This is a genomic window from Bacillus sp. BACIII (genome assembly GCF_057836745.1).
Window position 1 is genome coordinate 2,392,501 of record NZ_CM174437.1, and the last position, 56,002, is coordinate 2,448,502.

Annotated in this window: 56 protein-coding genes, 2 tRNA genes, 1 rRNA gene, 3 pseudogenes and 1 riboswitch (2 of these 63 running past the window's edge); of the genes and pseudogenes, 29 read left to right on the top strand and 33 right to left on the bottom strand. The window is 46.0% G+C overall.

What is annotated here, in order from left to right; all coding sequences use genetic code 11:
• The 5 genes from ACXN9U_RS11520 to ACXN9U_RS11540 all read right to left on the bottom strand — a co-directional run.
• Positions 1-1,032, bottom strand: a 16S ribosomal RNA gene (locus ACXN9U_RS11520) (it extends 518 nt beyond the left edge of the window).
• A 162-nt stretch (positions 1,033-1,194) separates the two neighbouring features.
• A tRNA-Gly gene (locus ACXN9U_RS11525) sits at positions 1,195-1,268 on the bottom strand.
• Positions 1,269-1,277: 9 nt separating this feature from the next.
• Positions 1,278-1,354: transfer RNA gene (locus ACXN9U_RS11530), tRNA-Arg, on the bottom strand.
• A gap of 302 nt (positions 1,355-1,656) precedes the next feature.
• Entirely contained in the window at positions 1,657-3,075 is a 1,419-nt protein-coding gene (locus ACXN9U_RS11535) for a sugar porter family MFS transporter (RefSeq protein ID WP_060963441.1), read from the bottom strand.
• Between the two features lie 427 nt (positions 3,076-3,502).
• Positions 3,503-4,504: an NADPH:quinone oxidoreductase family protein gene (locus ACXN9U_RS11540; RefSeq protein WP_489201677.1), complete on the bottom strand. Its 1,002-nt coding sequence runs from the start codon at positions 4,502-4,504 to the stop codon at positions 3,503-3,505.
• Positions 4,505-4,630: 126 nt separating this feature from the next.
• On the opposite strand from ACXN9U_RS11540, the gene ACXN9U_RS11545 reads away from it, so the two are divergent.
• The 6 genes from ACXN9U_RS11545 (at position 4,631) to ACXN9U_RS11570 (ending at position 9,290) form a co-directional block, all read left to right on the top strand.
• Positions 4,631-5,098, top strand: a complete 468-nt coding sequence (locus ACXN9U_RS11545) for an SRPBCC family protein (RefSeq protein ID WP_060963443.1) — start codon at positions 4,631-4,633, stop codon at positions 5,096-5,098.
• Positions 5,099-5,209: 111 nt separating this feature from the next.
• Complete coding sequence (locus tag ACXN9U_RS11550) at positions 5,210-6,064, top strand: manganese catalase family protein (protein ID WP_060963444.1); 855 nt, start codon at positions 5,210-5,212, stop codon at positions 6,062-6,064.
• Between the two features lie 249 nt (positions 6,065-6,313).
• Entirely contained in the window at positions 6,314-7,876 is a 1,563-nt protein-coding gene (locus tag ACXN9U_RS11555) for an APC family permease (protein ID WP_060963445.1), read from the top strand.
• A gap of 116 nt (positions 7,877-7,992) precedes the next feature.
• Complete coding sequence (locus tag ACXN9U_RS11560) at positions 7,993-8,574, top strand: TetR/AcrR family transcriptional regulator (protein ID WP_060963446.1); 582 nt, start codon at positions 7,993-7,995, stop codon at positions 8,572-8,574.
• A 72-nt stretch (positions 8,575-8,646) separates the two neighbouring features.
• Positions 8,647-8,976 carry a DMT family transporter gene (locus ACXN9U_RS11565; protein WP_060963447.1) on the top strand — a complete coding sequence of 110 codons (330 nt, stop codon included), beginning with the start codon at positions 8,647-8,649 and terminating at the stop codon, positions 8,974-8,976.
• Positions 8,976-9,290 (top strand): DMT family transporter, encoded by a 315-nt coding sequence (locus ACXN9U_RS11570; protein ID WP_060963448.1) that lies wholly within the window; start codon positions 8,976-8,978, stop codon positions 9,288-9,290. The genes ACXN9U_RS11565 and ACXN9U_RS11570 overlap by 1 nt, the downstream gene beginning before the upstream one ends.
• Before the next feature lie 59 nt (positions 9,291-9,349).
• Here the strand turns inward: ACXN9U_RS11570 and ACXN9U_RS11575 are convergent, their stop codons facing one another.
• The 4 genes and pseudogenes from ACXN9U_RS11575 to ACXN9U_RS11590 form a co-directional block, all read right to left on the bottom strand.
• Entirely contained in the window at positions 9,350-10,564 is a 1,215-nt protein-coding gene (locus ACXN9U_RS11575; protein WP_060963449.1) for a CynX/NimT family MFS transporter, read from the bottom strand.
• On the bottom strand, positions 10,554-11,240 hold the full coding sequence (locus ACXN9U_RS11580; protein WP_060963450.1) for a FadR/GntR family transcriptional regulator: 687 nt from the start codon (positions 11,238-11,240) through the stop codon (positions 10,554-10,556). Before ACXN9U_RS11580 ends, ACXN9U_RS11575 begins: the two co-directional genes overlap by 11 nt.
• 120 nt (positions 11,241-11,360) lie before the next feature.
• Positions 11,361-11,475, bottom strand: a pseudogene (locus tag ACXN9U_RS11585) (GntR family transcriptional regulator); the annotation flags it as partial.
• Positions 11,469-11,594 (bottom strand): annotated as a pseudogene (locus ACXN9U_RS11590) (GntR family transcriptional regulator); the annotation flags it as partial. The pseudogenes ACXN9U_RS11585 and ACXN9U_RS11590, both read right to left, overlap by 7 nt.
• Positions 11,595-11,770: 176 nt before the next feature.
• Positions 11,771-11,870: riboswitch (purine riboswitch) on the top strand.
• 55 nt (positions 11,871-11,925) lie between these two features.
• Between ACXN9U_RS11590 and ACXN9U_RS11595 the strand changes: the two are divergent.
• Positions 11,926-13,086, top strand: coding sequence for an MFS transporter (locus ACXN9U_RS11595; protein ID WP_016937083.1), 1,161 nt, complete (start codon positions 11,926-11,928; stop codon positions 13,084-13,086).
• A 53-nt stretch (positions 13,087-13,139) separates the two neighbouring features.
• Here the strand turns inward: ACXN9U_RS11595 and ACXN9U_RS11600 are convergent, their stop codons facing one another.
• Positions 13,140-13,706 (bottom strand): YdhK family protein, encoded by a 567-nt coding sequence (locus tag ACXN9U_RS11600; RefSeq protein WP_045926971.1) that lies wholly within the window; start codon positions 13,704-13,706, stop codon positions 13,140-13,142.
• Between the two features lie 203 nt (positions 13,707-13,909).
• Here ACXN9U_RS11600 and ACXN9U_RS11605 point away from each other — a divergent pair, with 203 nt between their 5' ends.
• The gene (locus ACXN9U_RS11605) at positions 13,910-14,083 is read left to right on the top strand and encodes a hypothetical protein (RefSeq protein ID WP_016937085.1); all 174 of its coding nucleotides are present in this window, start codon (positions 13,910-13,912) and stop codon (positions 14,081-14,083) included.
• Positions 14,084-14,133: 50 nt separating this feature from the next.
• Here the strand turns inward: ACXN9U_RS11605 and ACXN9U_RS11610 are convergent, their stop codons facing one another.
• Positions 14,134-15,492 carry a serine hydrolase domain-containing protein gene (locus ACXN9U_RS11610; protein ID WP_060963452.1) on the bottom strand — a complete coding sequence of 453 codons (1,359 nt, stop codon included), beginning with the start codon at positions 15,490-15,492 and terminating at the stop codon, positions 14,134-14,136.
• Positions 15,493-15,631: 139 nt separating this feature from the next.
• A complete protein-coding gene (locus ACXN9U_RS11615) occupies positions 15,632-15,901 on the bottom strand; it encodes a hypothetical protein (protein ID WP_047478256.1) in 270 nt (89 codons plus the stop codon).
• Positions 15,902-16,133: 232 nt separating this feature from the next.
• Between ACXN9U_RS11615 and ACXN9U_RS11620 the strand changes: the two genes are divergently transcribed.
• Complete coding sequence (locus ACXN9U_RS11620; RefSeq protein ID WP_060963453.1) at positions 16,134-16,388, top strand: hypothetical protein; 255 nt, start codon at positions 16,134-16,136, stop codon at positions 16,386-16,388.
• A gap of 58 nt (positions 16,389-16,446) precedes the next feature.
• Here ACXN9U_RS11620 and ACXN9U_RS11625 read toward each other — a convergent pair whose 3' ends face one another.
• Both ACXN9U_RS11625 and ACXN9U_RS11630 read right to left on the bottom strand, forming a co-directional pair.
• Positions 16,447-17,634: a macrolide family glycosyltransferase gene (locus ACXN9U_RS11625; RefSeq protein WP_060963454.1), complete on the bottom strand. Its 1,188-nt coding sequence runs from the start codon at positions 17,632-17,634 to the stop codon at positions 16,447-16,449.
• A 141-nt stretch (positions 17,635-17,775) separates the two neighbouring features.
• Complete coding sequence (locus ACXN9U_RS11630) at positions 17,776-18,462, bottom strand: GntR family transcriptional regulator (protein WP_029575258.1); 687 nt, start codon at positions 18,460-18,462, stop codon at positions 17,776-17,778.
• 180 nt (positions 18,463-18,642) lie between these two features.
• Here ACXN9U_RS11630 and ACXN9U_RS11635 point away from each other — a divergent pair, with 180 nt between their 5' ends.
• Together ACXN9U_RS11635 and ACXN9U_RS11640 are read left to right on the top strand one after the other, a co-directional pair.
• Positions 18,643-19,698 (top strand): tartrate dehydrogenase, encoded by a 1,056-nt coding sequence (locus ACXN9U_RS11635; RefSeq protein ID WP_060963455.1) that lies wholly within the window; start codon positions 18,643-18,645, stop codon positions 19,696-19,698.
• Positions 19,699-19,719: 21 nt separating this feature from the next.
• Positions 19,720-20,625 (top strand): alpha/beta fold hydrolase, encoded by a 906-nt coding sequence (locus tag ACXN9U_RS11640; protein WP_060963456.1) that lies wholly within the window; start codon positions 19,720-19,722, stop codon positions 20,623-20,625.
• Positions 20,626-20,755: 130 nt separating this feature from the next.
• Here the strand turns inward: ACXN9U_RS11640 and ACXN9U_RS11645 are convergent, their stop codons facing one another.
• Entirely contained in the window at positions 20,756-21,373 is a 618-nt protein-coding gene (locus ACXN9U_RS11645; RefSeq protein WP_060963457.1) for an NUDIX hydrolase, read from the bottom strand.
• Between the two features lie 271 nt (positions 21,374-21,644).
• On the opposite strand from ACXN9U_RS11645, the gene bltD reads away from it, so the two are divergent.
• Positions 21,645-22,115 (top strand): spermine/spermidine acetyltransferase, encoded by a 471-nt coding sequence (bltD, locus tag ACXN9U_RS11650; RefSeq protein ID WP_060963458.1) that lies wholly within the window; start codon positions 21,645-21,647, stop codon positions 22,113-22,115.
• Between the two features lie 145 nt (positions 22,116-22,260).
• Positions 22,261-23,004 carry a sulfite exporter TauE/SafE family protein gene (locus ACXN9U_RS11655; RefSeq protein WP_060963459.1) on the top strand — a complete coding sequence of 248 codons (744 nt, stop codon included), beginning with the start codon at positions 22,261-22,263 and terminating at the stop codon, positions 23,002-23,004.
• A 40-nt stretch (positions 23,005-23,044) separates the two neighbouring features.
• Here ACXN9U_RS11655 and ACXN9U_RS11660 read toward each other — a convergent pair whose 3' ends face one another.
• Positions 23,045-23,884, bottom strand: coding sequence for a helix-turn-helix transcriptional regulator (locus tag ACXN9U_RS11660; protein ID WP_060963460.1), 840 nt, complete (start codon positions 23,882-23,884; stop codon positions 23,045-23,047).
• Between the two features lie 108 nt (positions 23,885-23,992).
• Here ACXN9U_RS11660 and fabF point away from each other — a divergent pair, with 108 nt between their 5' ends.
• On the top strand, positions 23,993-25,228 hold the full coding sequence (gene fabF / locus ACXN9U_RS11665) for a beta-ketoacyl-ACP synthase II (RefSeq protein WP_060963461.1): 1,236 nt from the start codon (positions 23,993-23,995) through the stop codon (positions 25,226-25,228).
• Between the two features lie 27 nt (positions 25,229-25,255).
• Here fabF and ACXN9U_RS11670 read toward each other — a convergent pair whose 3' ends face one another.
• On the bottom strand, positions 25,256-26,467 hold the full coding sequence (locus tag ACXN9U_RS11670) for a Bcr/CflA family efflux MFS transporter (RefSeq protein WP_060963462.1): 1,212 nt from the start codon (positions 26,465-26,467) through the stop codon (positions 25,256-25,258).
• Between the two features lie 155 nt (positions 26,468-26,622).
• Entirely contained in the window at positions 26,623-27,735 is a 1,113-nt protein-coding gene (locus ACXN9U_RS11675) for a glycerol dehydrogenase (protein WP_060963463.1), read from the bottom strand.
• A 300-nt stretch (positions 27,736-28,035) separates the two neighbouring features.
• Between ACXN9U_RS11675 and ACXN9U_RS11680 the strand changes: the two genes are divergently transcribed.
• The 4 genes from ACXN9U_RS11680 to ACXN9U_RS11695 all read left to right on the top strand — a co-directional run bounded on the left by ACXN9U_RS11680 (position 28,036) and on the right by ACXN9U_RS11695 (position 32,299).
• Entirely contained in the window at positions 28,036-28,893 is an 858-nt protein-coding gene (locus tag ACXN9U_RS11680) for a YitT family protein (protein WP_489201678.1), read from the top strand.
• Positions 28,894-29,005: 112 nt separating this feature from the next.
• Entirely contained in the window at positions 29,006-29,533 is a 528-nt protein-coding gene (locus ACXN9U_RS11685; protein ID WP_060963465.1) for a GNAT family N-acetyltransferase, read from the top strand.
• Positions 29,534-29,809: 276 nt separating this feature from the next.
• Positions 29,810-31,438 carry a ribosomal protection-like ABC-F family protein gene (abc-f, locus tag ACXN9U_RS11690; protein WP_060963466.1) on the top strand — a complete coding sequence of 543 codons (1,629 nt, stop codon included), beginning with the start codon at positions 29,810-29,812 and terminating at the stop codon, positions 31,436-31,438.
• Positions 31,439-31,576: 138 nt separating this feature from the next.
• Positions 31,577-32,299 carry a gamma-glutamyl-gamma-aminobutyrate hydrolase family protein gene (locus tag ACXN9U_RS11695; protein ID WP_489201679.1) on the top strand — a complete coding sequence of 241 codons (723 nt, stop codon included), beginning with the start codon at positions 31,577-31,579 and terminating at the stop codon, positions 32,297-32,299.
• Between the two features lie 33 nt (positions 32,300-32,332).
• Here ACXN9U_RS11695 and ACXN9U_RS11700 read toward each other — a convergent pair whose 3' ends face one another.
• From ACXN9U_RS11700 to ACXN9U_RS11715, 4 genes are all read right to left on the bottom strand, one after another.
• A complete protein-coding gene (locus ACXN9U_RS11700) occupies positions 32,333-34,486 on the bottom strand; it encodes an MMPL family transporter (protein ID WP_489201680.1) in 2,154 nt (717 codons plus the stop codon).
• A gap of 98 nt (positions 34,487-34,584) precedes the next feature.
• Positions 34,585-35,220 carry a two-component system response regulator YdfI gene (gene ydfI / locus ACXN9U_RS11705; protein ID WP_047478290.1) on the bottom strand — a complete coding sequence of 212 codons (636 nt, stop codon included), beginning with the start codon at positions 35,218-35,220 and terminating at the stop codon, positions 34,585-34,587.
• Complete coding sequence (locus ACXN9U_RS11710; protein ID WP_489201681.1) at positions 35,213-36,430, bottom strand: sensor histidine kinase; 1,218 nt, start codon at positions 36,428-36,430, stop codon at positions 35,213-35,215. The genes ydfI and ACXN9U_RS11710 overlap by 8 nt, the downstream gene beginning before the upstream one ends.
• Positions 36,431-36,582: 152 nt before the next feature.
• Complete coding sequence (locus ACXN9U_RS11715) at positions 36,583-37,119, bottom strand: sugar O-acetyltransferase (protein WP_060963470.1); 537 nt, start codon at positions 37,117-37,119, stop codon at positions 36,583-36,585.
• A 167-nt stretch (positions 37,120-37,286) separates the two neighbouring features.
• On the opposite strand from ACXN9U_RS11715, the gene ACXN9U_RS11720 reads away from it, so the two are divergent.
• The 7 genes from ACXN9U_RS11720 to ACXN9U_RS11750 all read left to right on the top strand — a co-directional run bounded on the left by ACXN9U_RS11720 (position 37,287) and on the right by ACXN9U_RS11750 (position 41,999).
• Positions 37,287-38,324: an ROK family protein gene (locus ACXN9U_RS11720; protein ID WP_489201682.1), complete on the top strand. Its 1,038-nt coding sequence runs from the start codon at positions 37,287-37,289 to the stop codon at positions 38,322-38,324.
• Entirely contained in the window at positions 38,321-39,535 is a 1,215-nt protein-coding gene (locus ACXN9U_RS11725) for an MFS transporter (protein ID WP_489201683.1), read from the top strand. Before ACXN9U_RS11720 ends, ACXN9U_RS11725 begins: the two co-directional genes overlap by 4 nt.
• Before the next feature lie 147 nt (positions 39,536-39,682).
• A complete protein-coding gene (locus ACXN9U_RS11730) occupies positions 39,683-39,928 on the top strand; it encodes a hypothetical protein (RefSeq protein WP_060963473.1) in 246 nt (81 codons plus the stop codon).
• Between the two features lie 17 nt (positions 39,929-39,945).
• Positions 39,946-40,314 carry a spore coat protein gene (locus tag ACXN9U_RS11735; protein ID WP_070081429.1) on the top strand — a complete coding sequence of 123 codons (369 nt, stop codon included), beginning with the start codon at positions 39,946-39,948 and terminating at the stop codon, positions 40,312-40,314.
• Positions 40,315-40,332: 18 nt separating this feature from the next.
• Positions 40,333-41,469, top strand: coding sequence for a zinc-dependent alcohol dehydrogenase (locus tag ACXN9U_RS11740; RefSeq protein ID WP_016937106.1), 1,137 nt, complete (start codon positions 40,333-40,335; stop codon positions 41,467-41,469).
• An 18-nt stretch (positions 41,470-41,487) separates the two neighbouring features.
• Positions 41,488-41,685, top strand: coding sequence for a hypothetical protein (locus tag ACXN9U_RS11745; RefSeq protein WP_003156073.1), 198 nt, complete (start codon positions 41,488-41,490; stop codon positions 41,683-41,685).
• 14 nt (positions 41,686-41,699) lie between these two features.
• On the top strand, positions 41,700-41,999 hold the full coding sequence (locus ACXN9U_RS11750; RefSeq protein ID WP_016937108.1) for a spore coat protein: 300 nt from the start codon (positions 41,700-41,702) through the stop codon (positions 41,997-41,999).
• A gap of 122 nt (positions 42,000-42,121) precedes the next feature.
• Here ACXN9U_RS11750 and ACXN9U_RS11755 read toward each other — a convergent pair.
• Together ACXN9U_RS11755 and ACXN9U_RS11760 are read right to left on the bottom strand one after the other, a co-directional pair.
• Positions 42,122-42,232, bottom strand: a pseudogene (locus ACXN9U_RS11755) (hypothetical protein); the annotation flags it as partial.
• A 147-nt stretch (positions 42,233-42,379) separates the two neighbouring features.
• On the bottom strand, positions 42,380-42,958 hold the full coding sequence (locus ACXN9U_RS11760) for a TetR/AcrR family transcriptional regulator (protein WP_029575260.1): 579 nt from the start codon (positions 42,956-42,958) through the stop codon (positions 42,380-42,382).
• Positions 42,959-43,207: 249 nt separating this feature from the next.
• Between ACXN9U_RS11760 and ACXN9U_RS11765 the strand changes: the two genes are divergently transcribed.
• Positions 43,208-44,398, top strand: a complete 1,191-nt coding sequence (locus ACXN9U_RS11765) for an MFS transporter (RefSeq protein ID WP_489201684.1) — start codon at positions 43,208-43,210, stop codon at positions 44,396-44,398.
• Positions 44,399-44,490: 92 nt separating this feature from the next.
• On the opposite strand, the gene ACXN9U_RS11770 is transcribed toward ACXN9U_RS11765, so the two are convergent.
• The 4 genes from ACXN9U_RS11770 to ACXN9U_RS11785 form a co-directional block, all read right to left on the bottom strand.
• On the bottom strand, positions 44,491-45,120 hold the full coding sequence (locus tag ACXN9U_RS11770; protein ID WP_489201685.1) for a TVP38/TMEM64 family protein: 630 nt from the start codon (positions 45,118-45,120) through the stop codon (positions 44,491-44,493).
• Between the two features lie 126 nt (positions 45,121-45,246).
• On the bottom strand, positions 45,247-46,320 hold the full coding sequence (locus tag ACXN9U_RS11775) for a sensor histidine kinase (protein WP_025284318.1): 1,074 nt from the start codon (positions 46,318-46,320) through the stop codon (positions 45,247-45,249).
• Complete coding sequence (locus ACXN9U_RS11780; protein ID WP_438421284.1) at positions 46,317-47,003, bottom strand: response regulator transcription factor; 687 nt, start codon at positions 47,001-47,003, stop codon at positions 46,317-46,319. Before ACXN9U_RS11780 ends, ACXN9U_RS11775 begins: the two co-directional genes overlap by 4 nt.
• A complete protein-coding gene (locus ACXN9U_RS11785; protein ID WP_489201686.1) occupies positions 46,975-47,583 on the bottom strand; it encodes a class I SAM-dependent methyltransferase in 609 nt (202 codons plus the stop codon). Before ACXN9U_RS11785 ends, ACXN9U_RS11780 begins: the two co-directional genes overlap by 29 nt.
• A 244-nt stretch (positions 47,584-47,827) precedes the next feature.
• Here ACXN9U_RS11785 and ACXN9U_RS11790 point away from each other — a divergent pair, with 244 nt between their 5' ends.
• Positions 47,828-48,187, top strand: coding sequence for a hypothetical protein (locus tag ACXN9U_RS11790; RefSeq protein ID WP_060963477.1), 360 nt, complete (start codon positions 47,828-47,830; stop codon positions 48,185-48,187).
• Between the two features lie 47 nt (positions 48,188-48,234).
• Here ACXN9U_RS11790 and ACXN9U_RS11795 read toward each other — a convergent pair whose 3' ends face one another.
• Positions 48,235-48,855, bottom strand: coding sequence for an FMN-binding negative transcriptional regulator (locus tag ACXN9U_RS11795; protein WP_060963478.1), 621 nt, complete (start codon positions 48,853-48,855; stop codon positions 48,235-48,237).
• Between the two features lie 117 nt (positions 48,856-48,972).
• On the opposite strand from ACXN9U_RS11795, the gene pdxR reads away from it, so the two are divergent.
• Positions 48,973-50,355 carry a MocR-like pyridoxine biosynthesis transcription factor PdxR gene (gene pdxR, locus ACXN9U_RS11800; protein WP_489201687.1) on the top strand — a complete coding sequence of 461 codons (1,383 nt, stop codon included), beginning with the start codon at positions 48,973-48,975 and terminating at the stop codon, positions 50,353-50,355.
• A 133-nt stretch (positions 50,356-50,488) separates the two neighbouring features.
• Here the strand turns inward: pdxR and ACXN9U_RS11805 are convergent, their stop codons facing one another.
• From ACXN9U_RS11805 to ACXN9U_RS11815, 3 genes are all read right to left on the bottom strand, one after another.
• Positions 50,489-51,841 carry an IS1182 family transposase gene (locus tag ACXN9U_RS11805; RefSeq protein WP_060963187.1) on the bottom strand — a complete coding sequence of 451 codons (1,353 nt, stop codon included), beginning with the start codon at positions 51,839-51,841 and terminating at the stop codon, positions 50,489-50,491.
• A gap of 125 nt (positions 51,842-51,966) precedes the next feature.
• Positions 51,967-53,256: a Na+/H+ antiporter NhaC family protein gene (locus tag ACXN9U_RS11810; RefSeq protein ID WP_060963480.1), complete on the bottom strand. Its 1,290-nt coding sequence runs from the start codon at positions 53,254-53,256 to the stop codon at positions 51,967-51,969.
• A 223-nt stretch (positions 53,257-53,479) separates the two neighbouring features.
• Positions 53,480-53,884, bottom strand: coding sequence for a MerR family transcriptional regulator (locus ACXN9U_RS11815; protein WP_045926964.1), 405 nt, complete (start codon positions 53,882-53,884; stop codon positions 53,480-53,482).
• A gap of 159 nt (positions 53,885-54,043) precedes the next feature.
• Between ACXN9U_RS11815 and ACXN9U_RS11820 the strand changes: the two genes are divergently transcribed.
• Positions 54,044-55,093 (top strand): NAD(P)-dependent alcohol dehydrogenase, encoded by a 1,050-nt coding sequence (locus tag ACXN9U_RS11820; RefSeq protein ID WP_060963481.1) that lies wholly within the window; start codon positions 54,044-54,046, stop codon positions 55,091-55,093.
• Positions 55,094-55,147: 54 nt separating this feature from the next.
• On the opposite strand, the gene ACXN9U_RS11825 is transcribed toward ACXN9U_RS11820, so the two are convergent.
• Positions 55,148-56,002, bottom strand: partial view of an arsenic resistance protein gene (locus ACXN9U_RS11825; protein ID WP_489201688.1) — the 3' portion only. Its footprint extends 108 nt past the window's final position; 855 of the gene's 963 nt are visible here — the last part of the coding sequence; its start codon lies off the right edge, out of view; the stop codon is at positions 55,148-55,150.

Consider the following 56,002-nt stretch of genomic DNA (forward strand, 5'->3'; position numbering starts at 1 on the left):
ACGTCCTATCTCTAGGATTGTCAGAGGATGTCAAGACCTGGTAAGGTTCTTCGCGTTGCTTCGAATTAAACCACATGCTCCACCGCTTGTGCGGGCCCCCGTCAATTCCTTTGAGTTTCAGTCTTGCGACCGTACTCCCCAGGCGGAGTGCTTAATGCGTTAGCTGCAGCACTAAGGGGCGGAAACCCCCTAACACTTAGCACTCATCGTTTACGGCGTGGACTACCAGGGTATCTAATCCTGTTCGCTCCCCACGCTTTCGCTCCTCAGCGTCAGTTACAGACCAGAGAGTCGCCTTCGCCACTGGTGTTCCTCCACATCTCTACGCATTTCACCGCTACACGTGGAATTCCACTCTCCTCTTCTGCACTCAAGTTCCCCAGTTTCCAATGACCCTCCCCGGTTGAGCCGGGGGCTTTCACATCAGACTTAAGAAACCGCCTGCGAGCCCTTTACGCCCAATAATTCCGGACAACGCTTGCCACCTACGTATTACCGCGGCTGCTGGCACGTAGTTAGCCGTGGCTTTCTGGTTAGGTACCGTCAAGGTGCCGCCCTATTTGAACGGCACTTGTTCTTCCCTAACAACAGAGCTTTACGATCCGAAAACCTTCATCACTCACGCGGCGTTGCTCCGTCAGACTTTCGTCCATTGCGGAAGATTCCCTACTGCTGCCTCCCGTAGGAGTCTGGGCCGTGTCTCAGTCCCAGTGTGGCCGATCACCCTCTCAGGTCGGCTACGCATCGTCGCCTTGGTGAGCCGTTACCTCACCAACTAGCTAATGCGCCGCGGGTCCATCTGTAAGTGGTAGCCGAAGCCACCTTTTATGTCTGAACCATGCGGTTCAAACAACCATCCGGTATTAGCCCCGGTTTCCCGGAGTTATCCCAGTCTTACAGGCAGGTTACCCACGTGTTACTCACCCGTCCGCCGCTAACATCAGGGAGCAAGCTCCCATCTGTCCGCTCGACTTGCATGTATTAGGCACGCCGCCAGCGTTCGTCCTGAGCCAGGATCAAACTCTCCGATAAATGGATCACAGACTAAGTTCACTGCATCCTGCAGTAACGTCTGTGTGATCTGCATCGTGCAGACCTTAGTTTGACTGACTACGCACATCGCTGTGCGATTTATTTAAAACTTTGAATTAACAGGTACGTTTTGTCTTGTTTAGTTTTCAAAGATCATTATAATGGAGCGGGTGATGAGAATCGAACTCACGACATCAGCTTGGAAGGCTGAGGTTTTACCACTAAACTACACCCGCATTTTAAATTGGCGCGCCCGAGAGGAGTCGAACCCCTAACCTTTTGATCCGTAGTCAAACGCTCTATCCAATTGAGCTACGGGCGCTTATCAGGCGACTTAACTATCATACTATCAATCAGTGATGATGTCAAGTGTTTTTTATTTCTTTTTGAAGTTGTTTTCTCAACCTCATTTATTATACACGTTTCTGAGAATTTGTAAAGTCTTTTTTCAAAAGCTCATTTTCTCTTTTAACGTGATCGCTTTGTTCATCAGCGACGTTTACTAATATACCATGCCCCTTAAATCGCGTCAACACTTTTACAAAAGTTTTTTCTCGCTTATTACTTCCTTCTATATATAGAAAATAAAAAACAGGATTCCTAAGAACCCTGCATCTCTCTTGATTACCCGCTCACCTTGACCTCTGCACTTTTTCGCTCTGGTTTTTCATAAGTACGGAAGTTTTGTTCAAGCTGTTCAAGCGACAGACCTTTTGTTTCCGGCAGGAACCTTTTCACGAATATGACGGACGCTATTCCTAACAGAACAAAAATAAAGAAGGTTGCAGAGAGTCCGATGTTTGCGAGCAGAACCGGGAAAGTTAAACCGACAAGGAAGTTCGCGATCCAAAGACAGAAGACAGTGACTCCCATACCAAGCCCCCGCAATCGAAGCGGGAATATCTCCGACAGCATCAGCCAGGTCACAGGAGAAACCGCTCCCTGCTGAAACGCAAGGAAAGTGACGGTTAACCCAAGAACTGCATAAGGAAGTGAAGGGGATCCTTTCAGCACGACAGATAAAATGCCGATCAGCAGCAGCACGGCAGTCGTTCCGATCAGCCCCGTCATCAGCATCGGACGCCGGCCGACTCTGCCGAGAAGCCATATGCCCACAAAAGTCGCAAGCACGGAAATCACACCGTTAGCGATATTGCCGATCAATGCAGCTTTTGTTTCGAAGCCGGCATCTTTTAGTATTTGAGTTCCATAGTACATAATTGAGTTTACGCCGGTGAGCTGCTGCACTACCGCAATTCCGATTCCGATAAACACAATGCGGCGCACCCATGGAACGGCAAGGTCCTTAAATGTCGCCCGCTCCATCTCCGCTTCCTTGTGAAAAGCAGATTCAATCTCGGCGAGTTCTGACTTTGCTTTCTCGTCATTCCGTATTCTCCGGAGAACACGCAGAGCATCTTCTTTTCTTCCTTTAGAAACCAACCAGCGCGGACTTTCAGGAACTTTCAGCATACCGAAAAACAAGAATACCGCCGGAAGAGCCGCGATAACGAGCATGTAACGCCAAGCGTGAGACGTATCACCGAGCACATTGCCGATGATGGCATTACACGTGAAGGCAAGCAGCTGGCCCGTTACAATCATCAGTTCATTTTGGGTAACCATTCTCCCCCGGCTTTCCGCCGGCGACATTTCAGCCAAGTATGCCGGAACTGTTACGGAAGCTCCCCCGACAGCAAGCCCCAGCAGAAAACGAGAGATAATCATAACCGACACGTTAGGCGCCAGTGTACATCCCAGCGTCGCCACAAAGAACAAAACGGCAAGGAAAAGGATATTTTTACGTCTGCCGTTATAGTCCGACAGCCGCCCTCCGAAAACTGCGCCGATCGCAGCCCCCAAGAGAAGGGAACTTGCCACCATGCCTTCAGTCAGCGCCGTAAGATTAAGCTGGTCAGCTTTCGCCATAAAAGGAAGCGCTCCATTAATTACACCTGTATCGTAACCGAAAAGAAGCCCCCCGAACGTCGATACTAAAATGATGGTTCTCAAAAATGAATACTGGCTGCTATTTTTATTCATCTTCAAATCCTCCCAGTTTTTATACAGAGATATAAACCAATTATTCAGTTATCTACATTTACGCCTATAATGTCTTACCCACGTTTCGACAATTCAAAACAGTTTCTATATAAAAAATCACTCGAAAGCGTCATCATTTATCATTTATATTCGCTCTCTCCTTTCGTCGAATTGTTACTTTATAGTTATTTTTTAGTTAAGTTGTAATGATATTATTAGCACTTATGTTATTATCTTAATTTTAAAAGCGCTTTCAGTCAATAAATATTTCAGATAATTTCAAAGATTTTCTTAATATGATCTACACATAACCAATATTTGTTTAAATTCAGCTCACTTTCAGAATATACTCAATAATCATCTCAGTTTTAATCAACAAATGATTATATAATGAAAAAACCCCCAACTGCTGATCGGGGGTTTTTGTTTATTCTTCGTTCAGTTTAACGATCGTTCTCCCTCTCGCTTTTCCTTTTAAGAGAGCAGGAAGTGTATCCGGCAGTTCCTCAAGTGTAATTTCCTTTTGAATAAAGGCCTCGAGATCCGCTGGCTTGAAATCTTCAGCCAGACGCTGCCATGTTTTCTTTCTTGTCTCCATGGGACAGAATACGGAATCAATTCCCAGGAGGCTGACGCCGCGCAAAATAAACGGGAAGACCGTAGCCGGGAGTTTCGTTCCCGCTGTCAGTCCGCTCACTGCAACTGTTCCGCCGTACTGAATCTGGCTGAGAACTGAAGCAAGCGGCTCACCTCCGACCGGATCGACGGCCGCAGCCCATTTTTGTTTTTGCATCGGTTTTAACGTGCCGTTGTAAACTTCGTCACGGTGAATAACCGATTTCGCACCGAGACTCTTCAGATAGCCGCTTTCTTCTTCTTTTCCCGTACTGGCCTCTACGTCATAGCCTAATGAAGAAAGAATGGAAACTGCAAAGCTTCCGACGCCTCCTGTTGCTCCCGTCACCAGCACTTTCCCTTTTTCAGGGGCGGCATGGTTTTCCTCAAGCCGCTGAACGGACAATGCGGCCGTAAAGCCGGCGGTTCCGATCGTCATGGCTTCTTTAAGAGTCAGACCTTCAGGCAGCGGCACGATCCAATCTGCCGGAATGCGGGCCATCCCGCTATAGCCGCCAAAGCGGGAAACACCTATGCCATAGCTTGTCGCAATGACTTTGTCCCCTTCTTTAAAACGGGCGTCATCTGAGGAAACGACGATTCCCGCTAAATCAATTCCCGGCACGAAAGGATACGAGGTTACGATCTTGCCGTCAGGAATGGCAGCCAAGCTGTCTTTGTAATTCACGCCTGAATAGCAAACCTTAATCAGCACTTCACCCTCGGGAAGGTCCTGAACTGCGAGCTCCTGTACGCTGACTGAAAACCGGTCTTCACGTTGATCGACTACTAACGCTTTAAATTGATCTGTCATCACTACGTCTCCTTAAAATGTATTGAATGGCTTTGAAAAAGCATAAAATAAGTTTGATTTGTTTTCAAATGTCCTGCCCCGTGTAGTATGATCAAAAGAAAAAACAGCGAAAGAGTGGTTAGCAGCATGTCTGATAAACAAAACAATGATAACAAAAATAACAACAGCAGTAATCAAATATTACCGGACATTATTCATACCGCCGTTTTCAAGGCGCCGCTGCAAGTGGTCTGGGATACGGTCTCCACTGCGGACGGACTGTCTCTCTGGTTTATGCCGAATGATTTCACTCCTCAAGAAGACAGTGAGTTTCAGCTGGAATCTCCATTCGGTCCGTCTCCGTGCAAGGTGCTGGATATCGAAGCGCCGTACCGTCTTTCTTTTTCATGGGATACGGAGGGCTGGATCGTTTCTTTTGTCTTGAAAGAAACGGAAAGCGGAGATACGGAATTCACTCTCATTCACGGCGGATGGAAAGAGCCGGATGCTGTCATCAATAAAGTCAATCGGAAAAGCTCGGAGATTCACAGTACGATGGACCAAGGATGGAACGGGCTTGTCAACACGAAGCTCCGCGGGGCGGTCGAGGCTTAACGCAAAAGGACGGGATACACTTTCCGTCCTTTTTTGCTGCCAATACATAAAAACCGACTTTGCTAAGACACTAACAGAAGAACCGAAAACTGATTTCAGGGGGCGCTGTTCATGTATTATTACAAAGAAGAACTGATCAATATCATTAAGCCGGACAAGCCGGATCCAGCCGCCGCCAAGGTGCTTCAGGAAATTTTAGGCGGGCACTACGGAGAAATGCGGACGATGATGCAATACTTTTTCCAAAGCTCTAATTTCAGGGGAAAAGAAAAGCAGTTCCGCGACCTGCTTCGCGGCGTATTCTTAGAAGAAATCGCACACGTTGAACTCGTCCAGCATACGATTAATGCGCTGCTCGATGAAAGCGGAGCTGAGGGCCCCGGAAATCAGGCTTCAGATCAGGCGCCGATTGACGAAGCGGTGAAGCATGCCAATCCGCACCATTATATTATCGGGGCGCAAAGTTCTCTGCCTGCAGATGCAAGCGGCAATCCATGGAATGGCTCTTGGGTCTACAATCACGGTAATCTGATTGCCGACTTATTGGACAATGTCGTGCTGGAATCAACCGGCGTGCTGCAGAAAACGCGCATTTATGAAATGAGTTCTAATCAGACGTTCAGAGAAACACTCGGTTTCCTGATTGTCCGTGACAATGCTCATCAAAATGCTTTTACAAAAGCGCTGGAAACACTGGGTGTTGAATGGGGCAAATTATTCCCCGTGCCGAATTATGACATTGAGAAATATCCGGAGTGCCGTAAATTCGTTGAGATGGGATATCATAATACCCAATTTAATTTCAGACTGGATCCGACACGGATCGGAGAAATTCTGCAAGGACAGACGCCGAGCCGAAACGGCGGCGAATTAAGTGTGTCTGAGCCGCCTAAAGGGTTCCCTGTGCCGGAACTTCCTGAGCTTCCGAATGAGCACAGCCCCGGACTGAAAGATATGAACTTGTAATAAAAAAACGCCTGCTTCGGGCGTTTTTTTATTTTTATAGATGTAAGGTTTGAACGTGAGCAAAACGGGGAATATAAGCGGGGAGATCTTGACATGCGGCCGTATCAAGTCACTCCATTATGATTTGAGCATACTGCTGTACATACTTCAGCATCGAAAGCTGTCCTAATTTTCCAGCCGGCCGGCTGGGTATGTTCGAATGATAATGGGAATTATGTAAATAGAACATGTCTTATAAGGAGGCAGCGAATGTCTAAGCAGGGAAACTTCCAGAAATCTATGTCACTTTTTGATCTTATTTTAATCGGCATGGGAGCCATATTCGGTTCAGCATGGCTGTTTGCCGTCAGTAACGTCGCCTCTAAAGCGGGCCCATCAGGCGTTTTTTCCTGGCTGATCGGCGGGGGAATCATCTTATTGATCGGCTTAGTTTATGCGGAACTGGGCGCCGCGCTGCCGCGGACCGGGGGAATTATCCGGTATCCCGTATATTCACACGGACACCTGGTCGGATATTTAATTTCCTTTGTCACCATTGTGGCCTACACGAGCCTTATTTCTATAGAAGTCACGGCAGTCCGCCAATACGTGGCATACTGGTTTCCCGGGCTGACCGTGAAAGGTTCTGACTCGCCGACAATTGCCGGATGGATATTGCAATTTGCGCTGCTCTGCCTGTTCTTCCTCCTCAATTATTGGAGTGTCAAAACCTTTGCGAAAGCAAACTTCATTATTTCGATTTTTAAATATGTCGTTCCGATTACGGTTATTATAGTACTGATTTTCCATTTTCACCCGGGCAATATGACCGTTCACGGATTCGCGCCTTTTGGTTTCACCGGAATTCAGGCTGCGATTTCCACCGGCGGCGTCATGTTCGCCTATCTTGGGCTGCACCCGATTGTGGCTGTCGCAAGTGAAGTGCAGAATCCGAAGCGGAACATTCCGATCGCATTGATTGTCTGTATTATCGTTTCTACTATTATTTACACCGTGCTGCAGCTCACTTTTATCGGGGCGATTCCGGCGGATACCCTGAAGCACGGATGGCCGGCTATCGGGACTGAATTCTCTCTTCCGTTCAAAGATATCGCCGTTTTGCTCGGATTAGGGTGGCTGGCGACATTGGTTATTTTAGATGCGATCTTATCACCGGGCGGTAACGGTAATATCTTTATGAATACGACTTCACGTCTCGTCTACGCCTGGGCCAGAAACGGAACTTTATTCAGCATCTTTTCTAAAGTCAATAAAGAAACCGGGACACCGCGTGCCTCCCTTTGGCTTTCGTTCGGTCTGGCTGTTTTTTGGACGCTGCCGTTCCCTTCTTGGAACGCTCTTGTGAACGTGTGCTCCGTCGCATTGATTCTGTCTTATGCCATTGCGCCGATTTCTTCAGCGGCGCTGAGGGTGAACGCGAAGGATATTAACAGACCGTTTTATTTAAAAGGGATGAGCATCATCGGGCCGCTGTCGTTTATTTTCACTTCTTATATTGTATATTGGTCCGGATGGCGCACCGTATCCTGGCTTCTCGGTTCTCAAATTGTCATGTTTCTGATCTACCTCTGTTTCAGTAAATATGCTCCTAAAGATGATGTCAGTATACGGCAGCAGCTGAAATCAGCCTGGTGGATCGTCGGCTTCTACGTCATGATGCTGATTTTCTCCTATCTCGGCTCGTTCGGCCACGGATTGGGCATTATCAGCAATCCGCTTGACCTGATTCTGATCGCCATCGGTTCGCTCGGTATTTATTACTGGGCAAAATATACGGGACTGCCGAAGGCTATGATCGACAGTGATAAATGATGAACGCCGGAAAGAAGTATGGTCTTCTTTCCGGTATTTTTATTTTAAGGGATGACAAAAAAGCGAATGTGCGATAAAATGAATGACAGTCATTCATAAAAGGAGGAACCCCTCTATTGGCAAAACAAAGCTCGGGAAAATATGAAAAGATCCTGCAAGCCGCGATTGAAGTCATTTCTGAAAAAGGATTAGACAAAGCATCCATTTCAGAAATCGTCAAAAAAGCCGGAACGGCCCAAGGGACGTTTTACTTATATTTTTCTTCTAAAAACGCGCTGATATCCGCGATTGCAGAAAACCTGCTCGACACTACGCTGGACAGAATAAAAGGGAAAACGGACGGTTCTGAAGATTTTTGGACGTTGCTGGACATTTTGGTAGATGAAACATTTCACATCACCCGGCTTCATAAAGATATTATCGTTCTCTGTTATTCCGGTCTTGCCATCGATCACTCAATGGAAAAATGGGAGGCCATTTATCAGCCTTATTATTCCTGGCTGGAAGGCGTCATCAATACGGCCATTGAGCAGGGTGAAGTCAACAGCGGCATTCATGTCAGATGGACGGCCAGAACGATTATCAATGTTGTCGAGAACGCAGCTGAACGGTTTTATATCGGCTGTGAACAGGATGTCGATCTCGAAGTATATAAAAAAGAAATATTCAGCTTTCTCAAAAGAAGCTTGCAGAAATGATTGGCGGAAGACCGATCATTTTTGACCGCCATAAAAATGACTGACATTCATTCATAATTGAGGTGACTGTAAATGTATTGGCTGCTTGTACTGATAGCCGGACTGTTAGAAGTGGTTTGGGCGTCCGCTCTGAAACATGCGGACTCGCTCGTTGATTGGATCGGTATTTTCCTGCTGATTGCCGTCAGCTTCCTGATGTTGATCCGTTCTTATAAAAAAATACCGATGGCTGCCGCATATACCGTTTTTGTCGGAATAGGCACCGTCGGCACATATGTAACGGGCGTCATTTTAGGAGAACCTTTTTCAATCGGGCAAATCTTCTTTTTGGCTCTGCTGTTGTCCGGCATTTTAGGAATGAAGGTATTTACGAAAGAAAACAAAACAAGGGGTGAACATTAATGGCATGGCTGCTGTTATTTATTGCCGGAGCGGAGGAAGTTGTAGCAGCCGCTGCCATGAAACATATTGACGGTTTTAAAAAAAAGTGGCCGCTGATTGTCATGGTAACAGGCTTTATGCTTTCATTCTTTTGCCTTTCCGGAGCGATGCAGGTTCTTCCCACAGGTGTCGCGTATGCGGCTTGGACCGGCATGGGAAGCATCGGCGTTTCGGCCGTGGGCATACTTTGGTTTAAAGAAAAATTCAATCTGTCACAATTGGTGTCTCTGGGGCTTATCCTCATCGGTGTCATCGGCTTAAAACTGACAACGTGACGGCCTGAGACAGCTTTTTAAATAAAAAACAAAGGACCCTAAGCGGGCCCTTTGTTTTTTTATGCTGTTTTGATCTGTTCCGCTTTTCCGGCTCCGACACCGAAAATGAAAATCAGAACGGAGACCGCGATCAGCATGAATAACGGAACCGTCCAGCCGTGCGTGATATCATGCAGCAGGCCGAATACGAGCGGCCCGAACGCGGCAAGCAAATATCCGAATGACTGGGCCATTCCCGAAAGCGCCGCGGCTTCATGGACATGGCGGGTCCGCAGGCTGAAGAACATCATCGCCAGACTGAACGCACAGCCTCCCGCAATTCCGATCAAAATGACCCATACCGGAGTGAGAGCCGGGCTTCCGAAAAGAACGCCGGCAATCCCGATAAGGAAAAATAAAGCCGTCAGTCCGGCGAGTGCGCGCTGGTTTTTCATTTTAGCGGCAGCGATCGGCACGATAAAAGTAATCGGCAGGACTGAGAATTGCATTAATGAAAGCATCCATCCCGCCTTACTTGAGCTGAGTCCATTCTGCTGAAGAATTTCCGGCAGCCAAGCGATGATGGTGTAAAAAATAAGGGATTGCAGCCCCATGAACAACGTCACCTTCCAAGCCAGCGGAGACCGAAGCAGACTGCTTTTCTTCTCTCCGTTTGTCCCAGTCGTGCGGACGGGCAGTTCGCGTCCTCGCATTTGCGGAATCCACATGACGAACGCAATGAAAGAAAGGATCGCCCAGCAGCCGAGCGCGCCTTTCCAGCCTAACCCCGCTGAAGAGGCGATCGGCACGCTGATGCCGGATGCAATCGCACCGCACAGATTCATAGAAACCGAGTAGACGCCGGTCATGACGCCTAAATTTCCGGGAAACTTATGTTTAATGAGACCCGGCAGCAGGACGTTGCATACGGCGATCGACAATCCCAACAGGATCGTTCCGAAAAAGAGAGTGCCGATTCCGGCGATGGAGCGCAGCAGAGTTCCGGCTGTCAGGACAATTAATGATGACAGTAAAACAATCTCGGTCCCGAAGCGCCGGGACAATAAAGGAACAAACGGCGACAGACATGCAAAGGCCAAAAGGGGCACTGTCGTAATGGTGCCGGCAGCCGCATTGGTCATGCCGAGGCTGTCCCGAATTGAGGAAACGAGCGGCCCGACCGATGTCAGAGGCGCTCTGAGGTTAGCCCCTATCAATATGACTCCGATAACCAGCAATATCAGTTTTTTACGCTGACTTGCTTGCAGCACTTGATGTTCGTCTTCAATTTTCATGTCCATCCTCCATGTGTATTGTATCTTTAAATACTGTGATGTATTGGTTGACGGCCTCCATGGCCTCATCCGGTTTCTGTCCGGCAATCGCAGCGGCAAGCTGGGTGTGTATCCGGATAGCAGGCGTAATTTCCAAGAGATTATGGACTGACGCACAAAGCGCCTCCGTCATATGCTCGTATAGATCAGAAAGCATGTTGTTATGGGCCGCCTGTACAATTGTTTTGTGCAGATTAATGTCAGCTTCGGCATACCGTTTTCGATCTTCATTTTGCAAGGCCGCCTCACATTCATCCAGGCATGCCTTCAGTGCTTTAAGGTCTTCGTCATTACGCCTTTGGGCCGCCAATCGTGCGGCTTCTCTCTCAAGTGCGTATCTGACTTCTAATGTTTCAAGCAAATTTGATTTTTTTATATGGCGGTAAAATGCAGCGCCGAGGACACTGGATGAGCTGACATACGTACCGCTCCCCTGCCTAGTCTGAAGAAGGCCGGCATGTACGAGCGCCCGAATGGCCTCACGCAATGTGTTTCGGCTCACATCAAATTGCTTCATTAAATCCAGCTCAGGTGGAATGCGCGTCCCGACCGGCCATTTATCCGATTGTATTAACGATTCAATTTGCGCCACCACTTGTTCTACGAGCGACAGTCTGCTTGTTTTGGATATTTCCATCAGAACACCTCTGTAATTTGTAGGATGATTCTATCATTGGATAACATAACATAAAGTAAACGAAGGTGTAAACAGCTGCAACAAAAAAAGAGTGAGTTTTTCTCTCACCCTTCGTCGCTTTTATGAACGTTTTATATGGACTGAGGTCACGACAAACTTGTCATGGCGGTGGCGGGAAAATGAAGTGCCGTTGTCCAAAAAACCTGCATGTTCCGATTTCTAATATCGGGTCATCCGGCTGCACCCGAACTCCAGTGCGAGCGTCTTTTCATCAGGGATCGGCTGATCTATGTCATAAACACTGCTTTTAATCCTCGTTCTCATTTTGTTGGCGATTTTTTCGTACTTATTCATCGGTTTCCTCCGGCTGTGTAATGTTTGATCTGTATAGACTCCTTACGGTTATCATAAAACTTTTTTCTGCTTCATTAATGACGTTACAGCCGCCGCTATTGAAATTGAAAGGATTTCCTCGAATTTTCTATGGAATCTCTCTCACTATTATGGTAGAATTCTTTGCAGAAACGGACACAAACGAATATTGTATACATTGTATAACCTCAATGATATGGTTTGAGGGTGTCTACCAGGAACCGTAAAATCCTGATTACAAAAAATTGTCCCGCACACTTTTTGTAATCAGGATTTTTTATTTTCTAAAAAATAAAAAAAGGAGTATCTGTACATGAATTTCAAAGTATTTCTGCTTGCAGCATCTACTATTGCAGTCGGATTGGTTGAATTAATTGTGGGCGGTATTCTCCCGCAAATCGCTTCCGACTTAGATATATCCATCGTCAGCGCAGGGCAGCTGATCAGCGTATTTGCGCTCGGTTACGCGGTATCCGGCCCGCTGCTTTTGGCAGTGACGGCAAAAGCTGAACGAAAGCGGCTTTATTTAATCGCACTTTTTGTTTTCTTCCTGAGTAATCTGGTCGCTTATTTCAGTCCCAATTTCGCCGTGCTTATGGTGTCACGGGTGCTCGCTTCCATGAGTACGGGACTGATTGTCGTCCTATCTTTAACGATTGCCCCTAAAATCGTAGCGCCGGAATACAGAGCGCGGGCGATCGGCATCATTTTCATGGGCTTCAGCTCCGCAATCGCTTTAGGCGTGCCTGTCGGCATTATCATCAGCAATGCTTTCGGATGGCGCGTTCTGTTTTTGGGAATCGGCGTATTATCGCTTGTTTCCATGCTGATTATCAGCGTCTTTTTTGAAAAAATACCTGCTGAAAAAATGATTCCGTTTCGTGAGCAGATCAAGACGGTCTGGAACGCCAAAATTGCCAGCGCACATCTTGTCACCTTGTTTACACTGGCTGGGCATTACACACTCTATGCCTACTTTGCGCCTTTTTTGGAAACAACGCTTCATTTGAGTTCCGTTTGGGTCAGTGTATGCTACTTTTTGTTCGGCCTGTCAGCGGTATGCGGCGGACCGTTCGGCGGCTGGCTGTATGACCGTTTGGGATCATTTAAAAGCATCATGCTTGTGACTGTTTCTTTCGCTTTGATCCTGTTTATCCTTCCGCTGTCAACGGTTTCTTTAATCATTTTCCTGCCTGCGATGGTGATCTGGGGATTGCTCAGCTGGAGCCTTGCGCCGGCGCAGCAAAGTTATTTGATCAAAATTGCGCCTGAGTCTTCCGATATTCAGCAAAGCTTCAATACATCCGCTTTGCAAATCGGCATTGCGCTCGGGTCAGCCATCGGCGGCGGCGTGATCAGACAAACGGGCTCTGTCACAGCTACCGCCTGGTGCGGCGGTTTGATTGTCATTATCGCTGTCGCGTTAGCCGTGTTTTCTTTAACGAGACCCGCTTTGAAAAGAAAATCCGCATAAGTGTGAGACCGCAAAAAAGCCAAAGGAGTTCCTTCGGCTTTTGCGGTCTTTTTTTATTTTGCGGCGGAAAGTTCGTCTTCTGTGACCCATTTATGGTTGGTTACTTTTTGGCCGCCGTCCGTCGATGTATAGTCGACCATATAAACGGTTGTCTTTTTGGCTGAATCAATGACGGCTTCAGCGCCCTTCATGCCTTTCATATGGGATGCCTCGATGACGGCCTTGTCACCTGGCTTTAACGTCTTATCACCGGCGCCCTTTAATTCTTCCTGAATGACCCATTTATGATCTTTAACGCGCTTTCCTCCCGTTGTCGGCGTGTAAGATACACTGTAAACCGTTGTATCATAAGCACCTGTTACGGTTCCTTGCGCATTTTTCATGCCCTTCATATGAGAAGCTAAAATCATGACGTCACTGCCGACTTTATAAGTCGGATTTTCGGCCTTCTTTAAACCTTTCGGCACCTCGGATGAACCTGAGTGATTCATGTCTTCGTGAGCGTGCGTTTCTTTGTCTTTCGCTTTTTCGCTTCCTCCTGAAGATTGGCTGTTGCATCCGGCAAGCGCCAGGACGGGAATGAGGAGAAACATGCTGAATAAAAATAATCTTGCTTTCATTTCAAGAACTCCTTTGCCTTTTTGATTTTTTACTTTTCCCTTTCGGTTCGTCAGTAAAACAGAAGATGAATTGCAGCCGGTCATCTCTCCTAATTCTTCAAATCTCTCTTCATTGCCTTTCGTCAGGTGAAATTGTTCACAAAATGTACACATTAATGGAAATGCAGTATAATTCCATTATCAGATAATAGGGGGAACTCATCATGAAAACAAAGGTTTTTGCGGTGGTATTGGGTGCTGTTTTAATGGTTGCAGGTTTGATTTTGGCAGAGGTTTCACTTTATATGGAATACATCACCATGCTCGGAGCTATGATTTTCTCTTCTATCTTTATGTCAGAGCCGAAAAGAAAATTTCGCGTCATCAAAGGGGTTTGACTTTTCTATTACCGCCGTCTTCTCAGGACGGCGGTTTTTTTGTATGTCACTCAGTCTATTCGCAGAGCGGTTTCTTCTGTGCCGTCTTGATATAAAACGAAATGTGAGGCCGCTTGGGCTTTATCACCGGCAAATTCAATTTCAAGCGGCAGCGCCCGGACAAAATAACGGGTTTCCGTCATTGGGAATAATTCGAATGGTGTCTGCCCGTCTATAGTAAGATACAATCGGTTTTCTTTTACCGCCACCGATGCATGGGTATCATCCTGAAATGAGTAATCACCGATAAATCTGCTGTAAATCGCAGGATCGATGTCTGCTTTTTTCTGATCCGCCGGACGTTTCGGAATCTCGTACGGCTGATCAAATAAGATGTTTACAGCCGCGGCAATCACAGCTTGTTCAAATTGATACGGTTGTTCCATATTGCTGAGATAGATCAGTGTTTTATTGTGGTCAATGTAACGGATCATCAGAGTTGAATAGCCCGGCCAGCCTCCGTCGTGACTGACAACCTTCCCTTTTTGGGAGCTGTTTTGAATCATCCAGCCAAATCCATACCCGAAGTGCTCTTCTTCATTCCAATAGCCAGGTGTAAAAGCTTGGTCTTTCGTCTCTTTGCTGATGATTTCTTCCGTATAGAGAGCCTGATCAAACAGATATAAATCTCCTATAGTGGAGTTAACGGTTCCGTCACCTTGAATGCCGTCAAGGAAGACGACATAATTGGTTTCCTCAAGTTCATCAGGCAGGACATACTCTCCGGAATGCACATCATAGACATAGCCATATGCATAGTTCGGGATGTTTTCTTTACTCAGCCTTCTGTTATAAACCCGCGTATCGTTCATACGGAGCGGATGAAATACAGCTTGCTGCATAAATTCAGCAAAACTCATGCCTGATACAATTTCAATCATAACCGCTAACACAACATACCCCGTATTACTGTAAAGCCACCCCTTACCCGGCGGGAAATAAGCATCTGGTTTATGCTGCTTAAGCATATCGATCACATCTTGATTAACGGCAATTCTGTCCCGGTCCCAATGTGTTAAGAACAGCTCCATATAATCCGGCAATCCTGACGTATGATGAAGTAAATGCCGAATGGTAATGCCCGGATAAGGAAAATCAGGAAGCCACTGCTCTATCATATCGTCATACCGCAGCTCCCCCTGCTGCTCTAACTTCATAATCCCGAGAGCAGTAAACGGCTTCGATACTGAGGCCAATTCAAAGACAGAGCGGTCATTCAGCATCCTGTTTGTTTCCAGTTCTGCAGTGCCGAATGAACCCTGATATAAAATGCGGCCGTTTTCTGCCGCTAAAACAGCTCCGTTTATTTCATGCCTTCCGTCTAAAGTGCTGAAAAGCTGTTCAAAAGCTTGTTTTTTCTTATCCATCATTATGATCCCTCCATATAAAAACTGTATCTCTCTTTTATACGAATGGCTTTCATATGAGTTTCAATATTCTTCCTTAACCGGAACAAGTCGGTATATATACGATGATAATCAGAAGCCGCGGAGTTTTTATGACGATCTTTTATTCACACAATACAGTACAGGCTTCGAATTCAACATGCTTCTCATCTTTTTTGGCCCCGGCAATTTCCATAGTTGAAAACATCGCGCAGACGACAGCTTTGTATTCGTTCATGACGGTTTGAATTTCAATCAGGAACCGTTCGGATGAAGCCGCGCATTCCGTTACGTACTCTTTCATTTTGCCGATAATATCATCTGCCTGACGGCTGAATCCTGCCGCCTCCAAATCACTCTCAAACTGGTTTTTGTTCATCATATGAATATGCATTTTCAGGCCCCTTTCAGCAGTGTGTTTGTGGTTATACCTACTGTAAAGGACAGGGTTGGATAAACTTTTAATAAAATATGAACAAACTATGAATTGGAGCATCTGCCTGACCCGCGTGCATCCGGCTGTTCTCCATACCATTTGAACTACCTGAAAATATTACTTCTTTACTCTATTAAAAACAGCTCATATATGATCTAATACTGTAAAATGATCGTTTAGGAGGCGGCCTATGTCAACAGCAGGAAACCGGCAAAAATTTTGGATCAAGGCGATGCTTATAGCGGTCTTTGCTGTGTTTGTCTTCTCTTTTTCTGAGAATCATTCACAAAAGGACTGGCACGCGACAGTAGATCAGGCGTCCGTGAATGTTTTCGGCCAGCAGATCTTTGAAAAAGACCGTCTGGAAAAAACACTCGGCGCACGTGAGGCAGAATCTCTTCTGACTCTTATCAAACTCGCAAATGAAGAGCATCACATCATCTAAGAGTCTTTATAAAAAGCCTGTTTCCCTTTTTACAGCGGAAACAGGCTTTTTTCGTGTATTATTTTTTTTGTTCAATAAACCGGTCGATCCGGGCCAAGACATCTTTCATGTCCATGCATTCTTTAAAGCTTTCGTTAATGGCTTGAATGCCTTGTTTATATTTTCCGTTATGCAGCACTTCTTCTGCGGCAAGCTTTAACTTTTCAGCGCTTAATTCATCTTTTTGCACGGTATAGCCGGCATTCAGTTCAGTCAGGCGGCGTGCAATCATCGGCTGATCTTTATCATGCGGGATGACGACCAGCGGCACTTGATAATGAATGCCTTCATTTACACTGTTCATTCCGCCATGTGTAACAAATAGGTCAGCCTGCTCCAGCACCTCAAGCTGCGGCACGTATGGAGCGATGATAAAGTTTTCCGGCGCCTGTTTGATTTTCGACAGATCGGCTATTTCTCCGGCGGCGATGACAACCTTGCCTTCAAAATCTGAGAACGCGTCTATGCACAGATTGAAAAACGCTTCCGTGTCCCAGAGCACCGTCCCCATTGAAATATAAATGACTTTTTCATCCTTTAAAGAATCAATCGGGAAGTCGGTGTGCCCCTTTCTCTTCGGAAAACTCGGACTGATAAATAAATACTCATCTCCGAACGTCTCGCTTTCGGGCTGAAAATATCTGCTTGTATAGACGACGTTCAGTTCACCCGTGTTGTTCATAAATTGAATCAGGCTGTCAGGAGCAACGCCGTATTTGTCTTTCATCTCAGCCAACAGCTCTTCACATTCCCTGTCCGGCTTAAACGGCACGCCCGATTCCGGATGGAGCGGGAGGGTTTTCAGGCCGTCTTCATTGAGCAGGAAGGATGCTGAAGAAGAGATGCCGGGAATGTTGAGATAATCCCTCACCAGCTCTCCCGCACCGAATTTATCATAATAGACGGCGTCGAATTGAATGTCCTCAGCCAGACGCTGCACAATATGTAAAATCTCCAGTGACGTTTTGATATGAATTTTTAAGAATGGCAGTATGCCGGACGGGCTGTCAGGATCAATGGGTGTCATTCTGAGCAGATCGCGGTGAAGGTGAACCTCCGCCCCTACTCCTTCCAGCCTGCTTTTGTACTTTTCCGTTGAGATATAATGAACGTGATCGCCCCGTTCACTGAAGGCCTTTGTCATACCGAGGGTCGGGTTTACGTGTCCTTCTGCGGGAAAATTGACCATGAGAATATGTTTTGCCATTTTTCAAACTCCTTTGCCTTTTTTGCGCCTTTTCCATATCCATCATAAATGATGCGGGAAAAATTATGCAAGAAACATCCGTCAGGTCTTTATAGCGGTTTGATGACACCGGCAAAAAAAAGACAAGGCTTTTCGCCTTGTCTATCGTGATGATTCGTCTGTTTCTTGTGCTTTCAGCACGCCTTTCAGATGTTCTGCATCGTGCTTGAGATGCTCTGTCATATAGTGCACGGCTTTTGTTTTGTCGCCTTTTTTTATTTCTTCAAAGACTTTACGGTGCTCATGTAAGATCACTTCCGCACGGTCATCCCCTTTAAAATTAAGGACTCTGCAAAAATGAATCAGCACATTGACATGCTCAAGCAGCTTGGCCAGCTGACTGTTATGGCTGAACTCCACAAGGAGCTGATGAAACGTTTCATTCAAGGAAATAATCTCCGTCTCTTTGACGCCTTTATGGATGGCTTCTTCCGTCTCCCGCAGCTGTTTTTCGATGAGTTCAATTTCACTCTCAGCCGCTTCATCAATGACGAGTTCGACCGCCAGTGATTCAAGTGACATTCTGATTTGATAAATCTCTTCAACATCCTTTACGGATAAAGAATAGATGACAAAGCCGTTTCGATCGTCTGCCGTCAGAAGCCCATCCTTTTCAAGGAGCCGCATCGCTTCTCTGACCGGCGACCGGCTGACTCCGAAATCCTTGGCCAGCTGTGTTTCATTCAGCCGTTCTCCCGGTTTAAAAATCCCGTCAAATATCATTTTTTTCAATTGGGAATAAAATTGCAGATAATACGGGGTTGGCTTATCTAATTTAAAGTTATCCATCTTTCCTACCTCTTCATACAATTTAGGCCTTATTGTTACCAAGATCATATAACAGTTTATCTATGGAAGCAACATTCCCGAGCTTGTCAGCATAGCGAGTATGGCGTAATATGGAATTATAACAAACGACGGTCGACGGTCTGCCGTAAACCGAAACAATTCATTCAGGGGGGATGGAACATGAAAACATACAAGATTGCCAGCATACCGGGGGACGGCGTGGGAAAAGAAGTCGTTCCGCAAGCGGAGCGGGTGTTGAACGCAATCGCCGAATTACATGGGGGCATGGCATTCGATTTTACTTCTTTTCCGTGGAGCTGCGAGTATTACTTGGAGCACGGAACCATGATGCCGGATGATGGATTAGAAACGTTACAGCACTTTGATGCTTTGTTTTTAGGAGCGGTGGGGAATCAAAAGCTCGTCCCCGATCATGTTTCGCTGTGGGGGCTGCTCATCAAGATACGCCGGGAATTTGAACAGGTGATCAATGTGCGGCCGGCGAAGCTGCTGCCGGGGATCACTTCCCCTCTCGTTAACCCGAAGGATTTTGATCTGCTGGTCGTCCGGGAAAACAGTGAGGGCGAGTACAGCTCTGTCGGAGGCAGAATGTATCAGGGCGAAGACGAAATCGCCATTCAAAACGCGGTCTTTTCCCGCAGAGGAACGGAAAGAGTGATGCGGTATGCCTTTGAACTGGCGGCAAATCGAAAAAAACACGTCACAAGCGCGACGAAATCCAACGGTATTGTTCACTCGATGCCGTTTTGGGATGACATCTTTAAAGAGGTCAGCCGGGAGTATGCCGGGATTGAAACGGACTCGCAGCATATTGACGCACTGGCGGCCTTTTTTGTCACTCACCCGGAGCGCTTCGATGTCATTGTCGCTTCAAACCTGTTCGGAGATGTGCTGACAGATATCGGAGCGGCGATTATGGGAAGCATCGGAATCGCTCCCGCCGCCAACATCAATGTAAACGGCAAATACCCTTCCATGTTTGAGCCTGTTCACGGCTCTGCTCCGGATATTGTCGGAAAAGGGATTGCCAACCCTATCGGCCAAATATGGACGGCAAAATTAATGCTCGATTCATTCGGAGAAGAGGAGCTGGGCAATCTCCTCCTGCAATCAATTGAAACGGTCACAAACAGCGGCGTCCTGACCCCGGATGTCGGCGGAAAACATTCAACGGAAGACGTCACTTCCGCTATTATTTCTCAAATAAAAAATTAACATTTTATAAGGAGAGAGAAAATGGATTCTTTTCGTGAACAATTTGAAAAGCATGTGACCCATGATTCAATTGAGGTAAATGGCATCCGCCTTCATTACGTCTTTGCGGGAAAGGAGGATGCTCCCCCCGTCATTCTCCTGCACGGCTTTCCGCAAAGCTGGGTGACGTGGCGTTATGTGATTCCGACGCTTGCCGCTTCTCATAGAGTCATCGCTATTGATCTGAGGGGCTACGGCGATTCTGAAAAGCCGGGCGGCATAAACGGCTATGATAACAAAACAATGGCAAGCGATATACAAGGTCTGATGCGCCGCCTGCATATACAAAAAGCGTTAATTGCCGGGCATGACAGAGGCGCCAGGGTCGCAAGGCGGCTCGCTTTAGATGCTCCGGAGCTGGCGGCAGGCCTTGTGCTCATTGACATTATGCCGACTGAATACGTCTATGATTCTCTGACGGCAGCGGAAGCGGCAAAAAAATACTGGCACTGGACATTTCAAGTCGTTCCCCATCTGCCGGAAGAATTAATAAGAGGAAAAGAAGAGGAATATCTTAGATTTTTATTAAGCAGAGGTGACGGGCTTTTTGACCTGCTGACATCAGACGGCGCCTGGGACCGGTACTTAGCCGCCTGGAAGCAGCCCGGCGCTGTCCAAGCTGCGCTTAATGACTACAGAGCCGCTTATCACATTGATTTACCGAGATATCGTTCAGAAAAGGAATCACAGAAAAAACTGGATGTTCCCACGCTTTTGCTGTGGGGAGAAAAAGGGAACTTAGCCGGCCTTCCCGTGCTTGACACATGGAGAGAATCAATTCGTGAAGTCAGCGGATTTGAGGTAAAAGGCTGCGGCCATTACGTCCCCGAGGAAAAACCGACAGAAGCTGCCCGCAGAATTATCGATTTTTCAAAAACGGTTTTTTAAGGGGCGCACCACACCGAAACAGGCAGACTCTTAAAACCCGGCCTGATGATTTACCATCTCTATCACAGGCCGGATCATTCATAAGTGAAATGGTTCTGAATCAGTTCCTCTCTTTTTCCTGCTTGCTGCCTTAATCAAAATAAACGGGTTCGTCCGGATGTTTGAGATATGCAAACATCCTTTCAATCTGACTTTCCGTATTGCGGGCTTCTGACAGCGGCGGCAGCTCCGTTTCTGCAAAAAAAGCGGCCGCGCTTGTTTCCGTTCCCTCCCTGAGCTGTCCGCCGATGATCTCACATTTGATAAACACTTTGTAAACGTGGGCGGCGGACGGCGGATGGGAATGGCATTTCTTATCCATTACAGCTAACAGTTTGACCGGCTTTACGTCGATGCCCGATTCCTCTTTTACTTCTTTGACAGCTGCTTCGCCCGGAGAGATCCCGATATCGGCCCACCCGCCCGGCAGCGCCCATCTGCCATCGCTTTTCTCTTGCACCATTAATATGCTCTGATCTTTAAAAACTGCCGCTCTGACATCAACTTTCGGAGTGGGGTACCCGCTGTCCCCTGCGAAGACGTCTTGTATGATCTCTTTGCCGGCCCCGGTATGATGCGCCATGATATCCACGCTTATTTTTCTTATTTCTTCAAATCTCTCAATATCATATATGTCTTTGGAATAAGCCAGCCCCGCTTGCGCCGCGGATTGAAGCTGTTTTGCCCATTCAAGCCATTTTGGCTCCATTTTCAATCACCCGCCGATCTTTATGTTTTCATGAATACAGAAAATGCTGCCGGTTCATTAAACCCCAGTTTTTCCGCCAATGGGACTGGGGCCGGTTCTCCCCCTGGCGGAGAAAGCAGATGAAACAGGATTTGTTTTTTTACATGAATTCAACGGTTATGAAGTATTTTTTGACGTCTTCGCTCATAATACCTCCTTGACGATATGGCAACCATATCCTTTATGATGATCATTGGATGATCTTCAGAAAAAGGGAAGAGGAGTATGAAGGATGACAATTGAAATCAGAGCAGTCACGGAAGAAAACCGTGCCGATATACTGGCGCTTCATGTAAGTGAAAGACAGGCTTCATTTATTGAAACTGCGGAAGAGTGTTTACAAGATGCTGAGGATTGCCGGCATTATCAGCCGGCCGGCCTTTATGTTGACGGGGAGTTGGTCGGCTTTGCCATGTACGGCTGGTTTCCGGAATATGATGAAGAAAATAAAAACGGCAGAGTGTGGCTTGACCGTTTTTTCATTGATGAACGATACCAGGGACGGGGATTGGGCAGACTGATGCTTGATGCCCTTATCCATCATCTCGCTCAATTATATGATTGCAGACGGATTTATTTAAGCCTGTTTGAAGATAACGTGCACGCACTGCGCCTTTATCAAAAATTCGGCTTTAGATTCAATGGAGAGCTGGACTCAAACGGGGAAAAAGTGATGGTCAAAGAGCTGCTGAGCGCTGTATAAAAGCATTCCGGCTTCTTGCCAATACTTTAAATTTGAGGTAACATAAAGTTATTGAACGACGGTCGACGGACAACGGTCGATCGTTAAACATCTGGTACAGCGGATCGAAACATTGTCATCAGGCATCTAAATGGAGGAGAAGATTGTGCTTATTATACTCGTTATGTTTCTGCTCGGGATTATTCTCGGGTTTATCGGCGCGGGGGGAGCCGGTTTTGTCATTGCACTTTTAACTATACTTTTTCACGTACCGATTCACACGGCTTTGGGCACTTCCCTTGCCGGAATGGCTTTCACAAGTTTGTCTGGAGCTTTCAGCCACTACCGTGAAGGCAATATTCAGATGAAAATCGGTCTCATCGTCGGCGTTTTTGCGGCATTCGGTTCATTTTTCGGGGCCAGACTTACTTCTCTTATCCCCGCAGATTTGCTGCATTACTTGACGGCGGGCATGCTGTTTTTATCTGCTCTATTGATTTTAGTCCGGTTATTTATTTTAAAAGAAACACAAGAGGACACCGGACCGCAAAGCCATCTGAACATATGGGTGAAAGCCGTTGTTCTCGGTATTATCGCAGGAATCTTGTCCGGAACATTCGGCATCGGCTCTGCCCCTTTCATCCAAATCGGCTTAATGATTCTTTTGCGCTTATCCATCCGCCAGTCGGTCGGCACCACCATGCTAGTCATAATCCCGCTTGCAGTCGGCGGAGGTCTCGGTTATGTGACGGAAGGGTTTGTCGATTATATGCTGTTGGTCAAAGTGCTGATCGGAACGATGTGCGGCGCATATGTCGGAGCGAAATTCACCAATCTCGTGCCGAAAGTCATTCTGAAATCAGCCATCTTTTTAACACCGGCCATCGCCGGGCTGATGCTTTTATTTTAAACTGAAACGGAAGGCGGCGGCCTCCCGTTTTTTTCTGTTTTCACCTGTTTTCGAAAAGCTTTTTCAGCTTTGCTTCCGTTTCGGTATGATCTACCGGTGTATACACACTGCAGCGCAGGTCACTATTGCCCTGAACCTGAAAAGAAGTCAGATTAAAGACCATTTTTCCCGCCTTCGCGTGGCGGAACTCAATTAATACTTCGGGAGCCGAGCTGACTTCGCTCTCATTCCACAGCGTATGAAACTCTGAATATGTCTTCTCCATTTCCTCTATAAACTGAGAATACCACGTATCCGCTACATACTGGCCGTAATACGTTCTGAAAATGGCAATGAAGCCTTTCACAAAATGCTCCCAGTTCACGGCTAGACTTCTTAATTCTTTTCTTGAAAACAATAGCTCAATGAGATTCCGTTTTTCGGGGGGAATTTGTTCAAAATCTAAAAACACGTGAGCCGCTGCCTGGTTCCACCCTACGATATGACACCGCCTGTCCGAGATGATGGTGGGACAATAACGGAGCTCTTGCAGAATTTTTGAAAGGGACGGGCTGATAACCGCTTCTTCCTCCGCGGTAAACGGCTGTTTCACGCCCTCATCAATGGCAAGTGCGTACAAATAATTTCTTTCATCTTTATTCAGCTGCAGCGCATCGGAAACGGCGTCCAATACACCTGCCGACACTTTAATGTCTCTGCCCTGCTCCAGCCACGTATACCACGTGGTGCTTACGCCGGCTAATTGCGCGACCTCTTCTCTTCTGAGTCCCGGCGTTCTTCTCCGCGTGCCCGTCGGCAGGCCGGCCATCTGCGGAGAAATTTTGGCCCGCTGCATTTTTAAAAACTCTGAAAGAGCCTGCAATCTTCCTTCTGGTATCATACCGAATCTCTCCTCTCCTACCCTGGTATTTATTATACTAGGATAAACAACAACTTGTAATAGGATAATTGCGAGTTACAATAAATACATACCGAAGGAGGAATGACCATGAAAAGAGTTGTCATCACCGGAATGGGAGTGATTTCACCTCTCGGCAATGATGTAAATACATTTTGGAAACACCTGACGGAAGGAAAATCGGGAATTTCTCTCATAGATTCTTTTGATGTCTCCAGCTCGAAGACAAAAATAGCCGGCACCGTCCGCGATTTTGACGCAGAAGAAAGATGGGGCAGAAAAGAAGCGAGACGGCTTGACCGTTTCAGCCAGTTTGCTTTAGCGGCAGCGGAACAGGCGCTGGAAAGCTCCGGAATTCAGCTCGATCAGATTGACCGTGAACGCCTCGGCGTGTACGTCGGCTCCGGAATCGGCGGCATCACGACTTTGATTGACAATGTCCATACTTTAAATGAACGGGGAGCGCGAAAAGTAAGCCCGAGCCTTGTCCCCATGATGATCTCAAATGCGGCCGCCGCTCAAATCAGCATCAGATTAGGCGCGCTCGGCCCCTCACTTTCTCCGGTGACCGCGTGTTCCATCGGCAATACGTCGATCGGGGAAGCATTCAACGCCATTCGGAATGATGATGCGGATATCATGTTTGCCGGGGGCGCGGAGGCGGCGATTACCAATCTGTCACTGGCCAGCTTCGGCAATGCCCACGCCCTTTCAGCAAGAAACGAAGATCCCGAAGCGGCAAGCCGGCCGTTTGACGCGGATCGTGATGGATTTGTCATGAGTGAAGGCGCAGGCATCTTAGTATTAGAATCATTGGATAGCGCAATCAGCCGAAACGCCCCGATCCTCTGTGAGGTGCTCGGTTACGGCGCGAGCTCGGATGCCTATCATATGGTAGCCTCTCATCCGGAAGGAACGGGCGCTTACCTGGCGATGAAAAACGCTTTGAAGAAAGCGAACGTTTCAGCGGAAGACATTGATGTCGTAAGCGCTCATGCGACAAGCACAAAAGCCGGAGATCTCTCTGAAACGCTGGCCATCAAGACATTATTCGGGGAGCTTGCCTATGACATTCCGGTCACGGCAAACAAATCAATGCTCGGCCACATGCTTGGCGCGGCAGGCGGAGTTGAAGCCATCGCTTTGACAGAAAGCTTGAGACACGGCATCATCCCGCCGACGATCAATCTGCAAAACCCTGATTCGGCGTGTGATTTGGACTATGTATCAGACGGTCCGCGACATCAATCGTTAACGATCGGTCTTTCCAACTCATTCGGCTTTGGCGGGCATAATTCAGCGATCGTGCTCAAGACATATGAGTAACGGGAACAAAAAAAGGAGTGAATCATTTCACTCCTTTTTTGCTTTCTCCGGTTTAGTTGTTAAGGTGAAAAAAGCGATGGAACCGATAACGGATGTCGTAAACATAATCGCCCCCATCGGGACGGCCGTCGCTTCATTCATTCCCACAAGCGGCGACACGATGGAACCGAGAAGAAGCGGGAGCATGCCGAGCAGTGCGCTTGCGCTTCCCGCGCGGTGTCCCTGCTTTTCCATCGCCAATGTAAAGGTGCTTGTCAGCGTCATGCCGATCGTAATCATATAAATAAAAATTGAAATCACCAGTGCCGCCAGCGGCCCGTGAATGATCGTCATGACGAGCAGAACGGCAGTCGCCGTCATCGCTGTAATCACGCCGATTCTCAGCAGGCTTTTTTCATGAATGATTCCTCCGAAACGCCCGATGATAAAACTTCCGGAAATGATCGCCAGACCGTTAATGCCGAATAAAATACTGAATACCTGTGGCGATACTCCGTAAATATCCTGATACACAAAAGGCGTCCCGGAAACATACGCAAAGCTCCCGCCGTGAATAAAGCCGACCGTCAGCGCATAGCCGATAAATGACCGGTCTTTCAGCAGGCTTCCCATTGTCCGCACGGAATTTCCGACGGAACTCGGAATCCGCTTTTCCGGCGGCAGGGTTTCTGTCAGCTTGAGCGCAATAATGAGAACAAGCAAAAACCCGATAAAGGTTAAAAAGAGAAAAATCGTATGCCATGATGCAAACGGGAGCAGTAAAATCGCGCCTCCCGTCATCGGCGCCACCATCGGCGCGACGGCGGTAATGACCATCAGCAGCGAGAAAAATTTAGAAAGCTCTCTTCCCGTAAACACATCTCTGACGATCGCACGGGACAGAACAAGCCCCGCCGAGGCGGTGAAGCCTTGAAGAAAACGGGCAATCACTAATGTAGTAATGTTCGGTGCAAGCGCGCAAAACAGAGAAAACAAAGCAAATAAAAAAATACATAGTAATAACGGTTTTCTTCTTCCCTTCGCGTCACTTAACGGGCCGACAACAACCTGTCCGATTGTCAGTCCGATCAGACATGCGGTTAAACTCAGCTGGACAAGCGATGCGCGGGCGCTTAAATCTTCAGCGATTTCAGGGAAACTCGGCAGATACATATCTATATTCAGCGGCCCCAGTATCGCAAGCATGCCAAGAAGAAAAGCCAGCGCAAGCCGCTCCTTGCCGGTCGGATTATGCAGCATATCGTTCCCACCTTTCCTTTGTTAGTCTCTCAAAACATTTGTATATTGTATCATAATTTTTTCTTTATTTTTAAAAGTTTTCAAGCGGGGCAAGAAGACATAAAAAAACCAAGAGCCGTCACAGCCCCTGGTTTCAAATCGCGCGATGAAAATGTTTACGCATGCTTTTCTTTAAACGCTTTTGCGTATTGGTCGGCCGCTATGATAGCATCCGCCACGTCGTCAGCCGTCACATCAAAAGCGGCATGAATCGTTTCTTCCTCAATCGTCGCGGCTTCTGCCACTTTCATAATATCCTCTTTCGAAGCGTCTTTTAATTTGATGTCTTCAAGTGTGACAGGCAGTCCCAAGCTGATATAAAACGCGATATACCGCTCAATTTCTTCAAGCGAACGTTTTTCCAGCGCCAACTGAACGAGCGTGCCGAATGCCACTTTTTCACCATGGGTTAAGTGATGGATTTCTCCTTCAAGCGCCGTGAAGCCGTTGTGAATGGCATGCGCCGCAGCCAAGCCGCCGCTTTCAAATCCCAGTCCGCTCAGAAGTGTATTCGCTTCAACTACCGCTTCTAATGGAGGAGTGACGACTTTCGCTTTCACAGACTCATAGGCGAGACGGCCGTATTTGAACAGAACTTCCTCACATTTTTCCGCGATAGCTTCCCCGGCAATTGTGGGAATTCCGCCTGCCATCGTTTTTCCGCCGCTGGCGATGACACTGCGCGCCTCTATCCACGTCGCCATCGCATCGGCAATCCCTGATGCTAAAAAGCGCGGCGGAGCTTCTGCGACGATTTTCGTATCGACCAGAACCAGATCGGGATTTTTATGATAGAAACGATAATTTTCAAACGCGCCTTGTTCAGAATACACGACAGACAGCCCGCTTGTCGGGGCATCCGTCGAAGCGGCCGTCGGCACGATAACGGTGTAGCCGTTTATTTCATCTGATACCGCTTTGGCCGTATCAAGCGTTTTACCGCCGCCGACTCCGATTACAATGGACGCGCCCGCTTTCTCTGCGATGCCCGCAATTCTTTTCATTTCTTCCTGGGAGGCTTCCCCGTTGAAAACCGCCTCTTCAGCCGAAATACTGCTTTTCTTTAATTCAGCCGTCACTTTGTGACCCGCGATATCCCATACGGTTTTGTCCGCAATGACGATGGCTTTTTCACCAACGCCCTCAAGGTGTCCGCCGATCGTTTCAATTGCGTTTTTTCCCTGCACATATTTAGCCGGACTGATAAAAATTCGTTCCAATGTTCTCATCCCTTCTTTGTTGCTTTATTCTATTTCTCTAATCAATAGTTTAGAAATAAAAGCTCTTCTGATATAATTCCTTGTTTTTATTTCATTCAAACCTCATAAATACAATAGAAAATTCAATTTTTACATCATTGACAAGATGTGAAGGTGTCTATATAATCTTCGATATTGAAGCTGATCATTCTTTATTGGATGAACAAACGAGATTGCGAATGATTCGTCTTAAAAATTATTTAGTTCTGCTGGATAATTTTTGAGGCGTTTTTGTTTTGTATATATTTTGACTGCGGAGGAGGTTTGCACATGAAGAATATTTGCAAGGATATACTGATGATTATGGCCGGAGCCTTTCTTATCGCGGCATCCGTGGAATTTTTCGTCATCCCGAATCATCTGGGGGACGGCAGCACCGTGGGAATCGCTCTCGTTTTATATTATCTTTTCCATATACCTGCAAGCATTACAACTCTGGTTGTAAATTTGATTTTTATCGGGCTGGCTTATAAATTTTTAACGAAAAAGACAATTTTATATACGATACTCGGCACGGGAATGACTTCTGCTTTTCTCAGTATCGTCAGCTTTATTCCATTCGGCGTGCACGACATGGTGCTCGGAATTGTATTCGGCGCTCTGCTGATGGGAGCGGGGCTGGCATTGATCTTTATCGCTGACGGATCTACCGGCGGAACCACGCTTTTGGCGTATTTATTGAACTACACAAAGGGCTTTAATATCTCCAAAAGCATGTTTTATATGGATTGCGTCATTATTTTCGCGTCCGTTCTAGCGATCGGCATCAATCATATGCTGTATACGTTTATATTCGTTTATCTGTGTGCCAAAATCGTCGATATTGTCATTGAAGGTTTCCATAATAAAAAAGCTCTCACCATTATGTCTGACCAATACGAAGAGATCGCCAAAGCCATCACGTCCGAATACGGCAACGCGGCGACGATTTTTTACGGATACGGGTATTACGGAAGCAAAGACAAGCGTATTATCTATGTCGTCATTAAAAAGAACGAATTGCTGAAAATCAAAAAACATGTTCAAAAAATTGATCCGAAATCATTTATCGTTATTCATGAAGTAAAAGAAGCTGTCGGAGGGCAATTCGGCTTTACTAACCTGCCTGCCGCCGCGAATGAGAAATAACCGCCTGCAGTGTACAGCTGCAGGCTTTTTATATCGCCCTTCCCCGCTCAAAGGTTTTTGCATCTTTTCGATCGAAGTATAGGATGAAACCTTTTTGATGGGAGAATGTAAAATGAAGATCAAAACCGACAGGCTCGTGATCCGGACATTTGAACGGGAAGATTGGCAAGACGTTTATGAGTACACGTCAAATCCGGAGGTCATGAAGTATATACCGGAGGGCGTCTTTTCCGAAGAAGACGCCCAGAAATTCGTTATTGAAAACAGCGGTGAACGTGCTGAAAAGTATCCCGTTTTATTGAAGGATGAAAAAACGGTCATTGGCCACATTGCTTTTTTTCAGTATTTTGGCGACCATACGTATGAAATCGGATGGGTGTTTCACCCGGAATATCAGGGCAAAGGATATGCTTCAGAGGCTGCACGCGCCGTGCTGGCATTCGGGTTTAACGAGATGAAATTGCATCGGATCATTGCGACATGCCAGCCGGAAAATACGGCTTCGCACCGGGTGATGGAAAAGATCGGAATGAGACGGGAAGGCTTTTTTAAAAAATGCATCCCCCATGAAAATGACTGGTGGGATGAATATTATTACGCCGTGTTAGAAGAAGAGCGGGAAGCCTCGAATCTGGAATAAAAAGGCGAATACCCTTTGCTCTTACAAGTAAGTGTGTGCTACACTGTTTGTAACAAATACGAAGGGACGATGGGTGGACAATGATTAACTAATCTTATTTTGACCGTTTGAAATCAAATATTTCAAATCAGAAAAAATAGGATTAGTCTGCCCATTTTCTATACGATACGAAAGCTATGTGAAAATAGCTTATTTGATCATGTACAGGTACGGCTAATCCTTCCAAATCAATTGGGAGGATTTTTTTGTCCTCCCTTTAAAGCGAGGGATTGACATATGAAAGAAATATTAAAATTAAGCGGCGTCAGTTATGAAATCAATAGTGTGCCCCTTTTTGAACAGATCAGCGCAAGCGTTCAGCAGGGCGACATCATCGGCGTTATCGGCAAAAACGGCGCCGGTAAATCTTTATTGCTGCAATTGATCTGTAATAAAACAGCGCCGTCACAAGGACAGATTCAGATGCTGCAAGATATGAACATATATATGGTGGAACAAGAAACGGAAGCTTATGATTCCGGCCACCCGGAGCCTGCGGAAGCAGCCCTGTTAGAAAAATGGAACGTGCCCGCCCGCGCCTTTTCACAATTAAGCGGCGGAGAAAAACTGAAAGCCCGGCTTGCCAAAGGATTCTCTTTTTCGAGCGGTCTTTTGTTATTAGATGAACCGACGAACCACCTCGATCAGCAAAGTTTAGACCTATTGCAAAAACAGATCAAGAACTATAAAGGCACCATTATTTTCGTCTCACATGACCGTGCATTTTTGGATGCGGCGGCGACAAAAATCTGGTCGATCGAAGGAAAGAAACTCATTGAACATAAAGGGAATTATTCAAGCTATATGGAGGTCCGCAAACAGAGAAGACTGACACAGCAGCGGGAATATGAAAATCAGCAGAATATGATCAGACGGATTGAAGCTCAAATGAACGAGCTGAGCGCCTGGTCAGCAAAAGCCCATGCCCAGTCAACGAAAATAGAAGGCTTTAAAGAATACCATCGCGTAAAAGCAAAGCGTACGGACGCCCAGATTAAATCAAAACGGAAGCGTCTTGAAAAAGAGCTTGAAAAAGCGAAAGCAGAACCGGTTGAAGCGGAGTATGAAGTCCGTTTTTCCATTGAGCACCGCAAAAAAGCTGGAAAGCGTTTTTTAGAAGTGAGTGATATCACAAAATCGTATGACGGCCGAACGCTGTTCAAAAACGTGAATTTCACTGTGATGCACGGCGAAAAGATTGCCATTACAGGCCCGAACGGGAGCGGGAAAACAACATTATTGAAGGTCATCCTCGGTGAGGAAAAAGCGCAGGGAAGCATATGGATATCTCCGTCTGCAAACTTCGGATATTTAACGCAGGAAGTATTCGACCTCCCGCTTGATAAAACCCCCGAACAGCTATTTTACAAAGAAACGTTCGAAGCAAGGGGAAATGTTCAATCTCTCATGAAGCATTTAGGATTTACCGCAGCGCAATGGACGGAACCCATCGGCAAGATGAGCATGGGAGAGCGGGTCAAATGCAAGCTGATGGCGTTTATTCTGGAGGAGAAAGATGTGCTGATTCTGGATGAACCGACAAACCACCTTGACCTGCCGTCACGCGAGCAGCTTGAAGACACATTGGCTCAATACGACGGTACGCTCATCATCGTATCGCATGATCGCTACTTTCTCGAAAAGACGACAGACATCCGGCTTGATATCACGAACGGCAGCATCCAAAAACAATGGAAAGAATCCCCCGCCGCCAGAGATGATATTGAAGAGCTGCGGTTAAAGCTTGAAACCGAACGGCAGGAAGTCCTCGGAAAGCTCAGCTTCATGACTCCAGCTGATAAACAATATCGTGAGCTTGACCAAACATTCAAAGAGCTGACGGAAGAGATCAAAAAATTGAAATGAGTGTAAAAACCCGTGATTGTCACGGGTTTTGTTTTAGAAAGCTTACGTATAAAGAGAATAATTTCAATCTGATTTGTACAACCTACGTTCAGATTTGTTATGAACAGGCACAGAAAGAAAGGTTCAGGTGAACGAAGAATGGCCAAACGCATTGGTATTACGGGAAATATTATGGCTGATCAATCCGGTCCTTTTCCGGGTTATAATCGGGCATATGTCAATAATGATTATATTCAGTCTGTTTCTGAGGCCGGCGGTGTGCCGTTTATATTGCCGGTGATTCAAGAGACGGCGCTTTTAAAGGAACAGGTCTCTCATGTTGACGGGATCATTCTGTCCGGCGGCCAGGATATAGACCCGCTGATGTACGGTGAGGAACCTTTACAGGCTTTAAGAAAGACCTTTCCTGACCGGGACGCCTACGAGAAGGAGGTGATCCAAACGGCGGTTGCTTTAGAGAAGCCGATACTGGCAATCTGCCGGGGGATGCATATGTTAAACGTCACTTTCGGGGGCACTTTATATCAGGATCTGACACATGCTTCGTTTGCTGAAATCAAGCATGATCAAGAAAAAGATCCCCCGTTAAGAACCCATCATGTTTCTTTTGAAAAAGGAACCCGGCTTCATTCCTTGTTTGGCGATTCAACGCGGGTGAACTCGTTCCATCACCAAATCATAAAAGAGACAGCGCCATCGTTTAAGGCCGCGGCTTATGCAAAAGATGGGGCCATTGAAGCGATTGAACGGACGGGTGAATTATTTGTCGTCGGTGTGCAATGGCATCCTGAAATGCTGACAAAAAAACATGAAGACATGAAAAAGCTTTTTTCTCTTTTCATGGATGCGGTCAGCACATAAAAAAAGCAGATCATCATGATCTGCTTTTTCATTTTATTCTTCCGGTTTCTCCGGCGTTGTGTCCTGTGTCAGCTTATGGCCTTCGATATCCACGTTCGGAATGATCTTATCCAGCCGCTTCGGCAAGTACCAGGCCGCATGTCCCATCAGCTTCATGACACTCGGAATGATGGTCATTCTTACAAAGAACGCATCGAAAAGAACACCGAATGTCATTGCCAATCCCATGGATTTGATCATAGAGTCCCCCGCGAAGATAAATCCCGCAAAGACGAAAATCATAATCAGTCCCGCCGCTGTTACGACAGGCCCGCTATGCTTCAATCCGGCATGGATGGCTTGTACCGGATGTTTTGTTTTGACATATTCTTCTCTCATTCTGCTGACAAGGAATACTTGATAATCCATCGCAAGCCCGAAAAGAATACCGATCGCCAAAATAGGCAGGAAGGCGAGAATCGGGCCTTTTTCCGGAATGCTCAGCAAGCCGGTGAAATTCCCATCCTGCAGGACGAATACCGATAATCCGAGTGTAGCGGTCATCGTCAGCAAAAAGCCAAGAACGGCAACCAGCGGCACGAGAAGAGAACGGAAAACAACGGTCAGCAATACAAACGCAAACCCCACAATGAGAATGGCGAATTCCGGAATCGCATCGTTTAACCGGTCTGAAATATCAATGTTCACCGCGGTTGATCCGGTGACGAGCAGGCGGATACCGTGTTTGTCTGATAGTTTCCGTATATCCTGCACTAACTCTTTCGTTGCCTTATCGTTCGGCCCGGTTTCAGGCACTGCCGTAATAATGGCATAGTCCCCTTTTTCGTTCGGCATGGCAGGGGTGACGCTCGCCACATTATGCAAGTCCTTCATTTCATTCACGGCGTCTTGGAATGCTTCATTTTTATTGCCCTTGACATCTTTTGCATCGGCAACAATTGTCAGCTTGCCGTTAAAGCCTTCGCCGAATCCTTTAGACAAAAGATCATAGGCGCGGCGATCCGGACTGTCTTTCGCTTTCATTCCCGCATCAGGCAGCCCCAGCTCTAAATGCATGGCCGGCAGACTGATGACGGCTAAGAGAATAATACTGAAAATGCTTAACAGAATAGGCCTCTTTGTCATGAAGCGCCCCCAGGCATTCGTGTCGGCGCTTTTCTTTTCTTTCTTCTTATTTGATTTCGGAATCATCCGTTTTCCTGCGACCGATAACACTGCGGGCACCAGCGTAACAGAAGCCAATACAGCCATCAGCACACTGAGTGCCGCAGTCAGCCCCATCGCAGACATGAACGGAATGCCGACAACAGTTAATCCGCAAAGCGCCACGATCACAGTCAGTCCGGCAAAAACGACGGCGCTGCCAGCCGTTCCCGCAGCTTTAGCGATCGATTCATTTTTTTGTACACCTTCGCCCAAAAACTGACGATGCTTCGTAAAGATAAACAGCGCATAATCAATCCCGACGGCCAGTCCGATCATTCCGGATAATGAGAGACTGACTGAGGCTATCGTAAAGAACTGTGTCCCAATTAACGTCAGCACGACGCTTACGCCTAACCCAATCAGGGCCGTGACAATCGGCAGTCCCGCTATGACTAATGAACCAAACGTAATAGCCAGTACGACGAATGCCAGCACAATGCCGATAATTTCTGATACACCGCCGACTTCAACACCGGCCCCCGGCACATCACCGCTGAGCTCCGTCTGCAGGCCCTTGTCTCCTGCGGCAGACAGACTGTGTTTAATATGTGAAACAGACGCGGCCGAAATGTCATCCGCCGCTTTTTTGTACGTAATATCGGCATATGCTACTGACCCGTCTTTAGAAATGGTTCCTGTCTCAAAAGGACTTGCAATTGAAGCGACTGAATGATCTGTTTTGATCTTCTTTAAAGTATCTTCGATCGCTTGTTTTTCCGATTTTGAAGTCAGTTTTTTCCCATCTTCAGCTCCGAAAATAACCCGTATGCTTCCTTTATCAGGACCTTTTGAAAATTCTTTTTGAATGATATCCATTGCCTTTTCGGAAGGTGTGTCGGGTATTGACATATCCTCAGAAAAAGCAGGCTTTAACGAGATGGCGATCACAGCCGAAGCGATCAGTATCACAAGCCACGCACTGATCATTTTTAATCGGTTGCGGGCAGACCATCCCCCTAATTTATATAAAAATCCAGACATCGAATACTCCTCTCCAATCATTACTTTCTGCCTAATTGTAGTTCACATTCACATAAAAAAAACGTACATAGGGGCATGTACGTTTGGGCAGTTTTTCATTATATGTTCAGTTTCAAAATGCCTTTTTGCATGGCAATGGTGACGGCTTCTGTCCGCGAATCCGCTCCTAATTTGTTATAAATCGATGTTAATCTTGCTTTTACCGTCCGCTCAGAGATTCCTAAATCAAAGGCGATCGCTTTGCTTTTATGCCCTTTCGCAACGGCTTCCAGAACTGTGATTTCCTTTTCCGTCAGCTGTGTTTCATTGGCATTTGCCCGTTCCATTTTCATTTTCCGGAAACGCTGCAAGATGTCCGGCTGCAGAAGCACTTCTCCCCTGACTGCCGCATCCATCGTATGAAATAAGGTTTCTGAGCTTGTGTCTTTCAGCAGATAACCGTTCGCGCCTGATTCGATGCCTTCTATCATCAGATGATCTTCATTATAAGTCGTCAAAATAATGATCGGCACATCAGAATGCTCTTTTATCTGCTTAATGGCTTCCAGCCCGCTCATTTCCGGCATGTACAGATCCATGAGAATGACATCGGGCTTTAGTTCCTCTGCGAGGCGGACGGCGGTTTTCCCGTTTTCCGCTTCTCCCGTTATGGTGTAATGGTCATTTGTTTCTATCAAAAGCTTCAGACCTTCTCTGACGACAAGATGGTCATCTGCTATTAACACTTTATACATGTTCCGCCTCTCCTTGAATTGGTATGATGATCTCAATTTGAGTTCCCGCTGATCTGGCGCTTGTTATACGGCAGGTGCCGTTCATCATATTGACACGTTCTTGTATCCCAAGCAGCCCGTAATGTCCGCTTTTTCTTATTTCTGTTCCGGCATCAAAGCCTTTCCCGTCATCTTTGACGGTTATGCGGATCTGTCCCTCTTCTTCCCGAACGGATACCCAAACGTTATCTGCTTCCGCATGCTTGGCGGCGTTTGTCAGGCCTTCTCCAATCATATAATGGCAGTTCTCCGCCATATGAACGTCAAGCACATGATGCACGCTGTACTCTAGAAAACAAGACAGCCCGGAGGCTTCTGTAAAATGGTTGATTTGTTCAGTGATGCTTTCTTCTAAAAATCCGATCTCTTCTGATTTGCTGCGAAGGTTATCAATGGCCGAGCGCGCATCAGCCAATGTGCCCTTCACTCTTTTCATTGACTGGCTGATGATGTCTTTCGCTCTGTCAGTGTTATCTTTCGAAAGATGAACTTGCACCGCTTCAAGCTGCATATGCAAGCTGACCAATCCTTGGGCAAGCGTATCGTGCAAGTCTCTCGCCATCCGCTGCCTTTCGTTTTGAAGCGTCAGCTGTTTCACTTGCCGGTGAGCGAGCTCTAATTTTTCAAGCGTCATCTGTGTTTTTATTTTTTCATCAACTTGCGCGAAAAACGTTGCCGCATACGTGATAATCACAATCATAATGGGAGCGGCGATAACGATGAAACGAAGCAGATGATGCGGATGCTCCTCGTGCAAGGCTGTTATGGACATTAAAATGAAAAGATAGAGTATGAGCAGCGTTTTGCCCTTATCCGTCATTCCGATAATCTGCCCGATTAAAAAGGCATAGAGACCGACGACCACCGCGATATAGCCGCCGGCCATCAAGTTAGCCGCTGTATATATGATGAATCCCTGTATGATGAAATAAAGAAATGTTTTTCTCTTGACCCAGCGATAGGAATGCCAGTGCAGCACGGCAAAAGTGACGATCAATATCGTAAATAACAGCAGCAAAAAAAACGTCCAGCTTTCATAAATGTACTGCAAAGAGACTGATGCGGCATATACCATAAAAATAAACGCCAGACCGGGCACCCGAAACGCGAGCATATGCAATGAGCGTCTGTCACGGGAGAAATAGTCTTCTTGATGTTTTGTACCAAACAATCTCTGTCCACTTCCTTTTAGCCGACCGGCCTTACTAGGATTTATTCTATTTGTCATCATACCATAAGTGCCTGCTTCTCACCTTCCCCTTCTGTCCTGCATGACGGGTGAAAGAAAAACAGCCTGCGGGATTGTTCGCAAGCTGCTTTTGTTCATATCTTTTTTATGACCTTTCCCGGGTTTCCGGCCATGACGGAATTTGGCGGGACGTCTTTCGTAACAACTGCTCCGGCCGCAATCACGGAATGATCGCCGATGGTGACACCTGCTAAGATGACACAGCTGCCCCCGATCCATACATTACTGCCGATCGTAATCGGTATGCCGTACCCGCTTTTATTTCTTCCTTCCGGCTGCAGAGAATGTCCGGCTGTGTAGATCCCGACATTCGGCCCTATCATGCAGTTATCGCCTATCCGCACTTCAGCCATATCTAAAATGGTGCAATTATAGCCGGCATAAAAATGATCGCCGACATGAATATTGGTTCCGATATCACAATGAAAGTTATGCTCGATACTCGGTTTCTCCCCTGCTGTCCCAAACAATTCTTTGATAATCGCTTCTTTTTTTTCATACGCTTCCGGATCGGTATCGTTTAATTCCCGGACAAGCTTATGCGCCCGGATGTTTTTCTTCCTCAACTCTTCCGTTCCGCGTTCATAATAGATTTTGTTATCAGAACTCATTTTTCGCGCCTCCATTCTTTCATCACCGTATTGCAAGGATACCCTATCTGCCCGGCGATTGAAAACCTTCCATTCATCTCTTTCATCGACTTGACTGATACTGGAATCATATTTTAAACTACTTTTAATAAGTCTTATAAAAAGTGTTTAATAAAGGGGTGCCGAGCATGGCGAACAACATCAATAATACTTCCATCGTAAAGAAAACAAATGAAGAAACCATCATTGCAGCGCTGCAAAAAACAGATGCGGCTACTATTTCCTTTCTCTCTAAACAAACAGGGCTCAGTGCGGCCACGTGCGGAAACATTTTACATGAATTAAAAGAACGCGGCGAAGTAATGGAATCGGGGCCGAGTGCCTCAACCGGCGGAAGAAAAGCAAGGCAGTTTACGTTAAATGCGGACAGCCATTTGGTTCTCGGCATATCCGTTAAAACAGAAGGCGGCATCCATTCGATTGACATTGCACTGGCAGATTGGCACGGTGACTATGTTGAAAAAGACAGCTGTTATTATGAGATCATCAATTATGAAGTTATCGAACGGCTTACTGACGAGTGGATCAGCCGGTTTCCCAATATAAAGGCGATCGGCATGGGTGTTCAGGGTGTGGTCAGCCACGGCGTCATCGGCATTTGTGACACTGAAGAGCTGTGTGATATCCCGATGCAGGAAAGACTTGAAGCCAGACATTCTGTCAAAGTCAATGTAGAAAATGAGATGCATTATGCTTTATACGGCTTTTATCGCGACCAGCAGTATTCCGTCCCGAAAACAATCGCCATGGCCTCATTTGTCAAAGACAATCCTCCGGGAGCGCGCTTCGTCATAGACGGGCGCTTAGTCAAAGGCAATACGCAATTCGCCGGAGAAATTTCTTATATTCCGTTTGAAACGACACGCCAGCAGCAGCTTGAAAAGCTCTATTCACCGGATTCTTTTCCGGAACTGGCTGTAAAGATGACAAGCGCCATCATTTCAATCATCAACCCGCAGGCCATTGCGTTTATCGGAGAATTATCAAAAGGATTGGATATGGAACAGGTTTATGAAGCATGCTCCGCTTTTGTCCCGAAAGAACACATGCCCGAGCTGATTCTCATAGATGACATTCAGCCCTATTACCAAAAAGGATTGATTGCCATCACATTAACATCTCTGCGTTTTCCGCTTCATTTGGCAGAGAGGGAACTGATTTTATGAGTAAACAGGGCATTCAAAAATGGAAGCTTTCCCTTTTTATTATTTTTTCGCTGCCCGGACTTGCTTTCTCGTCCTGGATTTCCCGCACGCCTGAGGTCAAAGAAACGCTGAAAGCCTCGACTTCAGTGATGGGGTTGATTATTTTCGGCCTTGCATGCGGCTCATTAATCGGCCTGTTAAGCGCCAGCCGGGTCATCTCACGGAAGGGAACCAGATTCGTAGCTCTGATCAGTGTTCTGATTGTCATTATCGGGATATTCGTCATCAGCGCAGGTGTTTTTTCCGCCTTCAAAAGCATCGTATTTGCCGGACTGATCATCTTCGGGCTCGGTTACGGACTTGCGGAAGTAGCCCTTAATGCAGATGGTTCCGCCCTTGAACGCGCCGCCGGGAAAACCATGATGCCCGCATTGCACGCTTCGTTCAGCGCCGGCACACTGATCGGCGCGGGCCTCGCCTCCGCGGCTATTTTATTCAAGGTTCCCGTGCTCGTTCACCTGCTGCTCATTGCCGGAATTGAGTTTATCCTGATTTTTACTTTCTTCCGGTTTCTGCCGGAGGACACCGGGAAAGAAGATGCCGTCTCAAGGCGGCAGGAAGTCTCAAGCGAAAAGCCGGTAAACGTCTGGACAGAGCCGCGCACGCTGCTGATCGGGCTCATCGTGCTCGGAATGGCTTTCGCAGAAGGATCGGCCAATGACTGGCTTCCGCTCACCATGACGGATGGTTTTCATGTGACGCACGCGCAAGGCACGGCGGTTTACGGCGTCTTCCTCACCGCTATGCTGATCGCCCGCATCTTTGGCGGGGCATTTTTAGACCGATACGGACGCGTGCCCGTTCTTCATCTCTGCACCGCCGTCAGTGTCATCGGACTTTCCCTTGTGATTTTCAGCGGGAACCTCACAGCAGCCGTAATCGGTGTCTTTCTTTGGGGGATCGGCGCCTCCCTCGGCTTCCCGGTCGGCCTTTCCGCAGCCGGCGATGATCCAAAAGGAGCAGTTAAACGGGTCGGAGCAATCTCCTTCGTCGGCTACTGCGCCTTCTTAGTCGGCCCTCCCGTTCTCGGACTGCTCGGTGAAGAATTCGGCCTTGTTCAAGCACTGACGATCGTTCTGATCGGCATCGTGCTCAGCGGTCTCGTCTCCCGCGCGGCAAAACAGCCCGCGCATCAGAAAAACGTTCATGACACCAACAGCCATTCCATGTGAACAAGAGGAAGCGATTATGCTTCCTCTTTTTTGATGTGCCCCCAGACTTCTTCTCTGCTTTTTTTATAAACAAAATGTGCAAGAATAAAGTCCTTTTCTCAGGGGAAATTAATTACGTAATCGAGAAGAGGAGGTTTAACGATAATTATGGAAAAGCGTGAATTAGCGGCTCACGAGTCGCTTGACTTACATGAAATGATTAACTTCAAGACGCTTTGTGTAGCGAAATCCAAGCTCATGCAAGGGCTTGTGTTTGATCAGGACCTGAAAACGTTAATGGAAAAAGACGTGCAGCAAGCCTCTCAAGACCTGGCTGATTTACAGGCGGTTTATGAACGTGCACCTTTTCAGGCTCCTGTTCCTCAAAACCGGCCGACTTCGATCATCAATTGAAAGGAAGGTAAGCATCATTGAATCATGACTATTTAGATCCAATCAATTCATTACACGTCCCTGAACTCGCAGATATGACATTCGCAATGGATTTTCTTTTACGGGCAAAAGAAGGCGTCAGAAATACCGCCGTCGCTTTAACAGAAACTGCTTCACCTGATGTAAGAGCTTTGCTGCGCAAACAGCTCATGCAAGGAATCGCGATGCATCAGGAAATTACAGACTTGATGGTCAGCAAAAAGTGGTTTCACCCGCATGATCTGAGCGAACAGTATAAACTGGATCAGCTCTCTGCGAAAAATACCCTCATGGTTGGAAACATGAATCTGTTTCCCGTTGAAACGAATAGAAAAGGGATGTTTGACCGCACACCTGATGAACACTAACACTGGAGGTATTACAGCATGAAGGCCGTAACGTATCAAGGAGTTAAAAACGTCGTCGTCAAAGACGTGCCTGATCCGAAGATTGAAAAACACGATGACATGATTATAAAAGTCACAAGTACGGCAATTTGCGGGTCAGATTTACATTTAATCCACGGACTCATCCCGAACTTGCAGGAAGACTACATCATCGGGCATGAACCGATGGGCATCGTGGAAGAAGTCGGCCCCGGCGTGACGAAAGTCAAAAAAGGGGACCGTGTCATTATTCCTTTTAATATCGCCTGCGGAGAATGCACTTATTGTAAAAATCACCTGGAAAGCCAATGTGATCAATCAAATGATAACGGCGATATGGGCGCTTATTTCGGCTATTCAGGGAGTACCGGCGGCTATCCGGGCGGCCAGGCCGAATATTTACGCGTCCCTTTTGCGAACTTTACTCATTTTAAAGTCCCCGAAACATGCGAAGAACCGGATGAGAAACTGAGTGTTATTGCCGATGCAATGACAACCGGCTTTTGGAGCGTTGACAATGCCGGCGTAAAAGCAGGCGATACGGTCATCGTTCTCGGCTGCGGGCCTGTGGGTCTGTTCGCTCAGAAATTCTGCTGGTTAAAGGGAGCGAAACGCGTAATAGCTGTAGACTATGTCAACTACCGTCTCCAGCATGCGAAACGGACGAATAAAGTGGAAATCGTGAACTTCGAAGACCACAAAAATACGGGCAGCTACCTGAAGGAAATCACCAAAGGCGGCGCTGATGTGGTCATTGACGCCGTCGGCATGGACGGAAAAATGACGGACCTGGAGTTCCTCGCCAGCGGATTAAAACTTCAAGGCGGGGCGATGAGCGCTTTAGTCATTGCCTCCCAAGCGGTGCGCAAAGGCGGAACGATCCAGATTACGGGTGTGTACGGCGGCAGATATAACGGGTTTCCTCTTGGCGATATCATGCAGCGAAACGTCAATATCCGATCAGGACAAGCTCCGGTTATCCATTATATGCCGTATATGTTTGAACTGGTGTCAACCGGCAAAATTGATCCGGGCGATGTTGTAAGCCATGTCATTCCGCTTAGTGAAGCGAAGCACGGCTATGAGATGTTTGACACGAAAACAGATGATTGCATAAAAGTTGTACTCAAACCTTAGAGAACGGAGGCTACAGAAATGGCCAGCGCCTTACATGAATTACTCGAAATTCAGGAGATGGCTTCTTTTAAGTCACTTTGTCTGACGAAGTCCAAAACCATGAAAGCGCTCGTATCCGATCCGCAGCTGAAAGAAATCATGCAGCAGGATGCGGATACATCAACAAGGCAATTGCAGGAGTTTGCCTCGATTTTATCTGATGCAAAGCATGAATAGGAGATGAATAACGAATGAATCCGATTATGGAATACCTGACGGGGATGGATGCACTGACAGACCAAATTGTCGCTATGGATTTATTGAATTCGGCAAAAAGCGGAGTCAGAAACTATGCGATGGCGGCGACGGAAGCCGGAACGCCTGAAGTGAAAGCGATCCTCACCCGTCACTTAGAAGAAGCGATCGACATGCATGAGCAAATCTCACGCTATATGATGGAAAAAGGCTGGTATCATCCGTGGAACACAGATGAACAAGTCCGGTTTAATTTACAAAATATTGATACGGCGCTCCGCCTGCCCGTCCTATAAACCAGCTTCAGTATGCCAAACTGAGAACTGCCTTTACAGCGCCCAGGCAGCTCTCAGTTTTTTTATACCCTCGCGAATCCTTACGTATTATCCCCGCTCGCATCGCACGGCCTCTAATAATAGTACAGCTTTCTCATTCTGTTGATATGTTTCTGCCACTCCCCGCTTTTGATAAATTGGGCAAGTGGCAGCTGACTGTGGCAGGAGAAGGTCTGTTTATATAAAGAAGCGATTTACGAAAGAGTAGGATGGGGACTTGCGGCGGTGAATGTCGGCGTTATCGCGTGCGTGGCAGCCGCCCGGCGGTTCGCTAATAAAGCAGAAAAGGCAGAACAATGACCTTGTTCTGCCTTTTCATTATTTTCCGCTCGGGCGATTATTCACGTAGCTTGAACTCCCTTAAACGCATTCATCACCAAATCATGCACATAGGCATCATTGACCTCGTCCCCTGTTACAAGCAGGCGATAGAAAATCGGTCCGTAAATGAGATCAATACTTACTTCAATATCAAGATCCTCTCTCAATTCACCTTTCTGAATTCCCTTTTCCAGAAGGCCTTTCGCTTGGAGGCGGCGGGGCCGGAAAAATCGTGTGCGATATTCTTCTGCCAATTTGGCATCCAGCTGCCCCGCACCTATTAATTCCTTAATCACGGTTCCTTCACGGCTTGTCAAAAACCTTGCTAAATTCGCGGCGTGGATCGATACATCATGTACTGTTGATCCCGTATCAGGCACAGGCAGTCTTTCCGTAGCGGTAGAAAGAAAGCTGTCCATGATAACGGCAGCTTTGTTTGCCCACCATTTATAAATCGTTGCTTTACTCACTTTCGCGCGCTCTGCAATTTTATCGACTGTCACCGCATCAAAGCCTTTTTCCAGCAAGAGGTCATAGGCCGCAGAAAGAATCGCCTTATGTGTTCCCTCATCACGCGGCCGCCCTCGTTTACTCTGCACATAAATCATTCCTTCCCGAAATATAAACGATACGTTCAGTATACTTAACATGATAAAAAAATAAAACAGAAACCCATTTACAAAACTGAACGTTTAGTATATCATTCACTTATAAATAAAACTGAACGTTCAGTTTAGAAAATGTTCAACACTCCGCAAAACCTTAGCACTAAAAATCTATGGAGAGGAGATGAATCAGGCAAATTATTTGTCAAACCTCATAAAATCATTAAAAAGGAGTTCATTCACATGGCTACATTAAACAAACAAAAAGGAAATCAGGGGGTCTCAACTGGTTTAACCCTTCTTCTCGCAGCTGCATGCGGTATCATTGTCGCTAATCTTTATTATGCACAGCCCTTGGCAGGATTCATCAGTGCGGCCATTGGGCTTTCTCCAAGCAGTGCCGGATTGATTGTCACGCTGACCCAGATCGGATACGTTGCCGGCTTACTGTTTCTCGTCCCTTTGGGAGATATAATCGAAAACAAAAAACTTGTCGTCGTATCGCTCCTACTAAGCGCAGCCGCTTTGACACTGACAGCATGTGTGAAGCATGGAACACTGTTTTTAGCCGCTGCGTTTTTCATCGGATTGGGATCGATCGCCGCCCAAGTGCTTGTACCGTTCGCATCCTACCTTGCACCGGACGCCGCACGCGGCCGGGTTGTCGGCAATGTGATGAGCGGCCTATTGCTCGGTATTATGCTTTCCCGCCCGATATCCAGTCTGGTCGCTGATATATGGGGGTGGAATGCCATATTTGCTTTCTCCGCCGCGTTAAGTGTTGTCCTGGCAATCGTCTTATCAAAAGTGCTTCCTGCCAGAAAACCAACAGCAAACACAAGCTATACCGTCTTACTCGGTTCAATGTGGAAGCTGCTGCGCACGACTCCGGTTTTACGCCGCCGTGCCATTTATCATGCGTTTGTATTTGGAGCTTTCAGCTTGTTCTGGACGACTGTACCTTTATTATTGTCCGGCCCTGCTTTTCATTTTTCTCAGAAGGCAATCGCGCTATACGCACTGGCGGGCATTGCGGGTGCAGCCGCTGCACCGATAGGCGGCCGTCTGGCTGATCGCGGCCTGACCCGGCTTGCCACCGGAATCGCTCTCGGTGCTGTCATCGTTTCTTTATTACTCCCGCTCATGATTCAGAGCAGCTCCCCCGTCGGAATAGCAGTTCTGGTGGCCGCAGCTATCCTGTTAGATGTGGGTGTATCTGCCAATCTCGTACTCAGTCAACGTGCCATTTTTTCGTTGGCGCCTGAATTTCGCAGTCGATTAAACGGATTATTCATGGCCATCTTCTTTCTGGGCGGCGCTGCAGGTTCATCAATCGGAGGATGGGCATACGCCTCAGGCGGGTGGAGTATCACATTATGGATTGGAATCGCTTTTCCGGTCACAGCATTGCTTTATTTCACAACGGAGAAATAAGCCTTTCATCAAAAATAAGCCGTCAGAGACCGAGCTGACAGCTTTTTTTGATGTATTCTTCTTTACATCCTTCCGAACAAAAAACCCCTGTTTCATGAGTAATTTTGCTTCATGCGGTTCCACATTCTCACCGTTAAGATCGTAATCAATATAAACGAAACGATCACTAACACAATACCTGTCATTGACTCACTGAAATTGATAACGACAAAGCTGGACAATAGCACCATAGGAATATTTGAAATCAATACAGTTAACATGTAGGCAGAATACCTTAACCCGATTGCTGCCGATAAAAAACAAATCACATCCGTAGGAGCTACCGGACAAATCATCCCCAATGCCAAAAACTTATAATTGTACGCCTCCAATAACACTTTCAAGTCAGGATATTTATCTTCCAGCAATTGAGTCGTTTTTTCGCTGGCGAATTTCTTTGAAAAAAGATAAACCAACGTTTCGCTTATAAACAGTCCCGCCATTGATAATAAAATGCTGACCATCGGATCAAAGCATATTCCACCTACAAACATAAGCGTCATGCCGGGAATAAAAAAGAGAAGCCTGACGACCCACAAAGCCAAAAACAGCAGCATCGCGTATTGCACATGCCCTGATATAAAGTCCGTTACATCATTCATATCAAATGACAGCACATCCAGTTCCTTCAAACAATAAACGCCTAAAAACCATATACATAATAAAATCATTTTATTTTTCAATTTCTCCGCTCTCCTCGCTTTCCATCACATCATAAGCAAAAAAAATGAAGAAACAGCCGGTAAAATTCTTAAGTATTCTTAAGTTATTCTAAGAAAAAAGCTTACGGAACGTTTGTCCCGCAAGCTCTAGTCAATCGGGTGTTCAACAGAAAAACGAAGCCATCCGCCGCTGTAATCCGCATGTATACGGCCGCTGTGAAGCTCAACAATTCTCTTTGAAATGGCAAGTCCGAGCCCGGTACCTTGATGACCCGTCCTAGCCTTATCCCCTCTGAAAAACCGTTCAAACAATTGATTGATATCGTCAGCAGGGAGATTTTCGGCCTTGTTTGACACTTGCAAAATTGCTTTTTCATCTTTTATTTCTAGGTTTATGAACAATTCAGATGGTTTGATGCTGTACTTCAGCGCATTCATAAAAAGATTATCATAAACGCGAACCATCTTTTCTATATCAATACAGACGGGAACATGTTCTTCCGTAATTGATTTTCGGACAGTTAATTGTTCCTTTTCAAAAATGGGAATGTACTCTCCGGTGATTTGTTCCAATAGGGCAGACAAGTCTGTTTTGCTGCGGTTCAAAGTAACGTCCGGACTCGATAAATGTGTATATTCAAACAGTTCATCTATTAAATATTTCAGCCTTTGCGATTTTGAATAAATCGTTTCAAGGTACTCCTGAAATTGGGCTTTACTGTTGTATTGTTCCTTTTTAAGCAGATCCAAATATCCGATAATTGATGTTAACGGGGTCCTTAAATCGTGGGATACACTTGAGATCAGCTCACTTTTCGCTCGTTCTAATTGTCTTTCATGTTCAAATTTACTCTCTAATTCTTCGGACATATAATTGATATGTTGTGCAAGCTGCGTCAATTCATCCCTGCTTTCAGTCCTGATGGTCAAGCCTAGATTTCCATTGGCAATATGGTGAACACTCTCAGTAATGTGTTTCAAATATAATATTTTTTTCCGCACCAATAACAAAAAAACCGCAATAAAGGTCAAAATAGCTGCAGTAAATTGAATCAGTATCCTAAAATTAGCGTTTCCCTGGCTCACATCTGTTAAATAATTTATTTTGTACAGATATGAGATAGATAAAATAACAAGAATCAACACACCAAATGCAACAAGATAACTAATTGCGATCGCGATCAGAAGCCTGACAATCAGCTTATTTCCAAACTTCTTCATATTTTGTATCCTGTTCCCCATACCGTTTTGATATAAATCGGATGTTTAGAATCCTCTTCTATCTTGTCTCTGATCTTTGTGATGTGGACCATCACCGTATTGTCCGACTTAAAAAAGTCTTCCTTCCATACCGCCTCATATATTTTTTCAACACTCATGACAATTCCTTTGTTTCTCGAAAGCAGCTCCAGAATATCAAACTCTTTCGGAGTCAGCCTGACTTCTTTCCCCCGCACCCACACTTGCCTTGTATCTGTATTCACGGTCAAATCACCGATTTCAATGACGTTCTTCGTGCTGATTGTATCTGTATTGTATTTTTTATACCTTCTCAGCTGCGATTTCACTCTGGCGATCAATTCCAATGGATTAAACGGTTTCGTTAAATAATCATCGGCACCGGAAGCCAGTCCTTGAATTTTATCCATATCCTCCGATTTGGCGGAAAGCATGATGATGGGCAGATTTCGTTCCTGTCTGATCTTCATGCATGCTTCAATCCCATCCATATTGGGCATCATAATATCTAAAATGATCAGGTCAAACTCCTTTTGCTCCAATAATTTTAATGCTTCAGCAGCATCTTCCGCCTTCTGTGTGTCTATACCTTCATTTTCTAAATAGACAGAGATCAGATTTCGGATATCTTTGTCATCATCTACGATTAGAATGGTTGTCCCCATATGAATCCTCCCTCTTTTTTTTCGGCAATGAACAGCTGAAAACATAAGCCGGCGGTATATTCCTGATTTCTCTCCTTACTTCTATTTGCGGAAAGAATTGCTCAATCAATGCCTTCTTATATTGAGTATATTGGAACGTAATGAATTCTCCGTTATCTTTTAAGATTTTAGCCGTATTCGTCAAAATATCAGCAGACACTTTTTTTGGAAGGCTTGCAAAAGGAAGTCCGGAGACGACATAGTCGGCATAAGGAATTCCATGCTCCTTCATATGACTCTCAATATGTTCAGCCGATCCATGTACAATAAATAGGTTTTGTTCCTCTTTATATTTTTCTTTCAGTAAAGCATAAAATTCCTCATTTTGTTCTATCAATAAGATCATCGTCCCAGGCTGACGTTTTTCAAGCAGCTTTTTTGTAAATACTCCCGTGCCCGGCCCGTATTCAACAATGTATTCAGCTTTATGAAAATCAATTTTTCCGGTCATTTTCTCAGCAAGAAAATGTGAGCTGGGCAGAACGGCGCCGACAGTTCTTGGTTTGATGATATATTGAAATAAGAATAACAGGCGTTTCATCTTTAATCTCTCCATCCACCCTTAAATTTACGGGTATAATTTAATTTTTCCATTTGTCTCGAATTTATAAATCAAATTTTACATTCAAAACCTGAAGAAAAAGCGGTAAAAGTTCTTAAGAAATCTTAAGATATAAAAAAAGACGGCGGGATTTGCCGTCTTTTTCAGCTGCCGATTCTTTCAGCAGCGGTAAAACCATGTCATAATATGTTAAGAAATAATTGCGCCATAGGCAGGTGAACACATGAAGAAGTATTTATATAAACACCTTTTGCTGGCTCTGATTTCGTCCGTTTGCTTTTTATTGGTCTTTTATTTTGCTTTAAGAATGACACAGGAAGACACACCGCCGTTGTCTGATCTGTTTTACCTTTCTATTTATATGTACATCGCAGCCGGTTATTTGACGGTCGGCCTTTTGTCAGCATGTATGACTGATGTTTTGGGGAACCGCTGGACATTGAATAAAACGTCTTCCATTCTATTGAAACTTATCGTTTACTTACTCATAACATATGCTATTTCCCGTTCTTTCTTCGTTTTATCGGCGCCGTTGATTTATTTGCTGTTTGAGTCGTTTTTCATCCCGAGAAAACCTTCATAATCAGAAAAAAACATACCCATGCTGCCGGTATGTTTTTAAGATGCGTATCAGTTTTTTGCAGTGATCCGCTTGATGTTTTCTTCCATCAGGCCGGAAATGAGCTGTTCGTTTGTGTGCGGGATCTGTTTGAGCTGTTGTACGACCATTTCCTGTCTAGCGGCTGAATGATTTTGACTCAGCTTCGCCTGCCCCTCTATTTTGCTGATTTTGATTTTAAAGCCTTTTACCCCTTTGTTCATGCCTGACAGGAATTTCGCATCGACATCTTCTAATTTGTACGGGCTGTCGGGGCTTTCGTATTTCAATACGAGATCGCCCATCGAATGCACGGTTTCTTCCTCATCCAAAAGCTCCGCCTCCCCGTATACATGAACCGCCACATAATTCCATGTAGGAACAGCCTGATTCGTCTCATACCATTTGGGCGAGATATAACAATGAGGCCCTTGAAAAACGGCTAATACACTTTGGCCTTCAATCTCTTTCCATTGGGGGTTCGGCAAGGCAAAATGACCGTATAAGCATTGGTTGTCCTTGCTCATCATCAATGGCAGGTGGGTTGCATACGGCATGCCTCCTGCCGTTGAAAACAGGGCTGCGAAACCATACTCTTTAATAACATCGTACGCTTCAGCTTCACTCAGCTGAAATGGAGCGGGAATATACATAAAAACTCTCCTCTCTGAACCTGGATTGATAAAGCGCTTTCCGCTATAATAAAAGATCAACTGACATTTAAAAAGGTACAGTTTTGGATAAATACGCATGTCAGAGGAGAACGTCTGATGAAAAATATGATTTTTGCTTTCAAAAGCGACACCCCGAAATACAAACAAATTTACGAGCAATTTAAGACATTGATTGAGCAGGGAACGATTCAGGCAAATGAGCGGCTGCCATCCATTCGGGAGCTGGCAGATTCCCTGCGGGTAAGCCGCAATACGACACTGATGGCCTATGATCTGCTTTTCGCGGAGGGATACATTCGCGGTGAAACGCGCAAAGGATATTTTGCAAATGAAATAGAGCTCTCTTTATTTCAACAAGAAAACGATGTTGTTCACGCAGAGAAAACCGAATCAACTCAGCCGGCCCTGATTGATTTTCGCGCAGGAGCCGTCGATCAAAAGCATTTTCCTCTGAAAACATGGAGAAAATTACACAATCAAGTTTTGACATCAGAGAAAAGCTTTCTGTACGGTGAACCGTTCGGCGAGAGAAATTTGCGTGAACAAATTGCCGTTTATCTCTTGGAATCACGCGGGGTGAAAACAGATGCGGATTCGGTTATCATCGGCAGCAGCACACAGCAGATGCTGATTTATCTCAGCCGGATTCTGAAAGAAGATTTTTCCGGAGTTATAGTAGAAAACCCGGGATTTGACGGTGCCAGAGAGGCATTTCAATTTCACGGGCTATCACTGGAAACGATGCCCGTCTATGAAAACGGAGCTGATTTTTCTCAATTGCATGCAATGAAAGAAAAATTAATCTACGTGACTCCTTCCCACCACAGCCCTTACGGCGTAAGCATGTCCATTCAGCAGCGCCAAACTCTGATCAATTGGGTGAATAAAAGAGAGGGATATATTCTTGAAGATGATTATGACAGTGAATTTCGTTATACGCAGCAGCCGTTTCCCGCCCTTGCTTCCATTCAGTCAGACCGGGTGATTTATTTAGGGAATTTCTCAAAATCCTTTCTTCCGGGCATCCGCATAAGCTATTTGGTTTTGCCGCAGCGCATTCTGCACCGGTATAAAAAACGTTTCATTCATTTCGAAAGCACCGCTTCTTCGCTTAACCAGCTGACCATGGCTGAATTGATGAAGACCGGTGAATGGACCCGCCATATTAAGCGCATGCGCACTGTCTACAAGCGTAAGATGCAGCACTTGACTTCACATATCAAGCAGCAGTTCGGCGAACAGTTGACGATCATCGGCGAGCAATCCGGATTATATATATTGGTAAGAGTTCACTTGAACTGTACAGAAGAAACGTTAATTGAGCGCGCTCTTCAGTACGGAGTGAAAGTATACCTTACCTCCGTTTATTTCGTTTCCGGAAAGCCTGAACCGCCGATCATAAAATTAGGTTTCGCCCACCTTGATACGGATCAGATTGCACAGGGCGTACAGCTTTTGAAACATGCTTGGCTGAGATGAAAGAAAAAAGGCGCCGAACGGCGCCTTTTCAGCTTGTAGAGAAAACGATGTTTTTTCTACAAGCTTTTTTGTTTTATACAGTTTCTTTAGATATTCATCAGGTTTCAGATGCAGAAAAAGAGCTCCCACATGCCTAGCCTTGTTTGGCTAGGTATGTGGCAATCTTCTTCATATTCTGGCATGCGGCTGTGAGGAGGACTTGCTCGCTCACATTCCGCTTTCCCCTCAACCTGCAATAGCGAAGCCCATGCAGCTGTTTTGAATCTGCAAAGCTTCGCTCTATTTTTTCTTTTCTTTTTTTGTAGAGGTTTTTTCCTGAAACAGACAAGCGATTTTGTCTGACCCTTTCTTTATGGTCCTCCCATACATGCCGGGTGATGACCTTTTGGCGGTTCTTTGATTTTGTGCATTGTGCAAGCAATGGGCATGCGGAACAGATTTCAGGATTTGATTTATATGACCGGTAGCCTTTTCGGTCAGTTGTTGAGTATGTAAGTGTTTGGTGATTTGGACAAATGTATCTATCTTGTTCACTGTCATAATGAAATTTCCATTTTGGAAACAAGCCTCTGGCAGGGTGATATCGTCTATAGGCAATAACGCCAAAAATATGGCGGTCAGCTAATCCTTTACAGATCGGGGTCGTTAAATAACCAGAATCAAGAGCGACGGCTTCTACATCAAAATCAAATCGTGCGATTTGGTGATCCAATCGGTCAAGATAAGGTACAGAATCATGGACATTTCCGGGCGTGACATAGGCGTCGGTGATAATGTTATGTTTCATATCCGTTGTTCGGTGATCTAAATAAAAGAAACCCTCCGGTTTATTTTCACGATACATATATCCACTTTCCGGATCAGTTGTACTGTGGCGGATCTCTTTTTCAGCTTTCACCTCCTCTTTGACTTTTAACGGCTTTTTTCCGTGTTCCTCCCGATCCTCTTGTATGGCTTCATTTAAATCCTTGATATAGTTTTGGGTATCCTGCGCAATTGTTTTTCTTGTGTATTTATGCTTGTTGGCATTGGCTTTCAGATGAGTTGAATCAGTGAATAGGACACGTCCGCCCACCATGTCATGATTGATGGCCTGAAGAACGATCTCATCAAAGATGTCTTGGAAGATGGTTGTATCTTTAAAGCGTGTGCGTCTGTTCCAGCTGATGGTGGAGTGATGCGGAACTGGATCATTTATGTTCAATCCGAGAAACCATCTGTATGCCATATTGTAGTAAATTTCTTTTTCGAGCTGTCTTTCTGAACGGATACCGTAGAGGTAGCCGATAAACATCATTTTGAATAAAATCAGCGGATCGAGTGAAGGGCGGCCTTTGTTTTCGCTGTAGTAAGGCTTAACCTTTTCAATGATAAAAGAGAAGTCTATGTGTTTATCAATTTTTCGAAGCAGATGATCTTCTTCGACGAGTTGGTCAAGCAAAACAAATTCGGCTGTGTTTTGAGAAGAGTTTCTTGTGTGGAACATGAGAAAGACACCGTCCTTTTTAGTCTTTCTTTTATTTTAATACAGGAGAATGGATATTTTAAGGAAAAATAAAGGCTGTCGAGATTTTCTCGACAGCCTGAAAAGGCGCCGAACGGCGCCTTTTTTTATTTTGTATTCCTTGTGAATTTCGGCAGGCCAAACATAATGGCGATAATGCCGCAGATTCCGATTAAAACGGGATAGAAAGAGTATGGCAGGATGCTGACGGGGGAAATATTCCCGAATTTCCCGGCCGATAACAGCTGCGCGCCGTAAGGAATCAAACCTTGCACCATGCACGAAAAGATATCCAGAATACTTGCCGATTTTCTGTTGTCGATCTTAAATTGATCAGCGATATTCTTCGCAATCGGACCGGCTGCGATAATGGAGATCGTATTATTGGCAGCAGCCAGATTTGTCACGCTGACCAGTCCGGCAATGCCGGCTTCGGCGCCTTTTTTCGAACGGATTCGTTTCGTGATGAACTCCAGTAAAAAGTCGATCCCGCCATTTTGTTTCATCACGCCGACCATTCCGCCGATCAGCATGGACAGGATGATCAGATCGCTCATTCCGGCAACTCCATCCGTAATCGCCTTAAAATAAGAATCAAACGTCAGGCTGCCGCTCGCTAACCCTATGATTCCCGTCAAAATCAATCCGCCGAATATGACAGCCATCACATTAAAACCGATTAACGCGAAGACCAACACGGCGACATAAGGAAGCACGTTTATCCAGCTGTAAGATGCAGCACCCGCATGGCCGGCGTGGCCTGCCGGAATAAAAAATAAGATAATAACGGTTAAAATAGCAGCGGGCAAAACAATCAGAAAGTTCGTTTTGAATTTATCCCTCATTTGCGTTTTTTGCGTCCGGACTGCCGCAATGGTCGTATCTGAAATAAAAGAAAGATTATCTCCGAACATAGCTCCGCCGACCACAGCCGCAATCGGTATCGCGCTGGAGATGCCAAGCTCACCGCTCAAACCGGCGCTGATCGGCGCAACCGCCGCAATCGTACCCATTGATGTTCCCATCGATATAGAAATGAAACAAGCAATGATAAACAGCCCCGGCAGCAAAAACTGCTGCGGAATAATGCTCAAAGCAAGATTGACAGTTGAATGCACCGCTCCCATCGCTTCAGCCGCTGAAGCAAAGGCACCTGCCAATATAAAAATCATAACCATAATGATAATATCAGGATGTCCCGCGCCGGAAGCAAACCATTCTATTTTTTGATTGAGCGATTTCTTCCGGTTAAATAACAGCGCAAAAGCTGATGCAATAATCGCGGCAATCAGAATCGGCAATTTATAAAAATCTCCGGTCACCAGACCAGAGCCGACAAAAAGCCCTACGAATAAGACTAAAGGCAATAACGCCCAAGGGTTCTTTTTATTGTTCATCTGGGTAAACCACCTCTTTTCAGCATTAAAGTCGCTAATCACAGTCTAAGCAACATTTCACACTTTAAAAGTCTGCAGTAAAAAAGTCAAGCTGAAAAAAGGATAAGTAAAGATTGATAAGATAGGAAAAACTGTTTTGTTTCCACTCTTTAGAAAATAAAAAAACCAAGGTTCGTTTCCCTTGGTACATTTCATGCGGCCCGGCGCCCGGGACAGCTTCTCTTCATTCAGAAATATATTCAGCTTTCAATCTATTTTTAAGTTTCGCTTCATTTTCAAGGATGTCTTCGTAATCCTCAATCTTCCTGTTTAATCGTTTTATAGTTTCATCAATTTCCCTCTGTTTCTCCGTCAGCCTTTTCCTTTCATTTATAAGGATGTTTTTTCGGGGTTCAATCGTATGATCGGCTCCTTCAATAAATAAAGCGGTATATTCAATCAGCGCCTCAATCGACAGCCCGGCACTTCTCATGCATTTTATAAATTGAATCCAATTCACATCATCTTCGTCATAATCGCGGATGCCGCTTTCATCCCGTTTTACCGGAGGAATCAGTCCTATACTTTCATAATACCTAAGCGTCGCGGCTGATAACTCAACCTGCTTTGCAGCCTGCGCAATCTTCATATTCTTACCACCCATCCTTCATCCCTTTCATAAGCGTGCCATTATAGAATATCATTTCATAAAAAAATAAACCAAACCCCTTGACTTAAAGTCCGCTTTAACATTTAAAGTAAAACCGAACAGAGGATTCATCACTTTATCTTGGAAAGGAAGATAACCATGTGCAATAATCATCCGACTCGTGTATTAAGCGCTCCGCATGCAAAAGCTAAATTTGAGCGGACAACGATTGAGAGAAGAGCATTACGGCCGCATGATATTCTGATTGATATTAAGTACAGCGGAATTTGTCACTCAGACATCCACAGCGCATTCGATGAATGGGGCGGCGGAATCTTTCCGATGGTTCCCGGGCATGAAATTGCCGGAGTTGTGGAAGCCGTGGGTGAAGAAGTCACCACATTTGCCGTCGGCGACCGTGTGGGTGTCGGCTGTTTTGTAGACTCCTGCGGGGAATGTGAATACTGCCTTAACGGAGACGAACAATATTGTACAAAAGGCGTTGTTCAGACCTATAATAATCTGGACTACGACGGAAATCCTACGTACGGCGGCTACAGCCAGAAAATAGTTGTCACTGACAGATTCGTTGTCCGGATTCCGGATCAGCTGGATTTGGATGCTGCCAGCCCGCTATTGTGCGCGGGCATTACCACGTATTCTCCGCTGAAACACTGGAATGCCGGTCCCGGCAAAAAAGTGGCGATTGTCGGAATGGGAGGGCTCGGACACTTAGCCGTTCAATTCGCGCACGCTTTAGGCGCAGAGGTCACCGTCCTCAGCCGCTCAATGAACAAAAAAGACGAAGCCCTTGAATTTGGAGCCGATCATTACTTCGCGACAAGCGATCCGGATACATTCACTGAGCTGGCCGGACATTTTGATATCATTTTAAATACGGTATCCGCGAACCTTGATGTAGATGCCTACTTATCCCTGCTTCGCATTGACGGTACATTAGTAAATGTAGGTGCGCCTGCTAATCCGGACTCATACAGTGTGTTCTCCTTAATCACGGGCCGCCGCAGCATTGCGGGTTCACTCGTCGGCGGTATTCCGCAGACTCAGGAAATGCTTGATTTCGCCGCCGAGCACGGCATTGCTCCTAAAATTGAAGTGATTCCGGCCAATCAAGTCGACGAAGCGTACGAACGGGTTCTCCGAAGCGATGTCCGCTACCGTTTCGTCATTGATATTTCAACTTTATAATCATAAAAAAACATACCAATATCCCTTGGTATGTTTTTTCAGTTCAGATTTTTTTTATTTCAGCAGCCATTTGGGCACCGCTTTTATATAAATCAATTCGCCTATCAGTTCAACAATCGTCTGTGTGACGATTACAGCGGCGGCTAATGAGGCCCAAGCATCCGGCAAGGCCAGCGCTAACGGAAGGACTGCGAGAGAATTTCTTGTGCCCGTGCTGAAGATCAATGCTCTTCCTTCGCCTGTATTCAGACGGAACGCATATGCGATAAACCGGGAAACAAACGGCATAATGAGCAGGAATAACAGATAAATCGGAATTACACGTATAATGACCGCAAAATCACTGTATACCTTGCCGATTTGTGTGGCAACGACCGCCAGCAATACGAGAGCCATAAAAGGAACAGGCAGCCACGCCGTCCACTCTAACATCTTTTCTCCAGCCGGCTTCTTATCAGCCCACAATTGTGTCATCACTGCCGCCAAGAGCGGTCCCGCTATTAAACATAAGAATGCTTCCAGAAACGGCCCGGCATGAACAGCCCCTATGACTTCTTTCCCGATAAACAGCCACAAGTATAACGGAAGCAATACCATCTGAACGACGAACAAAACCGGCGTGGAAGCCAATATTAATTTCTCATTACCTTTCCCGAGCTGAGTAAAGACGATGACGTAATCAATGCAAGGTGTAAGCAATACTAAACAAACGCCTAATAATACAGGAGGAGATTGAGGAAAAATGGCGGTCAAACCCCATACAACAACAGGCACAGCTAAGAAATTACCGATCAGTAAAGCCGCCATAAACTTGAGGTTTGAGATGGCTTCCCTCAGCTTCAAGAATGGGATCTGAGCAAACATGGCATACATGAGAACAGCGATTAGCGGTGATATCGTCCATCCCCA

Excerpts from the sequence above, each read along its gene's own strand:
- ACXN9U_RS11785 (WP_489201686.1), bottom strand. The coding sequence starts at position 47,583 with ATGAAACGCCTGTTATTCTTATTTCAATATATCATCAAACCAAGAACT.
- ACXN9U_RS11570 (WP_060963448.1), top strand. The coding sequence starts at position 8,976 with ATGGCATGGCTGCTGTTATTTATTGCCGGAGCGGAGGAAGTTGTAGCA.
- ACXN9U_RS11625 (WP_060963454.1), bottom strand. The coding sequence starts at position 17,634 with ATGGCAAAACATATTCTCATGGTCAATTTTCCCGCAGAAGGACACGTA.
- ACXN9U_RS11700 (WP_489201680.1), bottom strand. The coding sequence starts at position 34,486 with ATGTCTGGATTTTTATATAAATTAGGGGGATGGTCTGCCCGCAACCGA.
- ACXN9U_RS11565 (WP_060963447.1), top strand. The coding sequence starts at position 8,647 with ATGTATTGGCTGCTTGTACTGATAGCCGGACTGTTAGAAGTGGTTTGG.
- ACXN9U_RS11620 (WP_060963453.1), top strand. The coding sequence starts at position 16,134 with ATGTCAACAGCAGGAAACCGGCAAAAATTTTGGATCAAGGCGATGCTT.
- ACXN9U_RS11745 (WP_003156073.1), top strand. The coding sequence starts at position 41,488 with ATGGCCAGCGCCTTACATGAATTACTCGAAATTCAGGAGATGGCTTCT.
- ACXN9U_RS11540 (WP_489201677.1), bottom strand. The coding sequence starts at position 4,504 with ATGACAGATCAATTTAAAGCGTTAGTAGTCGATCAACGTGAAGACCGG.
- pdxR (WP_489201687.1), top strand. The coding sequence starts at position 48,973 with ATGAAAAATATGATTTTTGCTTTCAAAAGCGACACCCCGAAATACAAA.
- ACXN9U_RS11645 (WP_060963457.1), bottom strand. The coding sequence starts at position 21,373 with ATGGAGCCAAAATGGCTTGAATGGGCAAAACAGCTTCAATCCGCGGCG.
- ACXN9U_RS11820 (WP_060963481.1), top strand. The coding sequence starts at position 54,044 with ATGTGCAATAATCATCCGACTCGTGTATTAAGCGCTCCGCATGCAAAA.
- ACXN9U_RS11555 (WP_060963445.1), top strand. The coding sequence starts at position 6,314 with ATGTCTAAGCAGGGAAACTTCCAGAAATCTATGTCACTTTTTGATCTT.
- ACXN9U_RS11660 (WP_060963460.1), bottom strand. The coding sequence starts at position 23,884 with ATGATACCAGAAGGAAGATTGCAGGCTCTTTCAGAGTTTTTAAAAATG.
- ACXN9U_RS11805 (WP_060963187.1), bottom strand. The coding sequence starts at position 51,841 with ATGTTCCACACAAGAAACTCTTCTCAAAACACAGCCGAATTTGTTTTG.
- ACXN9U_RS11675 (WP_060963463.1), bottom strand. The coding sequence starts at position 27,735 with ATGAGAACATTGGAACGAATTTTTATCAGTCCGGCTAAATATGTGCAG.
- ACXN9U_RS11715 (WP_060963470.1), bottom strand. The coding sequence starts at position 37,119 with ATGAGTTCTGATAACAAAATCTATTATGAACGCGGAACGGAAGAGTTG.
- ACXN9U_RS11795 (WP_060963478.1), bottom strand. The coding sequence starts at position 48,855 with ATGTATATTCCCGCTCCATTTCAGCTGAGTGAAGCTGAAGCGTACGAT.
- ACXN9U_RS11550 (WP_060963444.1), top strand. The coding sequence starts at position 5,210 with ATGTATTATTACAAAGAAGAACTGATCAATATCATTAAGCCGGACAAG.
- ACXN9U_RS11740 (WP_016937106.1), top strand. The coding sequence starts at position 40,333 with ATGAAGGCCGTAACGTATCAAGGAGTTAAAAACGTCGTCGTCAAAGAC.
- ACXN9U_RS11545 (WP_060963443.1), top strand. The coding sequence starts at position 4,631 with ATGTCTGATAAACAAAACAATGATAACAAAAATAACAACAGCAGTAAT.
- abc-f (WP_060963466.1), top strand. The coding sequence starts at position 29,810 with ATGAAAGAAATATTAAAATTAAGCGGCGTCAGTTATGAAATCAATAGT.
- ACXN9U_RS11730 (WP_060963473.1), top strand. The coding sequence starts at position 39,683 with ATGGAAAAGCGTGAATTAGCGGCTCACGAGTCGCTTGACTTACATGAA.
- ACXN9U_RS11750 (WP_016937108.1), top strand. The coding sequence starts at position 41,700 with ATGAATCCGATTATGGAATACCTGACGGGGATGGATGCACTGACAGAC.
- ACXN9U_RS11725 (WP_489201683.1), top strand. The coding sequence starts at position 38,321 with ATGAGTAAACAGGGCATTCAAAAATGGAAGCTTTCCCTTTTTATTATT.
- ACXN9U_RS11810 (WP_060963480.1), bottom strand. The coding sequence starts at position 53,256 with ATGAACAATAAAAAGAACCCTTGGGCGTTATTGCCTTTAGTCTTATTC.
- ACXN9U_RS11615 (WP_047478256.1), bottom strand. The coding sequence starts at position 15,901 with ATGCATATTCATATGATGAACAAAAACCAGTTTGAGAGTGATTTGGAG.
- ACXN9U_RS11780 (WP_438421284.1), bottom strand. The coding sequence starts at position 47,003 with ATGGGGACAACCATTCTAATCGTAGATGATGACAAAGATATCCGAAAT.
- ACXN9U_RS11595 (WP_016937083.1), top strand. The coding sequence starts at position 11,926 with ATGAATTTCAAAGTATTTCTGCTTGCAGCATCTACTATTGCAGTCGGA.
- ACXN9U_RS11535 (WP_060963441.1), bottom strand. The coding sequence starts at position 3,075 with ATGAATAAAAATAGCAGCCAGTATTCATTTTTGAGAACCATCATTTTA.
- ACXN9U_RS11605 (WP_016937085.1), top strand. The coding sequence starts at position 13,910 with ATGAAAACAAAGGTTTTTGCGGTGGTATTGGGTGCTGTTTTAATGGTT.
- ACXN9U_RS11765 (WP_489201684.1), top strand. The coding sequence starts at position 43,208 with ATGGCTACATTAAACAAACAAAAAGGAAATCAGGGGGTCTCAACTGGT.
- ACXN9U_RS11685 (WP_060963465.1), top strand. The coding sequence starts at position 29,006 with ATGAAGATCAAAACCGACAGGCTCGTGATCCGGACATTTGAACGGGAA.
- ACXN9U_RS11775 (WP_025284318.1), bottom strand. The coding sequence starts at position 46,320 with ATGAAGAAGTTTGGAAATAAGCTGATTGTCAGGCTTCTGATCGCGATC.
- ACXN9U_RS11680 (WP_489201678.1), top strand. The coding sequence starts at position 28,036 with ATGAAGAATATTTGCAAGGATATACTGATGATTATGGCCGGAGCCTTT.
- ACXN9U_RS11600 (WP_045926971.1), bottom strand. The coding sequence starts at position 13,706 with ATGAAAGCAAGATTATTTTTATTCAGCATGTTTCTCCTCATTCCCGTC.
- ACXN9U_RS11640 (WP_060963456.1), top strand. The coding sequence starts at position 19,720 with ATGGATTCTTTTCGTGAACAATTTGAAAAGCATGTGACCCATGATTCA.
- ACXN9U_RS11790 (WP_060963477.1), top strand. The coding sequence starts at position 47,828 with ATGAAGAAGTATTTATATAAACACCTTTTGCTGGCTCTGATTTCGTCC.
- ydfI (WP_047478290.1), bottom strand. The coding sequence starts at position 35,220 with ATGTATAAAGTGTTAATAGCAGATGACCATCTTGTCGTCAGAGAAGGT.
- fabF (WP_060963461.1), top strand. The coding sequence starts at position 23,993 with ATGAAAAGAGTTGTCATCACCGGAATGGGAGTGATTTCACCTCTCGGC.
- ACXN9U_RS11630 (WP_029575258.1), bottom strand. The coding sequence starts at position 18,462 with ATGGATAACTTTAAATTAGATAAGCCAACCCCGTATTATCTGCAATTT.
- ACXN9U_RS11815 (WP_045926964.1), bottom strand. The coding sequence starts at position 53,884 with ATGAAGATTGCGCAGGCTGCAAAGCAGGTTGAGTTATCAGCCGCGACG.
- ACXN9U_RS11635 (WP_060963455.1), top strand. The coding sequence starts at position 18,643 with ATGAAAACATACAAGATTGCCAGCATACCGGGGGACGGCGTGGGAAAA.
- ACXN9U_RS11575 (WP_060963449.1), bottom strand. The coding sequence starts at position 10,564 with ATGAAAATTGAAGACGAACATCAAGTGCTGCAAGCAAGTCAGCGTAAA.
- ACXN9U_RS11580 (WP_060963450.1), bottom strand. The coding sequence starts at position 11,240 with ATGGAAATATCCAAAACAAGCAGACTGTCGCTCGTAGAACAAGTGGTG.
- ACXN9U_RS11720 (WP_489201682.1), top strand. The coding sequence starts at position 37,287 with ATGGCGAACAACATCAATAATACTTCCATCGTAAAGAAAACAAATGAA.
- ACXN9U_RS11610 (WP_060963452.1), bottom strand. The coding sequence starts at position 15,492 with ATGATGGATAAGAAAAAACAAGCTTTTGAACAGCTTTTCAGCACTTTA.
- bltD (WP_060963458.1), top strand. The coding sequence starts at position 21,645 with ATGACAATTGAAATCAGAGCAGTCACGGAAGAAAACCGTGCCGATATA.
- ACXN9U_RS11695 (WP_489201679.1), top strand. The coding sequence starts at position 31,577 with ATGGCCAAACGCATTGGTATTACGGGAAATATTATGGCTGATCAATCC.
- ACXN9U_RS11670 (WP_060963462.1), bottom strand. The coding sequence starts at position 26,467 with ATGCTGCATAATCCGACCGGCAAGGAGCGGCTTGCGCTGGCTTTTCTT.